The sequence below is a fragment of the Streptomyces sp. NPDC096152 genome (assembly GCF_044763235.1).
Taxonomy (GTDB): domain Bacteria; phylum Actinomycetota; class Actinomycetes; order Streptomycetales; family Streptomycetaceae; genus Streptomyces.
On record NZ_JBIWFW010000005.1, the window covers coordinates 1 to 56,501 of the forward strand.

Below are 56,501 nucleotides of genomic sequence, written 5' to 3' on the forward strand. Positions count from 1 at the left end.
CCCTCTCAGGCCGGCTACCCGTCGTCGCCTTGGTGAGCCATTACCTCACCAACAAGCTGATAGGCCGCGGGCTCATCCTTCACCGCCGGAGCTTTCGACCCCCGCAGATGCCTGCGGGAGTGATATCCGGTATTAGACCCCGTTTCCAGGGCTTGTCCCAGAGTGAAGGGCAGATTGCCCACGTGTTACTCACCCGTTCGCCACTAATCCCCACCGAAGTGGTTCATCGTTCGACTTGCATGTGTTAAGCACGCCGCCAGCGTTCGTCCTGAGCCAGGATCAAACTCTCCGTGAATGTTTACTCGGCCAGTAAATTAATACAGCCGGTCGACACCACGAGAGCGGAACCACCGGAGGAATAGTCCAGTGGTTCACAGCGTCCTCGCTGTGTTTATTTCAAAGGAACCTCGTCCCAGTCATGATGACCGGAGACGGGGTATCAACATATCTGGCGTTGATTTTTGGCACGCTGTTGAGTTCTCAAGGAACGGACGCTTCCTTTGTACTCACCCTCTCGGGCTTTCCTCCGGGCGCTTCCCTTCGGTCTTGCGTTTCCGACTCTATCAGATCTTTCCGACCCGATTTCCTCGGTGCTTTCCAGGTTCCCGCTTCCGCGTTTCCCTTTCCGGCGGTTCCGACTCTATCAGATCTTTTCTCGACCTGATCCCCAGTCAGCGGGGCTTGTCTTCCCGGCCGTTGGGCCGTTCCGACGAGTGAGACTTTAGCGGATTCCCTGCTCCCGAGCGAATCGGGGGCTGCGTTCTTTCGAACGCGGATTCCCTATTCCGCAAATACACACGCCAGCGAAACGACGACTGACAGGCACAAGTGCACGACTGTCGTCGAGTAGAGGATGGTTCCTGCGGAGTGGCTGTCCGGGGACCGACCGGAGTCGGCTCTCACGTCGGACAACTCGAAGAACCTTACGGATGGGGTCGGGGCGTGTCAACTTCCGGGCGGACGGCATCCCGGAGGCGTACGCTGGTCGATGTGACTACGCGTACGTGCAACCAGCAGTGGTGGGCCGCCTGACGGCGGCCGGACTCACGTATGCACTCAACGGCCGCCGCCTCGGCGGCCGTTCTCGTATCTCCCTCCTGAGGGTCGGCCGGCCGGGCGCGGCGGCCTCGACCAGGAGGTAAAGAGATGGCGCGGGTCTTCAGCGGGGTCAAGCCGACCGGGCATCTGACGCTGGGGAACTACCTGGGGGCCATGCGGCGGTGGGCCGAGGTGGACCAGCATCAGGCGGACGCCCTGTTCTGTGTCGTCGACCTGCACGCGCTGACCGTGGACCACGATCCGGCGCGGGTGCGCCGGCTGTCCCGGCAGGCGGCGACCCTGCTGCTGGCGGCGGGGCTCGATCCGGAGCTGTGCACCGTGTTCGTACAGAGCCACGTCGACGAGCACGCGCGGCTGTCCTATCTGCTGGAGTGCGTGGCCACCGACGGCGAGATGCGGCGGATGATCCAGTACAAGGAGAAGTCCGCGCGCGAGCGGGAGCGTGGCGGCGGCGTGCGTCTGTCGCTGCTGACGTATCCCGTGCTGATGGCGGCGGACATCCTGGCGTACGGGACGGACGAGGTGCCGGTCGGGGACGACCAGACGCAGCACGTGGAGCTGTCCCGGGATCTGGCGGTCCGGTTCAACCAGCGCTACCGGCACACGTTCACGGTGCCGCGGGCGACGCCTCCGAAGGTTGCTGCGCGGGTGATGAACCTGCAGGACCCGACGTCGAAGATGGGCAAGTCCGACGACTCCGGGCCCGGGATCGTCTATCTGCTGGACGAGCCGGAGGTGGTCCGTAAGAAGGTCATGCGGGCGGTCACCGACAGCGGGCAGGACGTCGTCTACGACCGGGAGGATCGGCCCGGGGTGGCGAACCTGCTGGAGATCCTGGCCGCGTGTGGGGGCGGCGACCCGGAGGCACTGAGCGGGGAGTACGCGTCGTACGGCGCTTTGAAGAAGGACACCGCCGACGCCGTGGTCGAGTTGTTCGCGCCGGTGCGGGCCAGGCACCGGGAGTTGTGCGCCGATCCCTCGTACGTGGACGGGGTGCTGCGGGCCGGAGCGGCGAAGGCGCGGGACATGGCCAGACCGACGGTGGACGCCGCGTACCGGGCGATGGGGCTGCTGCCGGCCTGACCGTTCGACGGCCGGAAGGCCTGTCACGGCCGGGAGGGCCGGAAGGGCTGGGCGACGCTCTTGCTGACGGTCCTTGTCCGGCCGGTGGTGGCGGGCACCCCGCTCGGGGGTGCCCGGCGCCGTCCGGGGGCGGTGTCAGTTGTTGCCGGAGGCGAGTTCACGGCTGCGGTCGCGGGCCGCCTCCAGGGCGGCGATGAGCGCGGCGCGCACTCCGTGGTTCTCCAGTTCGCGGATGGCGTTGATCGTGGTGCCCGCGGGGGAGGTGACGTTCTCGCGGAGTTTCACGGGGTGCTCCCCGCTGTCGCGGAGCATCACGGCGGCGCCGATCGCGGACTGCACGATGAGGTCGTGGGCCTTGTCGCGGGGCAGGCCGAGGAGGATGCCGGCGTCGGTCATGGCCTCGACGAGGTAGAAGAAGTACGCCGGGCCCGAGCCGGAGAGGGCGGTGCAGGCGTCCTGCTGGGACTCGGGGACGCGGAGGGTCTTGCCGACCGCGCCGAAGATCTCCTCGGCGTGGGCGAGGTGCTCGGCGGTGGCGTGGCTGCCGGCGGAGATGACGGACATGGCCTCGTCGACGAGGGCGGGCGTGTTCGTCATGACCCGGACGACCGGGGTGCCCGCGGCCAGGCGCTCCTCGAAGAAGCCGGTGGGAATGCCCGCGGCGCCGCTGATGACCAGGCGGTCGGCGGGAATGTGCGGGGCGAGCTCGTCGAGGAGGGTGCCCATGTCCTGCGGCTTGACCGTGAGGATCAGGGTGTCGGCGGTCTTCGCCGCCTCCACGTTGGTGACCGGGGTGACTCCGTGGCGGGCCCGGAGTTCTTCGGCCCGTTCGGGGCGGCGCGCGGTCACCAGGAGGTCGGCGGGGGCCCAGCCGGCCCGGATCATTCCGCTGAGCAGGGCTTCGCCGATCTTGCCGGTGCCGAGGACTGCGACTTTCTGGCTCATGGATTCATCCTCGCACCGGGGGTGGCGGCCTCGGTCGGGTTGTCCGGCTGGCGGGACGCCGGACGTCCGGTGGGGCGTCCGTCCCGCGGTCGTGGAACGTCTTGCCCGTGATCATGGAACGCACGGACCGTGGTCGTGGAGCGGTTCGGTCCCCGTCCCCCCGTGGTCCGCCGTCTCGTCCGTCCTAGGGTGTGCGCCGCTTCAGGGTCGCCGCGCCCAGTCCCAGGACCAGCAGCGCGGCGCCCGCGACGATCAGCACGTCCCGGACGAACGTCGCCGTCATGTCCGCATGGCGCAGGACCTCGTTCATGCCGTCGACCGCGTAGGACATGGGCAGGACGTCGGAGATGCCCTCCAGGACCGGGTGCATGGAGGAGCGGGGTGCGAAGAGGCCGCAGAGGAGGAGCTGCGGGAAGATCACCGCGGGCATGAACTGGACCGCCTGGAACTCGGAGGAGGCGAAGGCCGAGACGAACAGGCCGAGGGCCGTGCCGAGCAGGGCGTCGAGCAGAGCCACCAGCAGGACCAGCCAGGCCGAGCCGATGACGTCCAGGCCGAGGAACCAGAGCGCGAGCCCCGTGGCCAGGGCCGACTGGATGATCGCCAGGATGCCGAAGGCGAGGGCGTAGCCGGCGATGAAGTCGCCCTTGCCGACGGGCATGGCGAGCAGGCGTTCCAGGGTGCCCGAGGTGCGTTCGCGCAGGGTGGCGATCGAGGTCACCAGGAACATCGTGATCAGCGGGAAGATCCCGAGGAGCGAGGCGCCGACGTTGTCGAAGGTGCGCGGGCTGCCGTCGAAGACGTAGCGCAGCAGGACCAGCATCAGGCAGGGGACCAGGATCATCAGCGCGATGGTGCGCGGATCGTGGCGGAGCTGGCGCAGGACCCGGCTCGCGGTGGCGGTGGTTCGGGAGAGGTTCAGGGCGCTGGTGGGCGCGGGGGCGGTCGGCGTGCTCATCGTGCTGTCTCCTTGGCGCGGCCTGCCGCGGCCGCTTCGTCGACCAGGTGCAGGAAGGCCGCCTCGACGGTTTCCGTGCCGGTACGGGATCGCAGGGCGTCCGGGGTGTCGTCGGCGAGGATCTCGCCCTCGCGCATGAGGAGGAGCCGGTGGCAGCGCTCGGCCTCGTCCATGACGTGGGAGGAGATGAGGAGGGTGGCGCCGCGGGTCGCGGCGATGTCGTGGAAGAGGTTCCACAGGTCGCGGCGCAGGACCGGGTCCAGGCCGACCGTCGGTTCGTCGAGGACGAGGAGTTCGGGGGTGCCGAGCAGCGCGACCGCGAGGGAGACACGGCTGCGCTGGCCGCCGGAGAGGTTGCCGGCGAGGGCGCCGGCGTGGTCGGTGAGGTCGACGTCGGCGATCGCCCGGGCGACGGCCTCGCGGCGGCGGTCGGCGGCGGACCGGCCCGGGTGCAGGATCGCGGCGAAGTAGTCCAGGTTCTGGCGGACGGTCAGGTCGTCGTAGACGGACGGGTCCTGGGTGACGTAGCCGATGCGGGTGCGGAGGGCCGGGTGGCCGGCGGGGCTGCCGAGGACCTCCAGGGTGCCGGTGACCTTCGCCTGGGTGCCGACGATGGCCCGCATGAGGGTCGACTTGCCGCATCCGGAGGGGCCGAGGAGTCCGGTGATCTGACCGCGGGGCACGGTGAAGTCGAGGCCGCGCAGGACGGTGCGGGAGCCGCGGACCGCGGTGAGGCCTTCGGCGCGGACGGTGTCCGTCTCCGCCGGGGGCGGTGGGTCCGAGGGATTATTCATCATGTGATGAATAATGCTCACGCGGCGGGGTGCCGTCAAGGGCCGGACGGGCAGACAGTGGTGGCCGGGCGGGCAGACGGTGGTGGCCGGGGCCCGGCGGGGTGAGCGGCTCGGGCTCAGTCAGGGCCGGCCCGGCTTGGTGGCGACGAGAAGCGGTACGTCGCAGGTCTCCCCGACGACGCCGTCCGGGAGGACCTACAACAGGGGGTCGCGTTCCTCGGCGAGGAAGGCGGCCCGGCGTTCCTCGGAGGAGATGGGCGACGCGAAGCGTCGGCGTCCGGCGACAGCGCCGCTGGGGGTGCCCCCTGCTCGAAGAGCTTGAGGGAGTACGTGCCGGACCCCGCGGACCCGGCGGGATCCGAAAGAGAGAGGCCTCGCTCGGGCGGCGCTGAGGCGCCGCCGGTGCCGGTGCCGGTGCCGGTGGCAAGCGGCCGGGATGTGGTCGTATGGCCGTGATCGTGCGGCCGGCCAGGGGCGGACAGCGTGTCTCAGGCCAGGAGGGCCGGGTCCGCGACGCGCGGCCGACCGGACGGGCTGAACGGGCCGGACGGACCAGGCGCACCAGCCGGACCAGGCGGACCAGCCGGACCAGGCGGGCCGGGTTGGCCAGACGCCCGGCGGGCTTCGCCGGTCAGGGGCGGTGGCGTTTCCTGGAGGGGTTGCCGGAGCGGCGGGTGGTTCGGCGTGCGAACTGCTCGCGGGCCCGCTCGTACTCCTGGCGGTGCAGTTTCTCGCCCGGGGCCTCGGTGAGGGAGCGGAAGAAGTAGGCGAGGAGGGAGCCGACGAAGCCGATGGCGAGCAGGCCGCGCAGGGAGGCCTGGCGCTCGGGGTCGGGGCGCTTGGCGAAGCCGTCCCAGGTGTGCCGGAAGGCCAGCGCGCTGCACACCGCGAACATCACGACGACCAGCAGCGAGACGAAGGTGCCCGACTCGGCGATCTGGAGACCCTGGTAGGCGAAGCGCAGCACCAGGCAGGAGACGGCGACCGCGACGAGCGAACCGGCGGCGGCCGCCACTCGGCGGGCCGGGTAGCCGTCGTCGTGGTGCACCCAGGTCGTGCCGAAGAAGCGGAGGGGCTCGGGTCGCGGGCCCGCGGGGGCCGTGGAGCCCGCGGGCGTGTCCGGGGTGCCGTTCTCGTCGCTCACGCGTCGATTATGGCTCCGGCGTCGCCGCGGGCTCCGTCCGGGATCAGCCGCAGCGCTGGGCGACGTAGCCGTCGCTGCCCGTGTGGACGTAGGCGTCCGAGACGTACTCGCCGCTGCCGATGTTGTCCCAGATGTTGCTGGTGCCGTACGGGCCCGTGACCGTGGTGCCCGGCGTCTGGCAGTAGATCGGCACGGAAGACCCCTCGGGCAGGACGCGCACGATGCTGTAACCGGTGCCCGGACCGCTGCGGACGTTCAGCTGGACGCCCGGCGCGATCGAGTAGTACCGCACGAGCGCCGTGACCGCGACGGACTCCTCCGTCGCCTTCTCCGCCCCCGTGACGACGGACCTCTGGACACGCTCGACCGACATGACGTACCTCCCCCGTTGCACCCCATGACTGCCATGGGGCCCCGTTGATTCCCCCGGAGCGCGCCACGAAACACCTGTGCGCACGTGGGCGCGACTCGCACGCGGAGGCTGGCAAGCCGCCTCTGTCCTGTTCGAGTCATCGACTAGGCTCCGTGCGTCGCGCGCGCGGACGAACAGCACCGGGGGTGGTCCATGACGCCACAGCGCAACAACGGAGCGAGCGCGGAAGCGGAACTTCCCGAGTACGCCGGTCACTACCGCCTGGAGGAGCGGCTGGGCTCCGGCGGCATGGGTGTGGTGCACCTGGCCCGCAGCACCTCGGGTCTGAAGCTCGCGGTGAAGGTCGTCCATGCCGCGTACGCGGTGGACCCCGAGTTCCGGGGGCGTTTCCGGCAGGAGGTGGCGGCGGCCCGGCGGGTCAGCGGCGCCTTCACCGCGCCGGTCGTCGACGCCGATCCGGAGGCCGAACGGCCCTGGATGGCCACCCTGTTCATCCCCGGGCCCACACTGTCGGAGCACGTGAAGCGGAACGGGCCGATGGCTCCGGCCCAGTTGCGCCGGCTGATGGCCGGACTCGCGGAGGCGCTGCGCGACATCCACCGGGTCGGCGTGGTCCACCGGGATCTCAAGCCGAGCAACGTGCTGCTCGCCGAGGACGGCCCGAAGGTCATCGACTTCGGCATCTCTCGCCCGACGGACAGCGAACTGCGCACCGAGACGGGCAAGTTGATCGGCACTCCACCGTTCATGGCACCCGAGCAGTTCCGGCGGCCGCGGGAGGTGGGACCGGCGGCCGACATCTTCGCGCTCGGGTCGGTGCTGGTGCACGCGGCGACCGGGCGCGGCCCGTTCGATTCCGACAGCCCGTACGTCGTCGCCTACCAGGTCGTGCACGACGAACCGGACCTGACCGGCGTGCCGGAGAACCTGGCGCCGCTCGTGCTGCGCTGTCTCGCCAAGGAGCCCGAGGACCGGCCCACTCCGGACGAGCTGATGCGGGAACTGCGGTCGGTGGCGGCCTCGTACGACACACAGGCGTTCATACCGGAGCAGCGCACGGCGGACCCGTCGTTCCCGGATGCGGCCGAGGAGAACCGGTCGCCCGCGTGGCCCGAGGGCGGCGCGGAGCGGCCGGAGTCGCGCGTCGGCTGGTCCGGGGCCCACGCCGAGCCACCGGAATCGCGCACGGGCCGGTCCGGGCCCGACGCCGGGCGGCCGGAGTCCCCCGTCGGCCGGTCCGGGGCCCGCGCCGAGCGCTCCCCGGCCCGAACCGGGCGGCGGCGCGGGGCGCTGGCGCTGGCCGCCGGCGGGCTCGCCCTGGCCGTGGCCGGAGTGCTCGCCTCGGTGCACCTGCTCGGCGGGAAGCCCCCGGAGCGCGACGCCCGGCCCCGGACCGCCGCGGCCGCGTTCTCCGGGTGGGCGGTGCGGCCGGTGCCCGGGGCGGATGGGGCGGCCCAGTGTGCGTACGGGGCGGAAACGTTGCTCTGTGCGCGGCCCGGTCTCGTCTACGCCGTCGATCCGGCGGACGGAACCCTGCGCTGGCGGCACTCCGTCGCAGCGATGGCCGTCGGCCGGCCGCCCGTCGTGTCGGGCGGTCTGGTGCAGCCGATGACGGACCACGGCCGGCTGCTGGAGGCGCTGGACCCCGCCTCGGGCAGGGCGCGCTGGCAGCGGAACGTTCCCGCGTACAGCGGGGTGCGGAACGTCGGCGGCATGGTGCTGCTCACCGGTACCGACGGGGTGGTGCGGGGCGTGGACGGCGCGACCGGCCGCATCAGGTGGAGCGAGCGGCTGCCGGCGCCGGCCCTGCCGTCCTTCTCCGCCTTCTCGTCCTTCTCCTCGTTCGCCGGGGACCCGCTCGCGTACGCGACGAGCACCTCGAGCGACGGGTCGGCCACGCGCGTCGTGGCGGTGAACGCGCGGACGGGGGCGGTGCGCTGGGACGCCCGGCTGCGGGGGACGCTGACGCCCGTCGGCAGCGATGACGGCTCACTCGTGCTGCTCGCCCAGCGGGGCGCCTACGTCGGTCAGGCCGAGGCCGTCGTCCGCTACACCCCGGCGTCGAAGGCGTCGGTCCGAGTCCCGCTGTCCGTGCCGGTGGACGGCGCGCAGGCGAGCGTGCGGGGCGGGATCGTGCATCTGCTGGGCGCCGGTGGCTCGCTGGAGGCGGTCGATCTGGCGGCGCGGAAGGTGCGGTGGCGGCTGGAGACGTCCGTCAGCCGTGGTTCGGCGCCGGTCGCCGACGCCCGCCATGTCTACTTCACCGGCGGCGACGGCCGGCTGCTGGCGGTCGACGCCCGCACCGGGCGGATGGCCGGGCAGACCGCGCCCCGGCTCGGCGCGCACGCGGACCGTATCGCCGCCGCGCTGCCCGAACCGGTGGTGGCCGGGAAGCACGTCTACGCGGCCGCCCCCGACGGGACCGTCTTCGCCGTGGACGGGCGCGCGCCTTCGGACTGGTGACGTAGCGGAGGTGCTGGTCGGGCGGGTGACGTTCGAGCACGCATGAAGGTGCGGGAAGGGGCCGTCTCCGAGGAGGCGGCCCCTTCGTGCAGTCGTTCCGGCAGTCGTTCCGGCAGTCGTCCCGGCCGCCGGGGGTCAGCCCAACTTGGAGACGTCCCGCACCGCACCCTTGTCCGCGCTGGTCGCCATCGCCGCGTACGCCCGCAGCGCCGCGGAGACCTTGCGGTCGCGGTCCCTCGGTGCGTACACCCCGTTCAGCGCCTGCGCGCGGCGGGCCAGCTCGGCGTCGTCGACCAGAAGCTCGATGGTGCGGCCCGGGATGTCGATACGGATGCGGTCGCCGTCCTCGACGAGCGCGATCGTGCCGCCGGACGCCGCCTCGGGGGAGGCATGGCCGATGGACAGGCCGGACGTGCCGCCGGAGAAGCGGCCGTCGGTGATCAGGGCGCAGCTCTTGCCCAGGCCGCGGCCCTTCAGGTACGAGGTCGGGTAGAGCATCTCCTGCATTCCGGGGCCGCCCTTGGGGCCCTCGTAGCGGATGACGACGACGTCGCCCTCCTTGATCTGCTGGGTGAGGATCTTCTGGACGGCCTCCTCCTGCGACTCGCAGACGACCGCCGGGCCCTCGAAGGTCCAGATCGACTCGTCGACGCCCGCGGTCTTCACCACGCAGCCGTCGACCGCCAGGTTGCCCCGCAGGACCGCCAGGCCGCCGTCCCTGGAGTAGGCGTGCTCGGCGGAGCGGATGCAGCCGTTCTCGGCGTCGTCGTCCAGGGAGTCCCAGCGCTCGGACTGGGAGAAGGCCTCCGCCGAGCGCACGCAGCCCGGGGCGGCGTGCCACAGCTCGACCGCCTCGGCGGACGGGGAGCCGCCGCGCACGTCCCAGGTCTTGAGCCAGTCCGCGAGGGAGGGGCTGTGAACCGCGTGCACGTCCTCGTTGAGCAGGCCCGCGCGATGCAGCTCGCCGAGCAGGGCGGGGATGCCGCCGGCGCGGTGCACGTCCTCCATGTAGTACGTGCGGTTCTTGGCGACGTTCGGGGCCACCTTCGCCAGGCACGGCACACGGCGCGAGACCGCGTCGATCTCGGTGAGGCCGAACGGGACGCCCGCCTCCTGGGCGGCGGCCAGCAGGTGCAGGATCGTGTTGGTCGAGCCGCCCATGGCGATGTCGAGCGCCATCGCGTTCTCGAAGGCCGCGAAGCTCGCGATGGAGCGGGGCAGGACCGTCTCGTCGTCCTGCTCGTAGTAGCGGCGGGTGAGGTCGAGGACCGTGCGGGCCGCGTCCTCGTAGAGCGCCTTGCGGGCGGTGTGGGTGGCGAGGACCGAGCCGTTGCCGGGCAGGGCCAGGCCGATGGCCTCCGTCAGGCAGTTCATCGAGTTGGCGGTGAACATGCCGGAACAGGAGCCGCAGGTCGGACAGGCGTTCTCCTCGATACGGAGGATGTCCTCGTCGGAGATCTTGTCGTTCACCGCGTCGGAGATCGCGTCGACCAGGTCGAGGGTGCGGACCGTGCCGTCGACCAGGGTGGCGCGGCCGGACTCCATCGGGCCGCCGGAGACGAAGACCGTCGGGATGTTCAGGCGCAGGGCCGCCATCAGCATGCCCGGGGTGATCTTGTCGCAGTTCGAGATGCAGATCAGGGCGTCGGCGCAGTGGGCCTCGACCATGTACTCGACGCTGTCCGCGATCAGGTCGCGGGAGGGCAGGCTGTAGAGCATGCCGCCGTGGCCCATGGCGATGCCGTCGTCGACCGCGATGGTGTTGAACTCGCGCGGGATGCCGCCCGCCGCGCGGACCGCGTCGCTGACGATCCGGCCGACCGGCTGGAGGTGGGTGTGGCCGGGCACGAACTCGGTGAAGGAGTTGGCGACCGCGACGATGGGCTTCCGTCCGATGTCCGCGCCGGGTACACCGGAGGCGCGCATGAGGGCGCGGGCGCCCGCCATGTTGCGGCCGTGGGTGACTGTGCGGGACCTCAGCTCGGGCATCGTCGCTCGCTCCTTCGGAGAGTTCCGCCGGCGAAACCGGCGGAGATCTGACGCAGTCGAGCCTACGCCGGTCATCCAGGGGTCGGGACGCGGTGTCCGAGATGCGGGACGCATGTCTCAGGGGTTCCGCGCGCTTGCGTTCGAGGGTCGTACACACCCGCGGGGGGTGACGGCCGCCGCCTCACCCGCGGGCTCACGCGCCCGTGAGGTGTCCCTGCACCACCGGTGCCACCCGGGCGATGATCTGCTCCAGGTCCGCCGAGGCCAGGGGCTCCACCTTGATCACGTACCGCAGCATCGCGCATCCCACCAGCTGGGCGGCGGCCAGCTCGGCGCGCAGTTCGGCGTCCGGCAGGTCGAGCTGCGCGGCGATGCGGCGCAGCAGCTGGGAGGCGATCAGGCGGCGGAAGACGGCGGCCGCGGTCTCGTTGTTCACCGCCGAGCGGACGATCGCCAGCAAGGGTGTGCGGGTGGTCGGGTTCTCCCAGACGCCGAAGATGAAGCGGGCCAGCCGCTCGCCGACTCCGTCCAGGGGGCCGTCGGCCAGCGCGTCGGGGGCGTTCAGGGCGGGCGCGAAGGCGACCTCGATGGCGGCGGCGAAGACCTGTTCCTTGGTGCCGAAGTAGTGGTGGACCAGGGCCGAGTCGACGCCGGCCGCCTTGGCGATCCCGCGTACGGAGGTCTTCTCGTAGCCGCGCTCGGAGAACTCCTCGCGGGCGGCGGCCAGGATGCGGTCGCGGGTGTCGGCGGACTCCGTGCGCGGCGGACGCCCCCGGCGGCGTGCGGGCGCGCCGCTCATGGCCGGTGCACCTTCACCGCCGACGCCAGGTGCAGTCGAGTGAAGGCGAGGGCCTCGGCCAGGTCGGCCTCGCGCTCGGCACTGGACATGGCGCGGCGGGTGTTGACCTCGATGACGACGTGGCCGTCGAAACCGGAGCGGGCGAGACGTTCCAGCACCTCGGCGCAGGGCTGGGTGCCACGGCCGGGCACGAGGTGCTCGTCCTTGTTCGAGCCCGCCCCGTCGGCGAGGTGGACGTGGCCGAGGCGGTCGCCCATGCGCTCGACCATCCGGAGGCCGTCCACGCGGGCCGTCGCGGCGTGGCTGAGATCGACCGTGAAGTGGCGGTAGTCCTCCTTCGTGACGTCCCAGTCGGGGGCGTAGGCGAGCATCTCGCGGTCGCGGTAGCGCCAGGGGTACATGTTCTCGACGGCGAAGCGCACATCGGTCTCGTTAGCCATCCGCCAGATTCCGTCGACGAAGTCGCGGGCGTACTGGCGCTGCCAGCGGAACGGCGGATGCACCACGACGGTGCTCGCGCCGAGCTTCTCCGCCGCCGCCCTGGCGCGCTGGAGCTTGACCCAGGGGTCGGTGGACCACACCCGCTGGGTGATCAGCAGGCAGGGGGCGTGAACGGCGAGGATCGGTATCCGGTGGTAGTCGCTGAGCCGGCGCAGGGCCTCGATGTCCTGGCTCACGGGGTCGGTCCACACCATGACCTCGACGCCGTCGTACCCGAGGCGCGCGGCGATCTCGAAGGCCGTCGCCGTCGACTCCGGATAGACCGAGGCCGTCGACAGGGCGACCTTCGCATCCGGGATGCGCACCACTGGTTCTGCCACGAGGGACAGGGTACGGGGCCGAACTCCGCGCCGGGGCGTCGGTTGCGTTCCTCTCCCGGCGGGGGTACGGCATCCGGCCACGCCCGTCATGAGGGCATACGCCGGTGGACGGCGCCCGGGCCGGAGGGGGGCCGGAAGGGGGGTGTGGCGGGTTTCACGTCGAGGGGTGGGGGCTGGGCCGGGGCAGGCCCAGAGCGCGGTCGGGACGGCCGGGTGCGCGGGCGAGCGGGAGGCGGCGGCCGGAGCCGGAGCCCGGGCCGGGCCGCCGTCGTAACCCGGGCGGTGAGCCGAAGCAGCCGTCGTGGCCCGGGCCAGGCCGGTCGCGGTCGTGGCCCGGGCCGGGCCGGGCCGCGGTCGCAACCCGGGCGGTGAGCCGAAGCAGCCGTCGCGGTCGTAGCGCGGGCCAGTGCCGCCCCCGGGGCGAGGCACGGCGCAGGGCCGTCCGGTGCCAGACGCCCCCCTGGGCCGCCCAGTGACCAGATGCCACCCGAGTCGGCCCCCACCTCACCCCGTCGGCATGTGGTCCAGTCTTCTGAGGATCACGCCCTCCCGCAGCGCCCACGGGCATATCTCCAGCGTCTCGACGCCGAAGAGGTCCATCGCGGCCTCGGCGACCAGGGCCCCCGCCAGCAGCTGGCCCGCGCGGCCGTCGGAGACGCCGGGCAGCTCGGCCCGTTCCGCGACCGTCATTCCAGCGAGGCGCGGCACCCAGTCCTCCAGGGACTCCCGCTTGAGTTCCCGCTGGACGAGCGGGCCGTCGGCCGAGCGGGCGGCGCCGGCCAGGCGCGCGAGCTGCTTGAACGTCTTGGACGTGGCCACCACGTGGTCGGGGGCGCCCAGGCGGCTGAACTCACCGACCGTGCGCGCGATCTCCGCCCGCACATGGCGGCGCAGCGACCGGACCGCCTCCGGCTCGGGCGGGTCGCCGGGCAGCCGGGCGGCGGTGAGCCGGCCGGCGCCGAGGGGCAGCGACACGGCCGCGTCGGGCTCCTCGTCCATGCCGTAGGCGATCTCCAGCGAGCCGCCGCCGATGTCGAGGACCAGCAGCTTCCCGGCCGACCAGCCGAACCAGCGGCGGGCGGCGAGGAAGGTGAGACGGGCCTCCTCCTCCCCGGTGAGCACCTGGAGCTCGACGCCGGTCTCGGCCCGCACGCGCGCGAGGACGTCGTCGGCGTTGCGGGCCTCCCGCACGGCGGAGGTGGCGAACGGCAGCAGGTCCTCGACACCCTTGTCCTCGGCGGCCTGGAGCGCCTCCTGGACGACTGCGACCAGCTTGTCGACGCCCTCGGGGCCGATCGAGCCGTCTCCGTCGAGGAGTTGCGCGAGCCGCAGTTCCGCCTTGTGCGAGTGCGCCGGCAGCGGGCACGCGCCGGGGTGCGCGTCGACCACCAGCAGGTGCACCGTGTTCGATCCCACGTCGAGGACACCGAGTCTCATGTACGGAACGCTACTGCCACCGGGCTCGTCCTCCGCCCCCGGAACCCCGCGCGGGACGTTGCCGTCCACGGCCTCGGGCGACTTACCCTGGACGCGTGCCAAAGACGAAAAAGGCGAAGACCGGAAACGCGGCAGACACGACAAAGCCGAAAAAGAAGGCAAGGACTGACGAGCCGGTCGTAGCAGCCGGTTCGGCGGAGGGTTCGTCGCCGGTGACGCCGTCGAAGCGGGCGAAGAAGCGTCCGGAGCCCGACGAGAAGGGACTCGACTTCGCGCGCGCGTGGGTGGAGTTTCCGGATCCCGCGGACGACGAGCAGGTCTTCCGCTGCGATCTGACATGGCTGACCTCTCGCTGGACCTGCATCTTCGGAAGCGGCTGCCAGGGCATCCAGGCGGGCCGCGCGGACGACGGGTGCTGCACGCTGGGCGCGCACTTCTCCGACGAGGACGACGAGAAGCGGGTCGCCGAGCACGTGGCGCGGCTGACCCCGGAGATCTGGCAGAACCACGCCGAGGGCACGAAGAACGGCTGGGTGGCGGAGGACGACGAGGGGTCCCGGCAGACCCGGCCCTACCAGGGCTCCTGCATCTTCCAGAACCGGCCGGGCTTCGCCGCCGGCATGGGCTGCTCGCTGCACATCCTGGCGCTCCGGGAGGGCCGCGAGCCGCTGGAGACCAAGCCGGACGTGTGCTGGCAGCTGCCGGTCCGGCGGACCTTCGACTGGATCGACCGTCCCGACGACACCCGCGTGCTCCAGGTGTCGATCGGCGAGTACGACCGCCGGGGCTGGGGGCCGGGCGGCCACGACCTGCACTGGTGGTGCACCTCGGCGACGTCGGCGCACGGCGCGGGCGATCCGGTGTACGTCTCCTACCGGGCCGAGCTGACGGAGCTGATGGGCAAGGCGGGTTACGACCGTCTGGTCGAGCTGTGCGAGCGGCGCCTGGCCGCGCAGCTCCCCCTGCTCGCACCGCATCCGGCGGACCCCGCGCCCCCGGCCGGTTCGGCGGACACGGCGGTCTGAGGGCCTGCCTCCGCCCGGGGGCCGGAGGCAGGTCTCCGCGCGGGGCCGGACCGGCCCCCGGCGTCGCGGTCCCCCGTCGCGCACCGAACGGTCCCTAGGACGGGCCGGAGGTGCCGCTGCCGCCGGGGGACGGGGCGGAGGACCCGGAGTCGTTGGTTGACGGGTCGGTCGGGGCCGGCGTGGGGTCGGCGGACGGCGGGGCGCTCGGAGTGGAGGGCGACGGCGACGGCGAGCCGGACGCCGTCGGGTGCGGGTCGGCCGTCGGCGTGGGGTCGCCGGGACGGGCCGGGCCGGGGACGGAGGGGCTCGGCGCGGTGCCGTAGCCCTCGATGGAGACGACGGATCCGGCGGGCGCGATCGCCACCCGCGCCCTCCAGTGGCCGGACGGCTCGCGCAGCGGGTCGACGTACACCCTGATCGTCGCCGTCTCCCCCGGCCGGAGCGTGCCGGACGACCGGCTCAGGTAGAGCCAGGACGCGCCCGTGGACGCGGACCAGTGGACCGGGTCCGGCCCGGACGCGGTCAGAGTGACGCGCGTGGTGTCGCCGCTGCTCGCGGCGGTCACGGTCAGGCTCTCGCCCCGGTGCCCGCCGTCGCGGCCGCTGAGCACCTCCACGGAGACGTCGGGCCGCTGGCCCGCGGAGGTGTCGGAGTCGGGCCGGGTGCGCGCGTTGCCGGTGTTCTCGTAGCCGCCCGCGCTCCCGCCGTCGACGGCGCCCGGTTCCTGGGCGTCGTGCGCGGTGGCGGAGGGGCTGCCCTGGCCCTCCCCGGTCGGGGTGCCGCGGTAGGCGGCCCACAGGGCCAGCACGGGGGCGGCGACGACGGTGGCGACCACGGTCGTGGTGACGGCACGCGCGCGGAGGCGGTCCCTGCGGGCCGCGCGGTCCTTGGGGTCCATGGGAAACCCGCGCCGGTCGAAGCGGGGCACGGTGCCCCGCGCGCGCGGGTGGTGCGCCATGGCGACGTGCAGGGCCGCCCGGGGCGCCTCCAGCACCGGCAGCTCGGCCGGGGTGACGGTGGCGCCGGGCCACCGGCCGGGGACCGCGCGCTCGGCGGTGCGGCGGCAGCGCGGGCAGTCGTCGACGTGCCGGACGAGCTCGCGCCGCAGGGCGGTGCCGAGGACGAGCTGGTTGTCCTCGGTGAGACGGGCCACGCTCGGGCAGGCGCCGGTCTCGACGACGGCGAGCGCCGCGCGGGTGCGCTCCACCTCGCAGGCGGCGGAGGCGAGCAGTTCGCGGGCGGCGGGCGGGGACATGCCGAGGACCGCGGCGACCTCGTGGGGCGGGAGGTGGTGGCGCACGGCCAGTTCGAGCGCCTCGCGCTGCTCGGGGGTGGTGCCGGCGGCCTCCGGCCAGGCCAGCAGGGCGAGTTCGCGCCGCCGATTCTCCCGCACCTCCTCGGTGGCGGGCGGCGGCGCCGCGGGCCCGGCGCCGCGCTGCCGGCCGTCGCCGGGGCCGCTCCGGCCCGCGGCATGGGTGCCCTGACGTTTCTGCTTGGCCTCGGCCAGCGCGCGGAGGCACGCCCAGCGGGCCAGCGCGTACAGCCACGCGCGGCGCTCGCCCCGCGTCCGGGGCACGCGCTGCCCGCGCCGCTCGGCGAGCGCGAGGGCGTCACCGAGGGCGGTGGTCGCCGCGTCGTGGTCGCACAGGACGGACAGGCAGTAGGTGAACAGGCCGTCCAGGTACGGCTCGTAGCGCGCGGGAGGGCGCTGTGCCAGCGTGCGCGCCGCAGCGCGGTCGCGCGCCTCCCGGTGCGCCCGGTGTGCGCCGGTCGTTCGGATCGTGGTCTCCGGGCTGCTGCTCATCACCCGTGCGACCGTAGGCGGCGGAAGAATGCCCCTTCTTCTCCCTTCGGTACTTTTAATCCGTACGGGTGAAACGATCCCTCATAAGGGGACAGGAACCTTTCCCTCCGCGGACCGCGGGGGCCTGGCCGCCCCGGCGGCGGCCCGCGCCCGCCCTCCCGGACACCTCGGCCACGGCTTGCGCCCGTACCCACGCCCTGCCGTCCTCCCTCCGGCCGGAGCCCGCGCTGTCAGTGCCGGCGGCTACGGTTTCCCCATGGCTGCCCGTACGAAGACCACCAAGGACCGGCCGTCCTACCGCTGCACGGAGTGCGGCTGGCAGACGGCCAAGTGGCTCGGCCGCTGCCCCGAGTGCCAGGCCTGGGGGACGGTCGAGGAGTACGGCGCGCCCGCGGTGCGCACGACGGCACCGGGCCGGGTCACCAGCTCCGCCCTGCCCATCGGCCAGGTCGACGGCCGCCAGGCCACCGCCCGCTCCACCGGCGTACCCGAACTCGACCGCGTGCTCGGCGGCGGACTCGTCCCCGGCGCCGTCGTCCTGCTCGCGGGCGAGCCCGGCGTCGGCAAGTCCACGCTGCTGCTGGACGTGGCGGCCAGGGCGGCGAGCGCCGAGCACCCCACGCTGTACGTCACGGGTGAGGAGTCCGCGAGCCAGGTCCGCCTGCGCGCCGACCGCATCCACGCCCTCGACGACCACCTCTATCTCGCCGCCGAGACCGATCTGGCCGCCGTGCTCGGCCACTTGGACGAGGTGAAGCCGTCGCTGCTGATCCTCGACTCGGTGCAGACGGTGGCCTCCCCGGAGATCGACGGCGCGCCCGGCGGGATGGCCCAGGTCCGCGAGGTGGCAGGCGCCCTCATCCGCGCCTCCAAGGAGCGGGGCATGTCCACCCTCCTCGTGGGCCATGTCACCAAGGACGGCGCGATCGCCGGCCCCCGCCTGCTGGAACACCTGGTCGACGTCGTCCTGCACTTCGAGGGCGACCGCCATGCGCGCCTGCGCCTGGTCCGCGGCGTCAAGAACCGCTACGGCGCGACCGACGAGGTCGGCTGCTTCGAGCTGCACGACGAGGGCATCACGGGCCTGGCCGATCCGAGCGGCCTGTTCCTGACCCGCCGCGCCGAGCCGGTGCCCGGCACGTGCCTGACCGTCACCCTGGAGGGCCGCCGTCCCCTGGTCGCGGAGGTGCAGGCGCTCACCGTCGACTCGCAGATCCCCTCCCCGCGCCGTACGACGTCGGGGCTGGAGACGTCCCGGGTGTCGATGATGCTGGCCGTCCTGGAGCAGCGGGGCCGGATCAGCGCGCTCGGCAAGCGGGACATCTACTCCGCGACGGTCGGCGGCGTGAAGCTGTCCGAGCCGGCCGCCGACCTGGCCGTCGCCCTCGCGCTGGCGTCGGCCGCGAGCGACACCCCGCTGCCGAAGAATCTCGTGGCGATCGGCGAGGTGGGGCTCGCGGGCGAGGTGAGACGGGTCACGGGCGTCCAGCGCCGGCTGGCGGAGGCCCATCGTCTGGGCTTCACGCACGCCCTGGTACCGACCGACCCGGGCAAGGTCCCGCCCGGTATGAAGGTCCTGGAAGTCGCCGACATGGGGGACGCGCTGCGGGTCCTCCCCCGGTCCCGTCGCCGAGAGGCCCCACGGGAGCAGGAGGACCGCCGGTAGACTTTGCCCTGGTCTTGCCCGTCCGTACGAACCGAGGTGCGAAACGGGAGCGCCCCAGAACCTGCGACCGGAGGAGAGCAGTGGCAGCCAACGACCGGGCGGCAGCTCCCGGAAAGTCCGGTGGGAGTTCCGGCGCCGATGGCCTGATGCGCGCCTCCCTGAGCGCCGTGGCACCTGGTACGGCCCTGCGGGACGGCCTGGAGCGGGTGCTCCGCGGCAACACCGGCGGGCTCATCGTCCTCGGCTCCGACAAGGCCGTCGAGACGATGTGCACCGGCGGCTTCGTCCTGGACGTCGAGTTCACGGCGACGCGCCTGCGGGAGCTGTGCAAGCTGGACGGCGGCATCGTGATCTCGTCGGACCTGTCGAAGATCCTGCGCGCGGGCGTGCAGCTGGTCCCGGACCCGACGATCCCGACCGAGGAGACCGGCACCCGGCACCGCACGGCGGACCGCGTCAGCAAGCAGGTCGGCTTCCCGGTGGTCTCGGTCTCCCAGTCCATGCGCCTGATCGCGCTCTACGTCGACGGGCAGCGCCGGGTCCTGGAGGACTCCGCGGCGATCCTCTCCCGCGCCAACCAGGCCCTGGCGACGCTGGAGCGCTACAAGCTCCGCCTGGACGAGGTCGCGGGCACGCTGTCGGCGCTGGAGATCGAGGACCTGGTGACCGTCCGGGACGTCTCCGCGGTCGCGCAGCGCCTGGAGATGGTGCGCCGCATCGCGACCGAAATCGCCGAGTACGTCGTCGAGCTGGGCACCGACGGGCGTCTTCTGGCCCTCCAGCTGGACGAGTTGATCGCGGGCGTGGAGCCGGAGCGCGAACTGGTGGTCCGGGACTACGTGCCCGAGCCGACCGCCAAGCGCTCCCGCACCGTCGACGAGGCCCTGGCCGAACTCGACGCCCTCAGCCACGCCGAGCTCCTCGAAATGCCCACCGTGGCCCGCGCCCTGGGCTACACCGGCTCTCCCGAGACCCTCGACTCGGCGGTCTCCCCGCGCGGCTTCCGTCTCCTGGCCAAGGTCCCCCGCCTCCCCGGCGCCATCATCGACCGCCTGGTCGAGCACTTCGGCGGCCTCCAGAAGCTGCTGGCCGCCAGCGTCGACGACCTCCAGACCGTGGACGGCGTCGGCGAGGCACGCGCCCGCAGCGTGCGCGAGGGACTGTCGCGGCTGGCGGAGTCGTCGATCCTCGAGCGGTACGTGTAGGCGCGGTACGTGTAGGCGCGGTACGTGTAGGCGCGGTACGTGTAGGCGCGGTACGTGTAGGCGCGGTACGTGCCCGCAGGCACCCGCCGGCGCGCACGGGCCGGTCCGGCCCCCGCCTAGTCCGCCGACAGGACGAACGACGTCTGCAGCTTCGGGAAGCCGGGCACCTTCGCCTCCACGAGGTACGTCCCCGCCCCGGCCGAACCGGGCGGCGGCGTCGCGCACCGCGGAGCGCTCGGCTTGCGGTCCCACTGCACGGTGTACGTGATGCCGCTCCCGGCCGGGACCCGGTACAGCGCGCTTCCGGCGGTGCGCGGGCAGTGGTCCGAGGACCAGTAGTCGTCGCTGCTGTCGGACCGCGAGACGGTGACCACCGTGGACTTCGGCCCCAGGTCCACCTTGCAGTCGCTGCCGGAGGAGTTCTTCGCGGTCAGTTCGAACGTGGGCTTCGCGCCGGGTCCGTAGGAGTTGTGGACGCTGCGCAGGGTCAACTTGACTGCTCCGGTGGTGCAGTCGGCGAGCGTGGACCCGGCCGGCAGCACGCCGCCCGCCCCGCCGCCGCCCTTGGCGCCGTCGTCCGAGCCCCCGGCCGACCCGCCGGAGACGGAGCCGCCCCCGCCCGCGCCGCCGGAGTCACCGGTACCGCCCGCCCCGGAGCCGGAACCGGAGCCGGAACCATCCGAGCCGGAGCCCGACCCGCCCGACTCGTCGCGTCCGCCCGGGTGTTGACTGATCGCGGGACCGGAACCGGAGGGTCCCGGCGTGATGGTCGAGGGCGCGGGATGCTTTCCGTTGGATCCGCCGCCGTTGTCGTTGCTTCCCCCGCCGCCGGACGCGACGATCCAGACGGCCACCAGCGCCAACAGGGCGAGCACGGACAGCAGTACGACCCTCCGTCGCCAGTAGATGGAGGAGGGGAGCGGCCCGACCGGATTGCGCAGAGATCCCACGGCGCAAACTGTACGAGAGATCGTCGCGTTCCCCCGCGTCACCCGCCGCGCCGACCGCATCTTTTCCGGATCATCATTTCGGCAACGTCCGCACCGGTGAACCCCCTTGCGGGAAACGCGATCACACGGACACGCTCCGTCACGACACGCGGCCTCCCCCACCACGTGGCAGGATCGGAACCGTCATGACTGCGCCCACACTGCCCCCGCACAGCAACTCCTCCGCCCCGGCCGCCGACACCGACGCCCCGCCCCGGATCGGCACCCCGACCGACACCGACGCCTCCGGCTCCCCCCTGGGCGAGATCCTGCACACCGAGGTCATCGCCTGGTTCGACGACCACGCCCGTGACCTGCCCTGGCGACGCTCCGACGCCGGCGCCTGGGGGGTGATGGTCAGCGAGTTCATGCTCCAGCAGACCCCGGTGAGCCGGGTGCTGCCCGTGTACGAGCAGTGGCTGGCCCGCTGGCCCCGCCCCGCCGACCTCGCCAAGGAGGCGCCGGGCGAGGCCGTCCGCGCCTGGGGCCGGCTCGGCTACCCGCGCCGCGCCCTGCGCCTGCACGGTGCCGCCCTCGCCATAACGGAACGGCACGGCGGCGACGTGCCCGACGACCACGCCCAGCTGCTCGCCCTGCCCGGCATCGGCGAGTACACGGCCGCCGCGGTCGCCTCCTTCGCCTACGGCCAGCGGCACCCGGTGCTGGACACCAATGTGCGCCGGGTCTTCGCCCGCGCGGTCACCGGCGTGCAGTACCCGCCGAACGCGACCACCGCGGCCGAGCGCCGCCTCGCCCGGACCCTGCTGCCCGAGGACGAGAGGACCGCCGCCCGCTGGGCCGCCGCATCCATGGAACTCGGCGCGCTGGTGTGCACGGCGAAGAACGAGTCCTGCCACCACTGCCCGATCGCCGCGCAGTGCGCCTGGCGGCTCTCGGGCAAGCCCGCGCACGACGGACCGCCGCGCCGGGGGCAGACGTACGCGGGCACGGACCGGCAGGTCCGCGGCAAGCTGCTCGCGGTGCTGCGGGACGCCCACGCGCCCGTGCCGCAGACGTCCCTGGACCGGGTATGGCACGAGCCCGTGCAGCGCGCCCGGGCCCTCGACGGTCTCGTCGCGGACGGTCTGGTGGAACCGCTGCCGGGCGGCCTCTACCGGCTGCCTCTCACCTGACCGCCGGTCAACACACAGGCGGATCACCGCTTCAGGAGGCGCCACCGGCGGGCGTGTGACACGCCCGCGGCGCCCCGGAAGTGGACATAACACACCAAACCATCCCCAATCCCCTTTCCTTCTTACCCAGTTACGGCGTCCGTTACACAACCGACGTACAGCCGAGGGCTGGCCGCAGGCTGCCTCGGACAACGCCGTGACAACCCCTCCGTACCTTCTGATGCGTGCCCGAGCGGCACCGGACGGCTGCCGACCACAGCCCGTCCGCATCACAGGCGAGAACCGGCCGCACGCGGGCCGGAAACGGGGATCGGAGGCGGTTGGACATGGCGCAGGGCGAGGTGCTGGAGTTCGAGGAGTACGTGCGCACCCGGCAGGACGCGCTGCTGCGCAGCGCACGCCGGCTGGTGCCGGACCCGGTCGACGCCCAGGACCTGCTCCAGACGGCGCTCGTCAGGACGTACGGCCGCTGGGAGGGCATCGCCGACAAGCGGCTCGCGGACGCCTACCTGCGCCGTGTCATGATCAACACGCGGACCGAGTGGTGGCGCGCCCGGAAGCTGGAGGAGGTCCCGACCGAGCAGCTCCCGGACGCCTGCGTGGACGACTCCACCGAGCAGCACGCCGACCGCGCCCTCCTCATGGACATCATGAAGGTGCTCGCTCCCAAGCAGCGCAGTGTCGTCGTGCTGCGACACTGGGAGCAGATGTCCACTGAGGAGACGGCCGCCGCCCTCGGCATGTCGGCGGGAACGGTCAAGAGCACGCTGCACCGGGCGCTCGCCCGGCTCCGCGAGGAGCTGGAGGCCCGCGATCTGGACGCACGCGCGCTGGAGCGTGAGGAGCGGGAGCGTTGCGCGGCCTGACCGGCGCGGGGCCCAACCGGGCCCGGGAGACCTTCCAGGCGGCGATCACGGCGGTGTCCGTGCTCGCCGCCCTCGCCCTTTTGGTCTCCGCCTGCGGCACCGGCGGAACCGGCGCCCGTGACGAGGGCCCGGCCCACGCCGACTCGGTGACGGGCGGCGGCACCACCCGCACCCTCAGCCCCAGCAAGACCCCCGAGCACGTGGACGCGGTCCGGCTCATCAAGGACGACCCGCGGGTTTCGGCCGCGGTGAAGCGCGACCTGAAGCCCTGCGTGGCCGACGAGTACCCGGTCGACGTGTCCTACGGCGACCTGACCGGCGGGTCCGTGGACGACATCGTCATCAACGTGCTGACCTGCGGGGACGCGGTGGGCGTGGGAGCGTACGTGTACCGCGAGGAGGGAGACGGCTACGAGAGCGTCTTCCGGGCCGAGGAGCCTCCCGTGTACGCGGAGATAGACCGCGGCGACCTGGTGGTGACCAAGCAGGTGTACGAGAAGGGCGACCCGGTGTCGAATCCGTCCGGCGAGGACGTGATCACGTACCACTGGTCGGCCGGCCGGTTCGCCAAGAAGTACAGCACGCGCAACGAGTACAGCAATGCCGTCGGGGACGGAACGACACCGCCACCGGGCAACTGACCGCCCGGCCCCCGCCGGCCCGCCGCTCGCTTCGGCTGCGCAAGAATTCCGACGGCGTGAACCGATCGCCCGGCCGGGCCGTTCTCCCGGTGAAGGCCCCGCGAGTGAACGTAACGGCCGGCATCCGCGTCCACCCAGTGGGCGCCCGGCACGGCCGGGCCGTCCACGAGCGGGCGTACCGTCCGAGAACGCACCACGACAAGCACACGAGGACTGAGAGCACCGGGATGGCAGAGCAGACCCACGTCCTGTTCGTCGAGGACGACGACGTCATCCGCGAGGCCACCCAGCTCGCCCTGGAGCGGGTCGGCTTCGCGGTCACCGCCATGCCGGACGGGCTGTCGGGCCTGGAGGCGTTCCGGGCGGACAGACCCGACATCGCGCTGCTGGACGTGATGGTCCCCGGCCTCGACGGGGTCAGCCTGTGCCGCCGCATCCGCGACGAGTCCACGGTGCCCGTGATCATGCTGTCGGCGCGCGCGGACTCCATCGACGTCGTCCTCGGCCTGGAGGCGGGCGCCGACGACTACGTGACCAAGCCGTTCGACGGGGCCGTCCTGGTCGCCCGGATCCGCGCGGTGCTGCGCCGCTTCGGGCACGCCGGCGGCGACCGGGCGGAGGCCGACCCGTCGGCGGTGGACGGCGGGGTGCTGACCTTCGGCGAGCTGGAGGTCGACACCGAGGGCATGGAGGTGCGCCGGGCCGGGCAGCCGGTGGCGCTCACGCCGACCGAGATGCGGCTGCTCCTGGAGTTCTCCTCCGCGCCGGGCACGGTCCTGTCCCGGGACAAGCTCCTGGAGCGGGTGTGGGACTACGGCTGGGGCGGCGACACACGCGTCGTCGACGTCCATGTGCAGCGGCTGCGCACGAAGATCGGTCAGGACCGCATCGAGACGGTCCGCGGCTTCGGTTACAAGCTGAAGGCCTGAGCGGGGCCGACATGCGCGGGACGAAGCGTCACCTGACCCCGGAGCGCGCCGGCCTCCGTACGGGCCTGCACACCGGGCTGAGATGGAAGCTCAGCGCGGCCATCGCGCTGGTGGGGGCGCTGGTGGCGCTCGCGCTCAGCCTGGTCGTGCACAACGCCGCCCGGGTGTCCATGCTCGACAACGCGCGCGACCTCGCCGACGAGCGGGTCCAGATCGGCCAGCGCGCCTACGAGCGCGACGGCCGGCCGAACTTCCCCGGCGTGAAGGTCGACGATCCGGCGCTGCCGCCGGCGCTGCGGGAGAAGGTCGGGGAGGGCCGGCGGGCTACCTTCGTGACCGACCACGCGGACGGGCTGCCGGACATCTGGGCGGCCGTCCCGGTCAAGGACGGGCACGTGCTGTCCCTGCACACCCACTTCACCGACCGCAGCACGGACATCCTCAAGGACCTCGACCAGGCCCTCGTCATCGGCTCCATCGCGGTCGTCCTCGGGGGCAGCGCGCTGGGTGTGCTCATCGGCGGTCAGCTCTCGCGCCGGCTGCGCAAGGCCGCGGCCGCGGCGAACCAGGTCGCCATGGGCGAGCCCGACGTGCGGGTGCGGGACGCCATCGGGGGTGTCGTACGGGACGAGACCGACGACCTCGCCCGTGCGGTGGACGCCATGGCGGACGCGCTGCAACAGCGCCTGGAGGCGGAGCGCCGGGTCACGGCGGACATCGCGCACGAGCTGCGCACCCCGGTGACCGGGCTGCTCACAGCGGCCGAGCTGCTGCCGCCCGGCCGCCCCACCGAGCTCGTCCTGGACCGCGCCAAGGCCATGCGCACGCTCGTCGAGGACGTGCTGGAGGTGGCCCGCCTGGACGGCGCCTCGGAACGGGCCGAGCTGCAGGACATCATGCTGGGCGACTTCGTCACCCGGCGGGTGGCGGCGAAGGACCCGCACGTCGCGGTGCGGGTGGTGCACGAGTCGGAGGTCACGACCGACCCGCGGCGCCTGGAGCGGGTGCTGTTCAACCTGCTCGCCAACGCCGCCCGGCACGGCAGGCCGCCGATCGAGGTGACCGTCGAGGGCCGGGTCATCCGGGTGCGGGACCACGGCCCCGGCTTCCCCGAGGACCTGCTCGCGGAGGGCCCGAGCCGTTTCCGCACCGGCAGCAGGGACCGCGCCGGGCACGGCCACGGCCTCGGCCTGACCATCGCGGCCGGGCAGGCCCGGGTCCTGGGCGCCCGCCTCACCTTCCGCAACGTCCGTCCCGTGGGCGCCCCGGGCCACGTCCCGTCCGAGGGCGCGGTCGCGGTCCTGTGGCTGCCGGAGCACGCGCCGACGAACACGGGCAGCCATCCGATGCTTCCCCTGCCGGGGCAGTGAACGACGCCTCCCTGGCCGGAGAAGCCCCCGCTCCACCTGTCGGGGAGGTGACCCCCGTTTCCCATCCCGGGGAGTCCTGCGTTCTCCGTGCCGGAAGTCCCCCCGCTCCCCCTTGCTGGGGAAGCCCCCGCTTTTCCCTGCCGGGGAAGCCCCGCTGAACCTCCTGTCGGGAACATGGCCCCCGTTTCCCATGCCGGGGAGCGCACCGTTCTCCACGCCCAGACGTCCCACGCTCCCCCGTGCTGGAGGAAGCCCCCTGCTCCCCCTCGCCGCGGCCCCCCGGCTCCCCTGCCGTGGATGGCCCCGCCCGCCCGTTGGCGGGGCGGCGAAGGCCCCCGGGGCGGACACCGCCGGGGGCCTTCGTACGGGGTGGTGCGGGGTCAGACGGCCTCCGCCACGCCCTCGCGCGCCGGTGCCGCGTCGACGGCGCCGTCCTGGCCCTCGGGCCGGGGCGCGGCCGGGCCCGCGCCCTTCAGCGGGACCTCCTTGACGAACACGGCCGTCGCCAGCGCGAGCACCGCCACGACGGCGCCCAGCAGGAACGCCGAGTGGGTGCCGGCCGACACCGCGTGCTGGTACGCCTCGCGCGCCGCGGTCGGCAGCTTGGCCAGGCTCGCCGCGTCCAACTGCGCGGACTGCTCGGTGATCTTCGAGCCGAGCGCGCCGGCCCGCTCGGCCATGACGTCCTGGACCCTGTTGTTGAACAGCGCGCCCATGATGGCGACACCGAAGGAGGAGCCGAGCGTACGGAAGAGGGTGGTGGACGACGAGGCGACGCCCATGTCCTTCATCTGCACGCTGTTCTGCGCGACCAGCATGGTGATCTGCATCAGGCAGCCCATGCCGGCGCCGAGAACGGCCATGTAGAGGCCGGAGGTGAGCCGTGTGGTCTCGGTGTCCATCAGGGACAGCAGGTACAGCCCGGTGATCATCAGCGCGCTGCCGACGACCGGGAAGACCTTGTAGCGGCCGCTGTTGGTGGTCACCCGGCCCGCGATCATCGACACGACCAGCATGGCGCCGAGCATGGGCAGGAGCAGCAGACCGGAGTTGGTCGCGGAGGCGCCCTGCACCGACTGCTGGTACAGCGGCAGGAAGAGCACCGCGCCGAACATCACGAAGCCGGTGATGAAGCCGATCAGCGACATGAGGGTGAAGTTGCGGCTGCGGAAGATGTGCAGCGGCACGATCGGCTCGGCCGCCTTGGTCTGCCGGAACACGAACCCGACGAGCGTGGCGACGCCGATCGCGGTCAGTTCCATGATCCGCGCGGAGGTCCAGGCGTACTCCGAGCCGCCCCAGGTGGTGACGAGCACGATGGAGCTGATGCCGACGGTCAGCAGGCCGGCGCCCAGGTAGTCGATCCGGGCCTGCGCACGCTTCCTCGGCAGGTGGAGCACCGCGCTGACCGCGAGGAGGGCCACCGCGCCGAGCGGCAGGTTGATGTAGAAGGCCCAGCGCCAGCCCCAGTTGTCGGTGATCGTGCCGCCGACCAGCGGACCGCCGATCATCGCGAGCGCCATGACGCCGGCCATCATGCCCTGGTACTTGCCGCGTTCCCGCGGCGGGATCAGGTCACCGATGATCGCCATGACGCCGACCATCAGACCGCCCGCGCCGAGGCCCTGCACGGCGCGGAAGCCGATCAGCTCCCCCATGTTCTGCGCCATGCCGCTCAGCGCGGAGCCGACCAGGAAGATCACGATCGAGGTCATGAAGGCGCCCTTGCGCCCGTACATGTCGCCGAGCTTGCCCCACAGCGGGGTGGACGCGGCGGTGGCGAGGGTGTACCCGGTGACCACCCACGACAGGTGCTGGAGTCCACCGAGCTCGCCGACGATCGTCGGCATCGCGGTGCCCACGATCATGTTGTCCAGCATCGCGAGCATCATCGCGATCATGAGCGCGAGCAGCACGACCCGCACGCTCCTGGGCTGTTTGCCGCCCTCCGTGGTGTCCGCCTCGGTGTTCACTGTGTCCGCCATCGGTCCATCCCCCAGCTACGCCTACTTACTTGCCGCCCGGCAAGTTACTACACTCGGGAAGGTAGCCCGCTAACTAGCCGGGCGTCAAGTAAGTTTCGCCTGCCGGTCGGCCGGTAAGTTTGGGCGGGAGCGCAAGGAGTACGAGGATGGGCGGCACCATGGACGGCACCAAGCAGCAGCGCCGCGGAAACACCCGCCAGCGCATCCAGGACGTGGCGCTCGAACTCTTCGCCGAGCAGGGGTACGAGAAGACCTCGCTCCGCGAGATCGCCGAGCACCTTCAGGTCACCAAGGCGGCGCTCTACTACCACTTCAAGACGAAGGAAGAGATCCTCGTCAGCCTCTTCGAGGACCTGACGCAGCCGATCGAGGACCTGATCGAGTGGGGCCGGCGGCAGCCGCACACCCTGGAGACCAAGCAGGAGATCGTCCGCCGCTACAGCGACGCGCTCGCGGGCGCGGCGCCGCTGTTCCGCTTCATGCAGGAGAACCAGGCGACGGTGCGGGAACTGCGCATCGGGGACACGTTCAAGGACCGGATGCGCTGCCTGCGCGACATCATCATCGATCCGGACGCGAGCCTCACCGACCAAGTCCGCTGCGTCAGCGCCCTGTTCACGCTGCACGCCGGCATGTTCGTCATGCAGGACGTACAGGGCGACCCCGAGGAGAAGCGCAAGGCCGTCCTCGAGGTCGCGATCGACCTGGTGACCCAGGCGGACCGGGCCACCCAGGGCTCCTGACGACGACGCCGCCCACCGGTCGGTGGGCGGCGAGGCGCGTCGCGGTCGTCGGTCAGACGCTCACGCCGTGGGCGCGCAGGAAGACGACCGGGTTGACGGCGGAGCCGTAGTTCGGGGTCTTGCGGATCTCGAAGTGCAGGTGCGGGCCGGTGGAGTTACCGGTGTTGCCGGACTTGGCTATGTGCTGTCCGGTGGCGACGACCTGACCGACCCTCACGTCGATCCGCGACAGGTGCGCGTACTGGGAGTACGTGCCGTTGCCGTGCTTGATGACGATGGCGTTGCCGTACGCGGGGCCGTCACCGGCGCCGTTGGGGCCGGCCTTGACGACGGTGCCGCCGTGCGCGGCGACGACGTTGGTGCCGATCGGCACGGCGAAGTCCTGACCGCTGTGCTTGTGCGCCCAGTGGCTGCCGTTCTGCATGAAGCTGGCGCTGAGCGTGTACTTCTTCACCGGGTGGACCCAGGTGGCGGCGGCCTTCTTGGCGGCCGCGGGGACGACCGTCGCCGCGGTGGCCTTCTTGGCGGCCACGGTGGTGACCGTGGTGGCGGCGGTGGCGGATGCCGCGCCCGCCCCCAGGGCGACCGAGACCCCCAGGCCGGCGGCGACGACGGCGGCGCGGGTACGGAGCTTGGACGCACGGGCGGAACGGGACGTGACGCGCTGGAACATCGATACCTCATGGGGGTGGGGGACATGAGAACCACCCGGAGCGCGGGGCGCTCGCCGGGCGGGCCCCACCTTGGTAACCCCGGCCGACACAAGCCCTCAAACACCCCCTCTACGACGGAAAGTAGTACGCGATCCCCAAAATGCTCGAAGTATTGACAGAACGCTCAACTGGGACACATCACCCAAAAGCGCTGGACAGCGGCAGGCCCCACAGCGCCCCACTGGGGCAAAAGTCCGTATTTGTCAGGCAGGGAACCCACTACTCCGCCTAGTACCGCCCGAAGCGCCTGTGCCGCATGTCACCGACTTCAGCCCCTGGGGCCCCCGTTGGTGTGACGCGCCTCATGTGGCCCGCGTCTCATGAGAGTTACCGACAAGTAATCATTCGGTTCCCCTCTCGCCACCCTCGCGCATGAGCATGCCCACAACAATCCGCAGCGTTTCGGTCGCGAGAGGACCCCCCACCCATGACCAGAAACACCTGGACGCGCCGCATCGGCACGACCGCCGTCGCCACGGTCGCCGCCACGACCCTCGCCGCCCCCGTGGGCGCGCAGGCCGCGACGAACACCCCGGCCTCGGCCACGACGGGCGCCACCGCCACCGCGTCCGGGAACGTCGACTACGCCACCTGGCAGAAGGACTGCCAGGCCGTGATGGACCAGGCGATGCCCTACCTGCGCGGGCGCATCGCCGACGCCCGGCCGGGAGAGAAGCAGGCGATCGTGTTCGACATCGACAACACGACCCTGGAGACCGACTTCGGCTTCAGCTACCCCCAGCCGGCCAACAAGCCCGTGCTGAAGGCCGCCCAGTACGCCCAGGAGCACGGAGTCTCCCTGTTCTTCGTCACGGCCCGCCCCGGCATCATCAAGGCACCGACGAAGTACAACCTGGAGTACGACGGCTACGACGTCGACGGCCTCTACGTCCGCGGCCTGCTCGACCTGTTCAAGAACGTCGCCGACTACAAGACCGCCCAGCGCGCCGACATCGAGTCCAAGGGCTACACGATCATCGCGAACATCGGCAACAGCGCCACCGACCTCTCCGGCGGCCACGCCGAGCAGACCTTCAAGCTGCCGGACTACGACGGGCAGCTGTCCTGACGGAGCGCAGCGGAAAGGGGGCTGCCCCGGGACTCCAGGTCCCGGGGCAGCCCCCTCGGTTCGCGCCGAGCGCGGCGGCTACGCGTCCTTGCTCAGGTTCGGACCGGCTCCGCCGGCCGCCTGCTCGATCGGCGGGACGTCCGGCAGCGCCGACTTCTCCTCACCCCGGAAGGTGAAGGTCTTGGCGTCGCCCTCGCCCTCGGTGTCCACGACCACGATGTGACCGGGGCGCAGCTCGCCGAAGAGGATCTTCTCCGAGAGCGAGTCCTCGATCTCGCGCTGGATGGTCCGGCGCAGCGGCCGGGCGCCCAGCACGGGGTCGTAGCCCTTCTTGGCGAGCAGCTCCTTGGAGGACTGGGAGAGCTCGATGCCCATGTCCCGGTCCTTCAGGCGCTCGTCCACCTTGCCGATCATCAGGTCGACGATCCGGAGGATGTCGGCCTGCGTGAGCTGCGGGAAGACGACCACGTCGTCGACGCGGTTGAGGAACTCGGGGCGGAAGTGCTGCTTGAGCTCGTCCGACACCTTGTTCTTCATGCGCTCGTAGTTGCTCTTCGTGTCACCCGTGGCCGCGAAGCCCAGGTTGAAGCCCTTGGAGATGTCCCGGGTGCCGAGGTTGGTCGTCATGATGATGACCGTGTTCTTGAAGTCCACGACCCGGCCCTGGGAGTCGGTCAGGCGACCGTCCTCCAGGATCTGCAGCAGCGAGTTGAAGATGTCCGGGTGGGCCTTCTCGACCTCGTCGAAGAGGACGACCGAGAACGGCTTGCGGCGCACCTTCTCCGTCAGCTGACCGCCCTCCTCGTAGCCCACGTAGCCGGGGGGCGAACCGAAGAGACGCGAGACGGTGTGCTTCTCGCTGAACTCCGACATGTCGAGGGAGATCAGCGCGTCCTCGTCACCGAAGAGGAACTCGGCGAGCGCCTTGGACAGCTCCGTCTTACCGACACCGGACGGGCCGGCGAAGATGAACGAGCCACCGGGACGCTTCGGGTCCTTCAGACCGGCGCGGGTACGGCGGATCGCCTTGGACAGCGCCTTGACGGCGTCGTCCTGGCCGATGACCCGCTTGTGCAGCTCCTCCTCCATGCGGAGCAGGCGGCTGGACTCCTCCTCGGTCAGCTTGAAGACCGGGATGCCGGTGGCCGTGGCGAGGACCTCGGCGATCAGCTCGCCGTCGACCTCGGCGACGACGTCCATGTCGCCGGCCTTCCACTCCTTCTCCCGCTTGGCCTTGGCGGCCAGGAGCTGCTTCTCCTTGTCGCGCAGGGAGGCGGCCTTCTCGAAGTCCTGCGAGTCGATCGCGGACTCCTTGTCCCGGCGGACGCCGGCGATCTTCTCGTCGAACTCGCGCAGGTCCGGCGGCGCGGTCATCCGGCGGATGCGCATCCGCGAACCGGCCTCGTCGATCAGGTCGATCGCCTTGTCCGGCAGGAAGCGGTCGGAGATGTACCGGTCGGCCAGGGTGGCGGCCTGGACCAGCGCCTCGTCCGTGATGGAGACGCGGTGGTGGGCCTCGTACCGGTCGCGCAGACCCTTGAGGATCTCGATGGTGTGCGGCAGGGACGGCTCGGCGACCTGGATGGGCTGGAAGCGGCGCTCCAGGGCCGCGTCCTTCTCCAGGTGCTTGCGGTACTCGTCCAGGGTGGTGGCACCGATGGTCTGGAGCTCACCGCGAGCCAGCATCGGCTTCAGGATGGAGGCCGCGTCGATGGCGCCCTCGGCGGCACCCGCACCGACCAGCGTGTGCAGCTCGTCGATGAACAGGATGATGTCGCCGCGGGTGCGGATCTCCTTGAGCACCTTCTTCAGGCGCTCCTCGAAGTCACCGCGGTAGCGGGAGCCCGCGACCAGCGCGCCGAGGTCCAGGGTGTAGAGGTGCTTGTCCTTGAGGGTCTCGGGCACCTCGCCCTTGACGATCGCCTGGGCGAGGCCCTCGACGACGGCGGTCTTGCCGACGCCGGGCTCACCGATCAGCACCGGGTTGTTCTTGGTACGGCGGGACAGCACCTGCATGACCCGCTCGATCTCCTTCTCGCGCCCGATGACCGGGTCGAGCTTGGACTCACGAGCGGCCTGGGTGAGGTTCCGGCCGAACTGGTCGAGGACCAGGGACGTCGAGGGGGTGCCCTCGGCAGGGCCGCCGGCGGCGGCGGTCTCCTTGCCCTGGTAACCGGAGAGCAGCTGGATCACCTGCTGCCGCACCCGGTTGAGGTCTGCGCCCAGCTTGACCAGGACCTGGGCGGCGACGCCCTCGCCCTCACGGATCAGGCCGAGCAGGATGTGCTCCGTGCCGATGTAGTTGTGGCCCAGCTGAAGGGCCTCGCGGAGCGACAGCTCCAGGACCTTCTTGGCACGGGGGGTGAAGGGAATGTGGCCCGAGGGGGCCTGCTGGCCCTGGCCGATGATCTCCTCCACCTGCTGGCGGACCGCCTCGAGCGAAATCCCGAGGCTCTCAAGGGCCTTGGCGGCGACACCCTCACCCTCGTGGATCAGGCCCAGGAGGATGTGCTCGGTGCCGATGTAGTTGTGGTTGAGCATCCGGGCTTCTTCCTGAGCCAGGACGACAACCCGCCGCGCGCGGTCGGTGAACCTCTCGAACATCGTTAATCGCTCCTCAGAGCGGTCAGGCAGTGGGGGGAACTTCCCCTCCCTGTCCTTCCGCAGCTTAGTCCCGCAAGCGGGGACCGCTCATTCCAACTGCCGACACCGTCGATGGCCTCCTGACCCCGAACGCCGACATCTGCTCCAACCCGATGGTGCGAGACGATGTTCCCGCAGGCCAGGCAGTTACCCCAGTCGCCAGTACGCCGATGGCGAACGTGAGACGTTCCGGGCCTGCGTGTCGCCCCCTCCCACTAGGGATGTCTTACCCGTGGGGGCTGATACTCCATGCCGCGCGCATCGGTTCCCTCCGCTATGGGCGAACAACCTTTCCGCCCCTCGCGCCGCCACGGCCCGCGCTTTCCGGAACCCTGCGCACACGGTGTGCGACTCAGCGTAACCTGGGGGGAATTTCGGAGGTTGCACCTGGCATGACCGGCAGCGTCCCCACGGTTCCCGCTCCCCGCCGGCCGCCCGATCCGGGCGACGGGGCGCGGCACTGGTACGAGCAGGCACTGGGCTGGGCCACGGCGCCCGGCGCGCCGGTGCGCCTCGTGGTGGGCCGCCGCTTCGACGTGCTGGACGTGCCGGTGGAGGCGGGGCGGGCGGCGCTGCGTCACCTGGGGCCGCACTCTCCGGTGGCCGTTCAGGGGGACCGGATGCGCCTGCTGGTGGCCGCGGGCAGCGCGGAGGAGCTGCCGGGGCTGCTGGAGTGGCTGGAGTGGGGCGCGGTGGGGCTGGACCTGGTGGCCCTCGGCGCGGGCACGCTGACGGACGCGCCGCTGCCGCCGGAGGCCGGGCCTGCCGGAGGGCGGCCGTGTGCCCCCGGCCGCTCCGGATCGCAGGGGGCCGCCGTGTGGCTGCGGCCCCCCGAGCCTGGGCGCGAGGTCGAGACCTCGCTGCCGACACTGTCGGCGGTGGGGGGCCAGGGCGGCACCCCCGATCTCGTGCGCGTGGTGGACACGGCGGCGACGCAGTGCCACCGCATCCGGCTGCGACGCGCGTGCGCTCAGCCGTTGGCCTTCTCGTAGGCCTCGCGGATGGACGCGGGAACACGGCCGCGGTCGTTGACCTCGAATCCGTTCTCCTTCGCCCAGGCGCGGATCTGCGCGGTGTCCTGGCTGCCACCGGAAGCGGCGCGCGCCTTTCCACGCCCACCCGCGGCACGGCCTCCGGTACGACGACCACCGTCGACGTACGGCCGGAGAAGACCGCGGAGCTTGTCCGCGTTGGAGGTGGTGAGATCGATCTCGTACGTCTTGCCGTCCAGCGCGAACGTCACGGTCTCGTCCGCCTCGCCGCCGTCGAGGTCATCGACAAGAAGGACCTGAACCTTCTGTGCCACCGGATTTCCTTTCATCGATAACGTGAGGGCCGGGGTTCGCAGGCGTCCGCCGTTTCGCCGTCCCCTGTTATATGCAGTACTGCACTACGTCGGAAAGCAAACCGCTTTTGCCGGAAAAACACAAACCCCTGGGAGAGACCGAAGGGCCACCCCGCCGGGAAACGTGCGCGTTTCGGACATAGGGAGCGCGGGCAGGGCGGTCGAGCGGAATACGGCTTCCGTCGCGGACTGTTCCTCGTCGATCACAGATGCAGAAGCATCCGGCTGTTGCCCAAGGTGTTCGGTTTCACTCGTTCGAGTCCGAGGAACTCCGCGACGCCCTCGTCATAGGAACGCAGCAGCTCGGCGTAGACATCGGTGTCGACGGGCGTCTCACCGATCTCCACGAAGCCGTGCTTCGCGAAGAAGTCGACTTCGAAGGTCAGGCAGAAAACGCGGCGAACGCCGAGCCCGCGCGCGGTCTCGACGAGCTTCTCCAGCAGTCGGTGACCGACGCCGGCGCCCTTCAGGCCCGGCCGCACGGCGAGAGTGCGCACTTCCGCCAGGTCCTCCCACATCACGTGCAGTGCGCCGCAGCCGACGACCTCGGCGTTGTCGCCCCGTTCGGCGACCCAGAACTCCTGGATGTCCTCGTAAAGCGTCACCGTCGCTTTGTCGAGCAGGATGCGCTCACGGACGTAGGTGTCGAGCAGTCGGCGCACGGCCGGGACATCGCTGGTGCGGGCCCGGCGGACGGTGAGGGCTTTTGCGGAGACTTCGGGGCGCTCTGCGGACATGAGCGGACGCTATCGCCCGCGTCCGCCGCGCGCCGAGCCGGGGTTCTCGTCGCCGGTTTCGGCGGCGGTATCCGGGACTTCCCCGCCGACTTCGCCCGGGGCTTCCCCGAGGACTTCGCCCTTGACTTCGCCCTTGACTTCGGCGGACTCTTCCGGGGTGACTTCGGCCGGGCTCCGAGTCGAGAGTTCGGCGGACTCCGCGGCTCCGGATCCCGAAGTGCCTTCGACCATCCGTACGGCGTCGCGCAGGGCCCGCCGCTGTTCCTCGCTCATCATCCCGAAGAAGGCGACGAGAGCGGCGGCGGCGTTGTCGCTCTGGGACCAGGCGTCGTTCATCAGTGCGGCGGCGTAGGCGGCCCGGGTGGAGACCGCCTCATATCGATAGGCGCGGCCCTCCGCTTCGCGGCGCACCCAGCCCTTCTGATGGAGATTGTCCAAAACGGTCATCACGGTGGTGTAGGCGATGGACCGTTCCTGCTGAAGGTCTTCCAGGACTTCTCGAACGGTCACCGGGCGGTTCCACTTCCACACCCGCGTCATGACCGCGTCTTCGAGTTCTCCCAATGGGCGAGGCACACCTCAGAACAATAGTGGGAGATCCGGTCAATGGCGTGCCGGACGTGCGCTTTCGGCGGCAAACAAGAACAAAAAGGGCGTACGGCGTCTCGGCGCGGGATGACCGTGCGGAAGCCGCGTGCCGCCTCAGGCGTCGGTCGGCGCCCCGCCCACGGAGGCCTGCCGGCCGCTCTCCGTGCGCGCGAGGGCGGCGTCGACGGCCGCGTCCTCCTTGGCCTTGGCGGCGCCGCCCTGGGTCTTCACGATCACCCGCACCAGAGCGGCGAAGAAGACGGCCATCACGACCGGGGGCACGAGCGCGGAGACGTAGTCCATGGCTCCAGGGTAGCCAGCGCGGCCGGACAAACGGGGGCGGGGTACCGCGCAGTGTCACACAGCCGCGAGCTGCTGCTGCGGCCGCTCGGACGGCGGGGCCGGTTTGCGGCGCGGGAAGACCTCGCCCGGTGTGGGGATGGGGCGGCGGGCGGGCTGCGGGGTCCCGGGAGCGGGCGCGGGGGTCGGCGGCGCGGGGGCCGGCGCGGGGCGCTCGGCGGGCTTCGGCGCCGGCTTCTTGGCGGGCCCCTTGCCGGGGTCGCCGCCCTGGGCCGCCAGAGCGCCCGTACGGCCGCCCGGGAGGGCCCGGAGGGGGCTGCGGGAGGCCTGGACGGTCGGGGCCGCCGGGAGGGCCGTGACGGCCGGGAGAGCGGCCTCGGCGGGGCGCGCGCCCGGGGGCGCCGGCGCCACCGGGCCGAGGAGCGCCAGGCAGCGGTCCAGGAGGGCCGCCGCGGCCGCGTTGCCGCGCAGGGCGCCGAGCGCCGCGAGATCGTCGCGGCCGGGCCGGTGGCCGGCGCTCAGCGCTTCCGACAGGAGCGCCACATAGCCGACGGCCGTGCCGGGGAGGGCGGCGCGGTAGCGGGCGAGGTCGGCCAGCAGGAAAGCGCGCAGCCGGGCCCCCTCGCGCATCGCCTCGTCCAGCGACTCGGTGAGGCGGAGACAGTCCTGTACGTCCTCGGCGGAGGCGGGACGGGGATGAAGGGCAAGGTCGAGAGCGCGGCGGAGCACACGCAGCTCCTCCACGCCGAACGCCATGCCGCCGCGGGTTCCGTATGGCGTGGGCATAGGCCGACGATACGCGCTAATCGGACAAATTCGACATAAGGGCACGCGGTGTGGCGTGCGGGATGCCCGCACACCACCCGCACGCCACGCGCGTGACCGCGAACGCCCTCGTCAGCGGCCCGGGGGCCTCACATGCGCGACACGTTCCGCTCGTAGACCAGCCGGAGCCCGATGAGCGTCAGCCACGGCTCGTGCTCGTCGATCACCGTGGACTCCCCCAGCACCATCGGCGCCAGGCCGCCCGTGGCGATCACCGTCACGTCGTCCGGGTCGTCGGCCAGCTCCCGGGCGATACGGCTCACGACGCCGTCGACCTGCCCGGCGAACCCGTAGACGATGCCCGACTGCATGGCCTCGACCGTGTTCTTGCCGATCACGCTGCGCGGCCGGGCCACCTCGATCTTCCGCAGCATCGCCGCCTTGACGCCCAGCGCCTCGACGGAGATCTCGATGCCGGGCGCGATGACCCCGCCGACGTACTCCCCGCGCGCGGAGACCGCGTCGAAGGTCGTCGCGGTGCCGAAGTCCACGACGACCGCCGGACCGCCGTACAGCTCGTTCGCCGCCACCGCGTTGATGATGCGGTCGGCGCCGACCTCCTTGGGGTTGTCGAAGAGGATCGGCACACCCGTCTTGACGCCGGGCTCGACCAGGACGGCCGGCACGTCGCCGTAGTAGCGGCGGGTGACCTCGCGCAGTTCGTGCAGCACCGACGGCACGGTCGCGCAGATGGCGATGCCGTCGATGCCGTCGCCCAGGCCGTCGCCGAGCAGCGGGTGCATGCCCATCAGGCCCTGCAGGAGCACCGCCAGCTCGTCCGCGGTGCGGCGCGCGTCCGTGGAGATGCGCCAGTGCTCGACGATGTCCTCCCCGTCGAACAGGCCCAGGACGGTGTGCGTGTTGCCGACGTCGATCGTCAGGAGCATGGCCGTTACTCCGCCTCGCGCAGGTCCAGGCCGATGTCCAGGATCGGCGAGGAGTGAGTCAGTGCCCCCACGGCGAGGTAGTCCACGCCGGTCTCCGCGTACGCCCGGGCGGTGTCCAGGGTGAGGCGGCCGGACGCCTCCAGCAGGACCCGCCCGCCGACGACGCCCACGGCCTCCGCGCACTCGCCGGGCGTGAAGTTGTCCAGCAGGACCAGGTCGGCGCCGGCCTCGACGACCTCGCGGAGCTGGTGCAGGGTGTCGACCTCGACCTCGATCGGCACGTCCGGGAAGGCCTCCCGTACGGCCTTGAAGGCCTGCGCGACGCCCCCGGCGGCGACCACGTGGTTGTCCTTGACCAGGGCGGCGTCGGACAGGGACATACGGTGGTTCACGCCGCCGCCGCACCGCACGGCGAACTTCTCCAGGGACCTGAGGCCCGGCGTCGTCTTGCGGGTGTCGCGCACCTTGGCCTTGGTGCCCTCCAGGACGTCCGCCCACGCGCGCGTGGCGGTCGCGATGCCGGACAGGCGGCACAGCAGGTTGAGCGCGCTGCGCTCGGCGGTCAGCAGGTCACGCGTGCGCGTGGTGACCGACAGCAGCCTCTGCCCGGCCTCCACCCGGTCGCCGTCGTCGACGTGGCGCTCGACCTCGAACTCGTCCGTGCAGACGACCGAGAGCACCGCCTCGGCCACCCTGAGGCCCGCCACCACGCCGGCCTCGCGCGCGGTGAAGTCGCCGGTGGCGACGGCCTCCTCGGGGATGGTCGCGACCGTCGTCACGTCCACGCCGTGGTCGAGGTCCTCCTGGATGGCGACGTTGGCGATGTCCTCGACCTCCAGGGGGTCGAGTCCGGCGTCGGCCAGGAGCTGGGCGAGCGCGGGGTCCAGCCCGCACTCCAGGTACTCCTCGTCGCCGTCCGCGCCGCCGCAGGCACAGCCGTCGCCACAGCCGTCGGTCGGGGCGAGGGGAAGGTCGTCGGTGCTCACTTGTGTCACTGCTCCTGGGAACGCTGGGGCGCGGGGGCCTCGGGGCGGGTCGGGGGGAAGTCTGCGGTGTCGGTGGTGTGCAGGACCAGCGAGCGGTCCGGATTCAGCCGTACGACGATGTGGCGGCGCCAGTGGGTGTCGTCGCGCTCGGGGCGGTCCTCGCGCCAGTGGCAGCCGCGGGTCTCCTCGCGCAGCCGCGCGGCGGCGACCAGGACGCGGGCCACGCACAGGAGGTTGGTGGCCTCCCAGGTGTCGACGCCCGGCTCGGCCGTCTTGCCGTTCTCCGCGAGGGCGTCGCGGGCGTCGGTGTGCAGTTGCTGGAGCCGGTCGGCGGCCTTGGCGAGGGAACCGGCGGAGCGCAGCACGCCCGCGCCCTCGGTCATGATCCGCTGGATCGCGAACCGGGCCTCCGGGGCGAGCAGGGGGTGCGCGGGCTTCTCCGGCTGCGCGACGGGCGCCGGCACACGCGCGTGGAAGGCGTCGTCCGCCCGGGCGGCGGCGATGTCGGCGGCGATGCGCTCGGCGTAGACCAGGCCCTCCAGCAGGGAGTTGGAGGCGAGCCGGTTGGCGCCGTGCACACCGGTGCAGGCGACCTCGCCGCACGCGTACAGCCCGGGGACGGTGGTCCGCCCGTGGGAGTCGGTGCGCACGCCCCCGGAGGCGTAGTGGGCGGCCGGGGCGACCGGGACGGGCTCGGTGACCGGGTCGATGCCGTGGGCGCGGCAGGCGGCCAGGATGGTCGGGAAGCGGTGCTCCCACATCTGGGCGCCGAAGTGCCGGGCGTCGAGGAACATGTGCTCGGCGTCCTGCTCCTGCATCCGGCGCGTGATGCCCTTGGCGACGATGTCCCGCGGCGCCAGCTCGGCCAGTTCGTGCTGCCCCACCATGAAGCGCACGCCGTCGGCGTCGACCAGGTGGGCGCCCTCGCCGCGTACGGCCTCGGAGACCAGCGGCTGCTGGCCCTCGGCGTCCGGGCCGAGGAAGAGCACGGTCGGGTGGAACTGCACGAACTCCAGGTCCGAGACCTCGGCGCCGGCGCGCAGCGCGAGCGCCACCCCGTCGCCGGTCGACACGGACGGGTTCGTGGTCGCGGAGAACACCTGGCCCATGCCGCCGGTGGCGAGGACCACGGCGGGGGCGTGCACGGCGCCCACGCCGTCGTGCTGGCCCTCGCCCATCACGTGCAGGCTCACACCCGCGGCGCGGCCCCCGGCGTCCGTGAGCAGGTCCAGCACGAGCGCGTTCTCGATCGTCCGCATCCCCCGTGCGCGCACCGCCTCGACGAGCGCCCGGGAGATCTCCGCGCCGGTCGCGTCGCCTCCCGCGTGCGCGATGCGGCGGCGGTGGTGGCCGCCCTCACGGGTGAGCTGGATGCCGCCCGCGTCGTCGGTGTCGAAGTGCGCGCCGGTGGAGATCAGCCGCCGTACGGCGTCGGGTCCCTCGGTGACGAGGAGCCGCACGGCCTCCTCGTCGCACAGGCCCGCGCCCGCCACCAGCGTGTCGTCCCGGTGCTGCTCGGGGGTGTCGCCCTCTCCGAGGGCCGCGGCGATGCCGCCCTGGGCCCAGCGGGTGGAGCCGTCGTCCAGCCGGGCCTTGGTGACGACGACCGTCCGCAGGCCGGCGGCCTCGCAGCGCAGCGCCGCGGTCAGCCCGGCGACGCCGGAGCCGACGACCACGACGTCCGCGGAGATGGACCACCCGGGCGCGGGCGCGTGCAGTCGTATGCCTGTGCTGGTCACGAGGCGGCTCCGAAGGTGAGGGGGAGGTTGTCGATCAGCCGGGTCGCGCCGACCCGGGCGGCGACGGCGAGGACGGCCTCGCCGGTGAAGTCGTCCCCGATCTCGGTGAAGTCGGACGGGTCGACGAGGGCCAGGTAGTCCAGTTCGAGCGGCGGGTCGAGGCGGGCGGCCTCGTCGAGGACCAGGCGGGCGGCCGCGCGTACGGCCGCCGCGGCGCCCGGGACGGCCTTGGCGACGGCGGCGGCGTCGGCCGCCGCGCGGGACTCGCCGAGGGCGCTGAGGGCCTCGGCACGCGCGCGCGTGGAGGGCACCTCGCGGGCCCGCGCGCGCAGCGCCTCCTGCGCGGCGTGCCGGTCGCGGCCCGCGAACAGGGCCTGGGACAGGGCGAGGGCGGTGCGCCGCTCCTGGACGGAGAGGTAGCGGTTGCGGCTGGAGAGGGCGAGGCCGTCGTCCTCGCGCACGGTCGGCACGCCCACGATCTCGACGCCGAAGTTCAGGTCGCGCACCATGCGGCGGATCAGGGCGAGCTGCTGGGCGTCCTTCTGGCCGTACAGCGCCACGTCGGGGCGGGTGAGGTGGAGCAGCTTGGCGACGACGGTGAGCATGCCGTCGAAGTGGCCGGGGCGCGAGGCGCCCTCCAGGCGCTCGCCCATGGGACCCGCGGTGACGCGGACCTGGGGCTCGCCGCCCGGGTAGACCTCCTCCACCGCGGGGGCGAACACGGCGTCGGCACCGGCCTGCTCGGCGACCTTGAGGTCGGCCTCCAGGGTGCGCGGGTAGCGGTCCAGGTCCTCGCCCGCGCCGAACTGGAGCGGGTTCACGAAGACGGTGACCACGACCTCGCCCGCGGGCCCGGCGATCTCCCGGGCGCCGCGGACGAGGGTGGCGTGGCCCTCGTGCAGGGCGCCCATGGTCATCACGACGGCGCGGCGGCCGTGACGCACGCGCGCGTGCAGCTCGTCGGCGGTGCGCAGCAGTGCTGTGGTCATCGGGCGCTCCCTTCGGTCCCGTCGGTCCCCTCGGCGAGGACGCCCAGCAGGTCCTCGGCCAGCTCCGGCTTCAGCAGCCCCTGGGCGAGGGCCCGGTCGGCGGTGGCGCGGGCCATCGCCAGATAGCCGGCGACGGTCTGCGGGGCGTGCCGGCGCAGCTCGGCGACATGGGCGGCGACGGTGCCGGCGTCCCCACGCGCGACGGGCCCGGTGAGCGCCGCGTCACCGGAGCGCAGGGCGTTGTCCAGGGCGGCGCCGAGCAGCGGGCCGAGCATCCGGTCGGGCGCCTCGACACCGGCCTCGCGCAGCAGCTCCATGGACTGGGCGACCAGCGTCACCAGGTGGTTGGCGCCCAGCGCGAGCGACGCGTGGTACAGCGGGCGCATCTCCTCGGCGACCCACTCCGGCTCGCCGCCCATCTCGATGACGAGGGCCTCGGCGGCCAGCCGCAGCTCCTCGGGGGCGGTGACCCCGAAGGAGCAGCCGGCCAGCCGCTGCACGTCCACGGGCGTGCCGGTGAAGGTCATCGCCGGGTGCAGGGCCAGCGGCAGCGCGCCCGCGCGCAGGGCGGGGTCCAGCACCTGGGCGCCGTACCGCCCGGAGGTGTGCACGAGGAGCTGCCCCGGCCGCACGGCGCCGGTCTCGGCGAGGCCCGCGACGAGCCCGGGCAGAGCGTCGTCGGGGACGGTCAGAAGCACCAGCTCGGCCCGCTCCAGCACCTCGGCGGGCGGGACGAGGGGCACGTCGGGGAGCATGAGGGCGGCCCGTCGCCGGGAGGCGTCGGAGACGCCGGAGACGGCGACCGGGCGGTGCCCGGCGAGCTGGAGGGACGCGGCCAGCGCGGGGCCCACCCGGCCGGCGCCGACGACGCCGACGGTGAGCCGCGCGGGGCGGTCCCTGGGGTCTGGCTGTTGGCTTGTACTCACGCGACGGCGGCCTTCCCGTTCCAGTCCGCTCCGGGTACCGGACGATTTCTCGTCATGTTAACGCGATTGGTTCGAGAGGCGTTCGGTTGTCCACAGGCTGTGGGTTTCCCCACGGCCCCGGCGCGGAATCCCGCACTCCCGGACGGAAAACGCGGTGCCCGCCCAACCGGACCCACGGGATGATCCCGTGCATGAGCGACAGGGTGCGGCAGGACATACGGCAGGAAGATCCGCAGTCGGACGAAGAACGACACAAACAGCTTCGCGCACGGCGCGCGAACGCGTACCGCAGCGCGAAGCACGTGCTCGCGCGCCCCGGCTTCCTCGGCACGCTCCGGGAGCGGCTGGCGGTGCTGGACGGGGCACGGGACCTGTACGACCTCGACACGGCGTCGGACATGTACGGCAACGGCATCGTCGAGGCCCTGGAGGAGAAGGTCGCCGGGCTGCTCGGCAAGGAGGCGGCCGCCTTCTTCCCGACGGGGACGATGGCCCAGCAGGTCGCCCTGCGCTGCTGGGCGGGCCGCACCGGGAGCACGACCGTCGCGCTGCACGCGCTGGCCCACCCCGAGATGCACGAGCGGCATGCGTTCAGTCAGGTCAGCGGCCTGCGCCCGGTGCAGGTGACCAGCGAGCCACGGCTACCCACGGCTGCCGAAGTACGCGACCTGGACGAGCCGTTCGGGGCGCTGATGCTGGAACTGCCGCTCAGGGAGGCGGGTTTCGTCCTGCCCACCTGGGAGGAGCTCACCGGGGTCGTCGAGGCGGCGCACGAGCGTGACGCGGTGGTGCACTTCGACGGCGCGCGCCTGTGGGAGTCCACCGTCCACTTCGGCCGCCCGTTGCACGAGATCGCCGACCTCGCCGACAGCGTGTACGTGTCCTTCTACAAGTCCCTCGACGGCTACGGCGGCGCGGCGCTCGCCGGCCCGAGGGCGCTGGTGGAGGAGGCCAGGACCTGGCGGCACCGGTACGGCGGCCTGATGTTCCAGCAGTTCCCGACCGCCCTGTCCGCGCTCGCCGGCCTGGAACGGGAGCTGCCCCGGCTGCCCGGGTACGTGCGGCAGGCGCGCGTGGTGGCCGCGGCGCTGGGCGAGGGCTTCGCGGCGGCCGGGCTGCCCTGGACACGCGTCCACCCGGCCGAGCCGCACACGCACGACTTCCAGGTCTGGCTGCCGTACGACGCCGACACGGCCGCGCTCGCCGCGATCCGGACGGCGGAGGAGACCGGCGTGATGCTCTTCGCCCACGGCTGGGACGCCAAGGGCCCGGGCCTGGCCTGCACCGAGGTCTACGTGCGGGCCGCCGGCCTGGAGTGGAGCGCGGACGACGTCAGGTCGGCGGCCGCCGAGTTCACGGCCCGGCTGACGGAGGAGGCGGCGCAGCAGGGGTGAGGTAGCAGGCGGGGCGGGCAGGGGTGAGGGAGCAGGCGGGGCGGCAGGGGCGGCGGACGGCCCCGGTGGGGCCGCCCGAGCGGGGGCTTGACGGCGACGGCTGCTGACGGCGCGTCGGTTGACGGCCCTCGTCAATCGGCGGCCGCGTTGTCGGTGGCGGGGTGCACCATGAGGGCATGAGCGTGCGCATCGACATCGCGGGGCTGCGGCCGGAGAACATCGTCGTTGCGCCCTCGCCCCTGGCCGAGCTGGGCATGGCGCTGCACGCGCTGTCCGAGCCGGGGCACCATCCGGGCCTCCAGGGCTGGGTGACGGCGGTGACCGCCCGGCTCGACTGCCATCTGGCCGACCGGACGTGCGAGGCCGACTTCCTGTGGCGGACCACGTTCTCCGACCTCTTCCAGCCGTACGCGGGCATACCGGGTGGCACCACCCTGCCCGGCGAGACCCTCGCCGAGGACCTGGACCTGCTGGACAAGCTGTCCGACGAGCAATTCGTGGACGCGGCCCTGGAGTTCACCTGCGCGCTCTCCTACGGCACCCCCGGCGCCGGGCCGCTCGCCGACGCCGGCCTGCGCCGCCGCGCCCTGGATCTGGCCGCCGCGCGCGGACCCCGCCAGCTGCGCTTCAGCGAGCGGCTGCTCGCCGACCCGCCCCGCATCAGAGCCTGGCTGCGGCAGTTCCTCCAGGACTGCGACGAGGCGTTCTTCGCGGAGACCTGGGCCCGGCTGCGCCACCAACTGGCCTCGGACGCCCGGCACAAGACGGAGCTGCTGCGACGCAAGGGCCTCGCCGAGGCGCTGGCCGCGGTGTCCCCGGCGGTCACGCTGGAGGAGGACGCCGGGCGGATCACCGTCGACAAGCTGGGCGAGGGCCGCACCGCCACGGCGGGCGGCGGCCTGCTGCTGGTGCCGACGAGTCTGGGCCGGCCGCATCTGATGGTGCTGCACCGGTACGGCTGGCAGCCGGTGCTGCACTACCCCGTCGGCTCCCCCGAGCTCGCCGCCCCGCCCTCGGTGGAGCAGCTGACCCTGCGGATGACCGCCCTGTCCCACCCGGTGCGGATGCGGCTGTGCCGGAGTCTGGCCCGCAGCGCCTTCACCACCGGCGAGCTGACCCAGGTGCACGGCATGACGGCGCCCGAGATATCCCGGCACCTGAGCGTGCTGAAGAAGGCGGGCCTGGTCACCACCCGCCGCCGCGGCCGCTACGTTCTCCACCAGCTGGACGTCGCCACGGTGGCGCGGCTCGGCAGCGACTTCCTCGAAGGGATCCTCAGGTAGCGGTTCGGAGCTCACCCGCGGAATCCTCGGACAGCGGCAGGAGCTCACCCGCGGCCGCTGACATCCTCCGGCAGAAGAGCGGGGCGGCCCAGTCAGTCGAACCGGATGTGCTTGACACCGACCTTCGCCTGCCTGATCCGGGTCCGCAGCGCTCCCCCGCGGTGCGGCGTCAGCGTCAGCCCGGCCAGCACGGCGATCCGGTCCGCGGTCTTCGGCACGGTCGAGTGGTCCGTCCACAGATGCTCGGCGAACTCCGGCTCGCGCAGCCGCTCCAGGCAGTGGTCGAGCTGCCGTACGGCCCATGTCTCCCGGCCCAGCCCGGCGCCCTTCCCGCCGACGTACCGCAGGGCCTGCCCGAAGCCGCGCTCCCGCAGCCGCCGCAGGACGGTCTCCCGTTCCGCGAGGAGCGTGAAGTGGTGGACGGGGTGGCCGAGTTCGCGCAGCCGGCCGACCGTCTCCGCGAAGCAGTCGGGGTCGGTGACCGTCATGGGGACGATCACCACGCCGTCGTGCCGGGCCAGGGTCAGGTCGAGGACCTCGACCACGCCCTGCCGCCAGGAGGCCAAGTCCTGGAAGTCTCCGCGCAGTTCGGGCGGCAGCATCCGGCGCAGGCCGAAACCGGCGTGCTCGGGGTCGCAGATGACGCTGCCGGGCAGGCGGCGCTGGATCTCGTGTGCGGTCTGCGTTTTTCCGCCGCCGAAGGGGCCGTTGATCCACAGGAGCATGCGCCGAACCCTACCGACGGCGGCCGGCGCGGTCAGCCGTGTCCGCCGGCCCGGACGAGCCCCGTCTCGTAGGCCAGCACCACCACCTGCACCCGGTCCCGCAGACCGAGCTTGGTCAGGATGCGGCCCACGTGCGTCTTCACGGTCGCCTCCGACAGCACCAGCCGGGCCGCGATCTCGCCGTTCGACAGACCCTGCGCGACCAGCACCATGACCTCACGCTCACGCTCGGTGAGCCGCTCCAGCTCCTTGTGCCGGGGCTCCTTGGCGCCGCTGGGCAGCATGGGCGCGAAGCGGTCGAGCAGCCGGCGGGTGGTGGAGGGCGCGACGACGGCGTCGCCGCTGTGCACGGCGCGGATCGCGGCGAGCAGGTCGCCGGGCGGCACGTCCTTGAGCATGAAGCCGGAGGCGCCCGCCTTCAGTCCGGAGAAGGCGTACTCGTCGAGGTCGAAGGTGGTCAGGATGAGCACCTTGGGCGGGTCGGGCTCCGCACAGACCCGGCGGGTGGTCTCCACGCCGTCCAGCTTCGGCATCCGCACGTCCATGAGGATCACGTCGACCTCGGCCGCGCGCAGCACCTGGAGGGCCTCGACGCCGTCGCCCGCCTCCGCGACGACCTCCATGTCCGGCTGGGCGGCGAGCACCATCCGGAACCCGGTGCGCAGCAGCACCTGGTCGTCGACGAGCATCACGCGGATCGTCATCGGGGCCTCTTCCATGTCCATCGGTCGTCGGCGGGTGGGGCGTGCCAGGTGTCAACAGGGGGCGTGCGGGGGGCGTCAGTGCGCCGGTTTGAGGGGCAGCAGGACGCTGATGCGGAATCCTCCGCCGGGGCGCGGGCCGGCGTCCAGGGTGCCGCCCACCATGCCGACGCGTTCCCGCATCCCGATCAGGCCGTGCCCCTGGCCGTCGGCGCCGCCCTCCTCGTACAGCTCGTGCGGGGCGCCCTTGCCGTCGTCCTCGACGAGCAGGCCGAGGCCGTCGTCGAAGTAGACGAGGCGCACGCTCGCCCCCGCGTCGGGGCCGCCGTGCTTGCGCGTGTTGGTCAGCGCTTCCTGGACGATCCGGTACGCGGTGAGCTCGACGCCGCTGGGCAGCGGGCGCGGGGTGCCCTCGACCCGGAAGTCGACGGGCAGCCCGGAGCCGCGGCACTGCTGGACGAGGTCCTCGATCTGCCCGACGTCGGGCTGGGGGACGTACTCGCCCACCTCCTGGTGCTCGCCGGTGCGCAGTACGCCCAGTAGGCGGCGCATCTCGGCGAGGGCCTGGCGGCCGGTGGAGGAGATGGTCTCCAGGGCCTTCTTCGCCTGGTCGGGGGCGGCGTCGAGGACGTAGGCGGCGCCGTCGGCCTGCACCACCATCACCGAGACGTTGTGCGCGACCACGTCGTGCAGCTCGCGCGCGATCCGGGCGCGCTCGGCGGCGACCGCGACCTTGGACTGCGCCTCGCGCTCCTTCTCCAGACGGGCGGCGCGCTCCTCCAGCTGCGCGAAGTAGGCGCGGCGGGTGCGCATCGAGTCGCCGAGCACCCAGGCGAGGGCGAACGGCACCGTCTGGAAGACGGCTATCGCGACGTCGCCCAGGACGCTCGTGTGCTGCGCCGGCCAGCGCATCTGCGCCAGGGTCGCCGCGCTCAGGCCGCCCACCAGGGCGAACCGGGAGGCCCAGCGGGCGCCGATCGCGGCGACCGTGTAGACGATCACCAGCAGGGCGAAGTCGGCGACGGTGGTCTGGACGCCCAGGACCAGCTGGGCCACGCCCGTCGCCGCCGCCAGGACCAGCATCCGCTCCGGCATACGGCGGCGCAGCGCGACGACCGCGCTCAGGACGGCGGACACGCCCAGTGCCGCACCGAGGGATCCGTGGTGGTCCGGCGCCCCGTTGACGCTCGATACGCTCACGCCGGAGATCCCGAGCAGGGCGAGGGCCCAGAAGCCGTCGACCCACATCGGGTGCCTGCGGAGGAAGTCATAGAGGCGCTGCACGTAACCCAGAGTAGGGAAGCGTGGTGTGTGCAGGGGTCAACCGGAGGATCGATCCGCACGCGGCCCTCGTACTCCCCAAGGTGGATGCCGTGATCACCTGGGCGCCTAGTCTGGCGGGGTGGCGGACGACACGACGGACAGCGCGGGGGACGGCACGGACGGCGCTGGGCACGACTCGGATCGCGCCGGGCACGACTCAGCGGGCGGCGGGCGTGTGACGGGCGGACCGGCCCCCGACTGGCGGGGCTGGCGGGCCGCGGCCGAGGCGGCGCTCTACGGGCCGGGCGGCTTCTACCGGCGCCCGGAGGGCCCGGCCGGGCACTTCCGCACCTCCGTGCACGCCTCGCCGCTGTTCGCGCGGGCCGTGGCGCGGCTGCTGTGCCGGGTGGACGAGGCGCTGGGGCGGCCGGCGACGCTCGACTTCGTCGACATGGCGGCCGGGCGCGGGGAGCTGACCCGCGCGGTGCTCGCCGCGCTGCCCGCCGACGTGGCGGCCCGCACGCGGCCGTCTGCCGTCGAGATCGCCGCCCGGCCCGCGGGACTCGACCCGCGGGTGGCGTGGCGGACCGAGATCCCCCGGGGGATCACCGGACTGCTGTTCGCCAACGAGTGGCTGGACAACGTACCGGTGGAGGTCGCCGAGGTGGACTCCGCCGGCGTGCCCCGGCTCGTCCTCGTACGCCGGGACGGCACCGAGCGGCTCGGGGAGCCGCTCCCGGAGCCAGAGGCGGAGTGGCTGGCGCGGTGGTGGCCGCTGCCGGCCGAGCAGGGCCTGCGCGCGGAGATCGGCCTGCCCCGGGACGAGGCCTGGGCCGCCGCGGCGTCCCGTGTCGAGCGGGGCCTGGCCGTCGCGGTCGACTACGCGCACACCGCGGGCGCCCGGCCGCCCTTCGGGACCCTCACCGGGTTCCGGGAGGGCCGCGAGACCGCCCCCGTGCCCGACGGGTCGTGCGACCTCACCGCGCACGTCGCGCTCGACGCGTGTGCCGCGGCCGGTCCCCCGGGGGCGCGTCTGCGCACTCAGCGCGACGCGCTGCACGCCCTCGGCATCACGGGCGCACGCCCCTCACTCGCCCTCGCCTCCACACACCCCGCGGAGTACGTGCGCGCCCTCGCGCAGGCCGGCGAGGCCGCCGAGCTCACCGCGGCCGACGGCCTGGGCGGCTTCGGCTGGCTCTGCCGGGCGGTGGGCATCGCCGACCCGCTCCCCGGCTGACCGCCCGGTCCCATGTGCCCCGGTCGGCCTACCCCGGCCGGCGGCCCCGGCCACGCGCGCGGCCGGCCGCCGCGGCCTACTTGTCGATGTCCCCGACCACGAAGAACATCGAGCCCAGGATCGCCACCATGTCCGCGACCAGCGTGTTCGGCAGCAGTTCGGTGAGGGCCTGGATGTTGTTGTAGGACGCCGAGCGCAGCTTGAGCCGGTACGGGGTCTTCTCGCCCTTGCTGACGAGGTAGTAGCCGTTGATGCCGAGCGGGTTCTCGGTCCACGCGTACGTGTGCCCCTCGGGCGCCTTCAGCACCTTCGGCAGCCGCTGGTTGATCGGGCCGGGCGGCAGCCCGGCGAGCCGGTCCAGGCAGGCGTCGGCGAGGTCGAGCGCGTTGTGCGTCTGCTCCAGCAGGCACTCGAAGCGGGCGAGGCAGTCGCCCTCGGTCCGGGTCACCACCTTCAGGGTGTCCCGCAGCTCCCCGTACGCCAGGTACGGCTCGTCGCGCCGCAGGTCGAAGTCGACACCGGAGGCGCGCGCGATCGGCCCGCTCACGCCGTAGGCGTGCACGGTCTCCGGCGTCATCACCCCCACGCCCCGGGTGCGGCCCCGGAAGATCTCGTTGCCGAGCACCAGGTCGTCGAAGACGTCCATGCGGGAGCGCACCGCGGCGACCGCGGCACGCGCGCGGGTGGCCCATCCGGCCGGCAGGTCCTCCTTCAGGCCCCCGACGCGGTTGAACATGTAGTGCATCCGGCCGCCGGAGACCTCCTCCATGACGTTCTGGAGCACCTCGCGCTCCCGGAACGCGTAGAAGACCGGGGTGATGCCGCCGAGTTCCAGCGGGTACGAGCCGAGGAACATCAGGTGGTTGAGCACCCGGTTCAGCTCCGCGAGCAGCGTGCGCGTCCACACCGCGCGCTCGGGCACCTCCATGCCGAGCATGCGCTCCACGCCGAGGACCACGCCCAGCTCGTTGGAGAAGGCCGACAGCCAGTCGTGGCGGTTGGCGAGCATGATGATCTGACGGTAGTCGCGCGCCTCGAACAGCTTCTCCGCGCCGCGGTGCATGTAGCCGATCACCGGCTCCGCGTGCCTGATGCGCTCGCCGTCCAGCACCAGCCTGAGCCGCAGCACGCCGTGCGTGGAGGGGTGCTGGGGGCCGATGTTGAGGACCATGTCGGTGCTCTCCGCGGCACCGCCGATCCCGACCGTGGTCTCCGTCGTAGGAGTCATGGACACAGTCTCCCCTACGTACGCTTGCGCCATGGAGACGGGGAGCCAGGAGAACGCGCGGGAGGCGGAGGGCCGAACCGCGGGCCGGCCGGAGGACCGGCCGGTGGGAGGTTCGCGGGGCGGTGCGGGGAACGACTCCGGGAGCGGGCCGGCGCCCGGACCGGGGGGTGAGCCGGTGTGGACCGGGCTGCCGCCGGGGCTGTTGCGGATGCGGCGGCTGCTGCTGGTGGTGTGGCTGGGGCTGATCGCCGTGGTCCTCGGGCCGCTGCTGGGGGTGCTCGCCGGTCCCGCCTGGGCCGCGTTCGCGCTGCTGCCCCTGGCCCTGACGGCGTGGGGCTGGGTGCTGCTCGGCCGGAACTGGCGCTCCTGGCGGTACGCCGAGCGGGACGACGACCTGCTGATCAGCCGGGGTGTGCTGTGGCGCGAGGAGACCGTCGTGCCGTACGGGCGGATGCAGCTGGTGGAGGTCACCTCCGGACCCGTCGAGCGGCACTTCGGGCTGGCCACCGTGCAGCTGCACACGGCCGCCGCCGCGACCGACGCGACCATCCCCGGCCTCGACCCGGACGAGGCCGAACGGCTGCGCGACCGGCTCACCGAGCTGGGCGAGGCACGATCGGCGGGGCTGTGACGGCCGCCGGGGACGAGCGGGCCGCGCCGGAGGGCGCCGGCCAGGTCCGCGACGGAGCCGACGAGGAACGTGCCGGGGGCGGGGTGATCGGGCGGACGGGGACCGAGGCCACCGAGCGGACAGCGGCCGACCGGGCAGCGGCCGGGGCGACCGGGCGGACGGGGGCCGGCGCGATCGAGCGGCGGCTGCATCCCGTGACACCGCTCAGGCGGGCCTGGGCGCCGGTCGCCGTGCTCGCCGGCTGGGCCGTGCACGACCCCGACCAGGCACAGCGGCAGCTCACGAGGCTGACGACGACCACCCTGCTGATCGGGCTCGCCGTCCTCGTCCCGGCCGCCGCCCTGTACGGCTTCCTCTCCTGGTGGTACACGCACTTCGCGGTCACCGACTCCGAACTGCGCACACGGACGGGCCTGGTGTTCCGCCGCACCGCGCACATCCGGCTCGAACGGATCCAGGCCGTCGACGTCACCCAGCCCCTGCTCGCCCGGGTCGCGGGCGTGGCGAAGCTCAAACTGGACGTCGTCGGCACGGACCGGAAGGACGAACTCGCCTTCCTCGGCCAGGACGAGGCCCGCGCCCTGCGCGCCGAACTGCTCGCCCGCGCGGCCGGTTTCGCCCCCGCGACCGCACGCGAGGTCGGCGAGGCACCCGCGCGGCGGCTGGTGCGCGTGCCGCCCCGCGTGCTCGCCGTGTCGCTGCTGCTGACCGGCGCGACCTGGGGCTCGCTGGTCGCCGCCGTCGTCGTACCGCCGGTGCTGTGGCTGGTGACCCACAGCCTGTGGACGGTGCTCGCCGTCGCGGTGCCGCTGGCCGGCGCGGCCGGGGCGAGCGGCGCGGGGCGCTTCGTCGGCGAGTACGACTGGACGGTGAGCGAGTCGCCGGACGGCCTGCGGATCGACCGGGGGCTGCTGGACCGTACGCACGAGACCGTGCCGCCGGGACGGGTGCAGACCGTGCGGATCGTGGAGCCGCTGCTGTGGCGGCGGCTCGGCTGGGTGCGGGTGGAGCTGGACGTCGCCGGGTCGTCGAACTCCGTTCTGCTGCCGGTGGCTCCGCGCCCGGTCGCCGAGTCGGTGGTCGCGCGGGTGCTGCCCGGGGTGACGGTGCCGGAGGCGGCCTCGGTGGCGCGGCCGCCCCGGCGGGCGGGGTGGTGCGCGCCGGTGTCGTGGCGGGGGTGCGGACTCGCCGTCACCGGCGCGGTGTTCGCCGCCCGGCACGGACTGCTGCGGCGGCGGCTGGCGCTCGTCCCGCACGCCAAGGTGCAGAGCGTACGGCTGACCCAGGGGCCGTGGGAGCGGCGGTGCGGGGTCGCGGACGTGCACGTGGACACCGGGGCCGGGCGGACGGTGACGGCGCGGCTGCGGGACTCCGGCGAGGCGGCGGAGCTGCTGCGGACCCAGGCGGAACGGTCACGGACCGGGCGGCGGGCGGCCCGCCCGGACCGGTGGATGGCCTGAACGCGACAGGCGCGGCGCCTTCCGGCACCGCGCCTGTCCTCCGCTCGGCCCGTCGGGCCGGCTCTTCCCCGCTCGGCCCGTCAGGCGGCCGGCTCCTCCCGCCCTGCCGCTTGTCCTTCGTCCGCTGCCCGCCGGCTCAGGACGCGGCGCTGCGCAGCCCCTGGACGTCGATCTGCTCCGTCTCGTCGTGGGCCGTCAGGTCGATGACCTGGCCCACGACGCCGGCATGCGGGTCCGCCGGTTTGAACTCGGCGTCGGACTCCGTCTTGTGCAGGGCGAGGGCCTCTTCGCCGACCACGTCGGCGAGGTCCTCGTTCTGGACGGCCGCCAGGTCGGCGGACGAAGCGCCCTTCTGCGTACCGAAGAAGTCGAAGCCGCCCTCGACGAGCGGACGCCGCGCGGGCGCCGCCGGCACGACGGCCACGGCGGTCGGCACGGTGAAGTGCCCCGCGGGCTGCTGCGCGGGCTTGGTCGGCGCGGCCTGCCGGGAGGTGGTGGCGGCCGCGTGCTCGTGCGCGTCGGCCGCCCCGGACTGCCCCTGCGGTTCGTCCTCCGCCGCGGGGGCCGGCACCCCGGCGGTACGGTCCGCCGCGGTCCCGGGCCTCGTCGCCGGATCGGCGGCGGCCGCGGGCGCCCCGGTCCCGGTCTTGACGGCGGCCGCCTTCACCACGTCCACTTTGGGCTTCGCCGCGTCCGCGTCAGCCGCGTCGGCGGTCGTCTTCGGCTCGTCCGCCTTCTTCGTGTCCGCGTCCGTCTTCGCCGCGTGCGCGGCCGTCTCGGCCGTGTCCGCGTCCGAATCCGCCGTGTGTGGCGCCGTCTCGGCCGTCTCCCCGTCCGTATCCGCCTGCGCCGTCTCGTGGCCGTCGACGTCCGCGTCGAAGCGGGACAGGGCGGCCCGGGCCCGCAGGAACAGGTGGGACCCAGCGGGCGAGAACACGGCGCCGGCCGCCGCCGGCTCGTCCCCCGCCGCCTCGGCCTCGGTGTCCTCCGCGCCGGCCCCCCGGGCCGGGTTCTCCCCGGCGCCGTCCGCCCCGGCGCCGGTCGCCCCGGCTTCGTCCGTCCCGGCTTCGGAATCGGTGGCCGCGCCGTCGGCGCCCGTGTCAACGATGTCAGCGTTCGCGGGCGCGGCCTCCGCACCGGCGTACGCCGGGCTGTCCGCCCGCTCCGTCCGGTCCGCCGGAGCGGGAGGCAGCGCGCGCGGGTCGGTCCCGGACTCGATCTCGAGCAGGCGGCGGCCCTCCAGGGCGCTGGCGCGCTCGGTCTCCGCCGTGGCGTACCGCCGCAGCAGCGCGGCGTGCTCGTTGCGCAGCCCGGCCAGCTCCGCCCGCTTCGCGCGCAGCTTCTGTTCGAGGCGGACGCGCAGCTCGCGCGACTCCTCCAGATCGGTCTCCAGTTCGGCGACCCGCTCCTCGAAGCGCCACTCGTCGCTCGCCCGCGCGCGCGTGAGGTCGGCGACCTGCTTGCCCGCCTGCGCGTCCCAGCGGCGCATGACGACCGCGCCGAGGACCGCCGTCGCCGCGGCGGCCGCGGCGAGGGAGCGCAGCACCATCGGTGTGGTGAACACCCAGGGTCCGAGGGCGCAGACGAGGGAGACGCCGGCGATCGCCGAAGGAGGCAGCAGCCTGTGCAGAGGTGGGGAATGGCGGTGACGTCCACGTGGCATGGCCAGAAACTTACCGCGCGTAGGCGAATCGCGGAGCCCCGGGCCGTAAAAAGCAGCCATACCGAAGCCTTCACAAGGCTTCAGGAGTTCCGGGCCCTTTTTCTCCCCTGCCTTCTCCCTGCCTACTCCCCCGTCTTCCGCCCTTCGACTTCTCCCGCTTCCGCCGATCCCGCCCTTCGCAAGATCGTTTTCAGCGGTCGCTCAGCTGCCCGCTCATCCACTGCAGCGTCCCCGGGATCTCGCGCCGCCAGGTGTTGAAGTTGTGCCCGCCGCTGTCGAGGATGATCGACGCGATCCGGGTCTTGTTCGTCGCCTTCACCGCGTCGACGAAGGCGAGCGTGGCCTTGTAGTCCGTCTCGCCGATCCTGCTGCTGGTAACCAGCAGCGAAGTGTCGGGAGCAGGTCGATGCTTGATGCTCCACCACAGGTCGGCACGATTCTTCAGTTCCTTGTTGCCATGGAAGAGATCACCCGTGGTGGGGTCGATCGGCGCCTTGTAGTAAGGGGAAAGGCCGGCGCCCGCGGCATACACCTCGGGATGGTGCATGGCGAGTTTCAGCGCGCAGTAACCGCCCGTGGAATCGCCGACGATGCCCCAGCTCCCCGGCTTCTTGCCTATGCGGTAGTGCGCGAGGAGGGCGTCGGGCAGGTCCCTGGCGAAGAACGACTCGGTCTGCGGCCCTCCCGGAATGTCCACGCACTCCGTGTCCCGCGGCGGCGCCACCGTCGGCCGCAGCATCACCAGGATCATCGGCTGCATCCGCCCGTCCTTCGCGAGCTCCTGCGCCGTGCGCGGATAGTTCAGCTTCGTCACGAGCGCCTGGGCGGTGCCCGGGTAGCCGGTGAGGACCACGGCCGCCGGGAACGTACGCGTGCGGTACTGCGGCTGGAAGTACTCCGGCGGCAGGTACACGAACGCGGGCGAGGCGATGCGGGTCGTACGGCCCATGATGTCGACCTTCTGGATCTGCCCGGCCACCTGCGGCCGCGACCCGCCCGACATGTTCATCTGCTGGGTGCCGATCACCTGGAGCGGTCCGGTGGTGCCGCCGGCCGTCGAGTGGTCGACGACGACCCCCTGGTCGGTCTCCTGCCCGAACAGGTCGGCCCAGGTCGCGTAGAACCCGAACGCCTGGTTCGCGGCGAGGGCGACGCAGGCGAAGAGCGCCAGCTGAGTGGCCAGCAGAAGACCGACACGCCCGCTGACGGACCGCCAGCTGCGGCGCGCCAGCTGCGGCCAGAGCCACACCGTGCCCACGAACAGCAGCACGGCCATCAGGACCGTCAGTACCAGCACTTTGTTGCTCGTGAGACCCATGGGCTCTTTCCTGCCTGCACTTCCCGCCCGGGCCCGCCGCCGCTTCCTTCGCGAGGGCTTGCCCCGGCCTTTCCCTTGCCTTTGACCCGACTTTCCGAAGGGGAGTGAACCTCTCTCCCCGAGACACCGTCCTAGAGGGCGCAATGTCGCCGGATGCCCGGATCGGCACCGGATTCAAGGTCTCTCGCAGAACTACGGGATGCGATGTCTGTCAGGATAGATGGGGAAATGTCAGCTGGGGTTCCGGGCCGATCACGTCGTGTGCGCCGCGCCCTGCGCGGCCCGCGCCCCGAGGCCGTCCCCGCTCTGGTGGGCAGGGCCTGCTCCGTCGTGGGCCTCCTGGACATCGCCGCGGGTGTGTTCCCCCGCTTCCGGCACAGCCGTATGCACGCCATCGCCGAGGTACTGCCGGGCTCCTTCGGCCCCTTCGCCGCGGCGCTCTCACTCAGCGCGGGTGTGCTCCTGCTGCTCCTCGCACACGGCCTGAAACGGCGCAAGCGCCGGGCGTGGCGCGCGGCCGTGGCCCTGCTGCCGGCCGGCGCGGCCGCGGAGTTCGTCTACCGTCACTCCGTCATCGGAGTGGTCATCTCCGCCGCCCTGCTCGCTCCACTGCTCATCCACCGGGCCGAGTTCGGCGCCCTGCCCGACCCGCGCAGCCGGTGGCGGGCCCTGGCCAACTTCGTCCTCATGAGCGCCGGTTCGCTGGCCCTCGGGATGGTCATCGTCAGCGTCCACCCGCACCGCATGGTCGGCAACCCGAGCGTGGCCGACCGGCTGACCCACGTGGTCTACGGCCTGGTCGGCTTCGAGGGGCCGGTCAGCTACCAGGGCAACACCTCCTGGACCGTCGCCATCTCCCTCGGCGCCCTCGGCTGGCTCACCGCGGTCACCACGGTCTATCTCGCCTTCCGCCCCGAACACCCCGCCGCCCGCCTGACGGAGGAGGACGAGACGCGGCTGCGCGCCCTGCTCGCCAAGCACGGCGCCCGCGACTCCCTCGGCCACTTCGCACTGCGCCGCGACAAGGCGGTCGTCTTCTCCCCCAGTGGCAAGGCGGCCGTCACCTACCGCGTGGTCTCCGGCGTGATGCTCGCCAGCGGCGACCCGATCGGCGACGTCGAGGCCTGGCCGGGCGCCATAGAGCGCTTCATGGACGAGGCCAAGGCGCACTCCTGGACGCCCGCCGTCATGGGCTGCTCCGAGACCGGCGGCGAGGTATGGACCCGGGAGACCGGCCTGGACGCCCTGGAACTGGGCGACGAGGCGGTGGTGGACGTCGCGGATTTCTCGCTCGCCGGACGCGCGATGCGCAACGTCCGCCAGATGGTCAAGCGCATCGAGCGGGCCGGCTACGAAACCCGGGTACGGCGCATCCGTGACCTCGGCGACGCCGAACTGGACCGCATCCGGCGGGCCGCGGAGGACTGGCGCGGCACCGACACCGAACGCGGCTTCTCCATGGCGCTGGGCCGCATCGGCGACCCCGCCGACGGCGACTGCCTCATCGCCACCGCCCACAAGACCGACGACGAGCCCGGCCCCTACGGCGATCTGAAGGCGATCCTGCACTTCGTGCCCTGGGGCACCGACGGCGTCTCCCTGGAGCTGATGCGGCGCGACCGCGCCGCCG

General features: G+C 72.6%; 49 protein-coding genes and 1 rRNA gene (1 of these 50 running past the window's edge). 19 read left to right on the plus strand and 31 right to left on the minus strand.

Annotation, left to right across the window (positions count from 1 at the left end):
• Positions 1-295, minus strand: a 16S ribosomal RNA gene (locus ACIQ9G_RS17760); the annotation flags it as partial.
• A gap of 851 nt (positions 296-1,146) precedes the next feature.
• Here ACIQ9G_RS17760 and trpS point away from each other — a divergent pair.
• Positions 1,147-2,142, plus strand: coding sequence for a tryptophan--tRNA ligase (gene trpS, locus ACIQ9G_RS17765; protein WP_403610092.1), 996 nt, complete (start codon positions 1,147-1,149; stop codon positions 2,140-2,142).
• Between the two features lie 135 nt (positions 2,143-2,277).
• Here the strand turns inward: trpS and proC are convergent, their stop codons facing one another.
• The 5 genes from proC to ACIQ9G_RS17790 form a co-directional block, all read right to left on the minus strand.
• Complete coding sequence (proC, locus tag ACIQ9G_RS17770) at positions 2,278-3,087, minus strand: pyrroline-5-carboxylate reductase (RefSeq protein ID WP_403610095.1); 810 nt, start codon at positions 3,085-3,087, stop codon at positions 2,278-2,280.
• Between the two features lie 184 nt (positions 3,088-3,271).
• Positions 3,272-4,045, minus strand: coding sequence for an ABC transporter permease (locus ACIQ9G_RS17775; RefSeq protein ID WP_403610098.1), 774 nt, complete (start codon positions 4,043-4,045; stop codon positions 3,272-3,274).
• Positions 4,042-4,842, minus strand: coding sequence for an ABC transporter ATP-binding protein (locus tag ACIQ9G_RS17780; RefSeq protein ID WP_403610101.1), 801 nt, complete (start codon positions 4,840-4,842; stop codon positions 4,042-4,044). Before ACIQ9G_RS17780 ends, ACIQ9G_RS17775 begins: the two co-directional genes overlap by 4 nt.
• A gap of 628 nt (positions 4,843-5,470) precedes the next feature.
• Positions 5,471-5,983 (minus strand): EamA/RhaT family transporter, encoded by a 513-nt coding sequence (locus ACIQ9G_RS17785; protein ID WP_403610104.1) that lies wholly within the window; start codon positions 5,981-5,983, stop codon positions 5,471-5,473.
• Positions 5,984-6,026: 43 nt separating this feature from the next.
• Entirely contained in the window at positions 6,027-6,356 is a 330-nt protein-coding gene (locus ACIQ9G_RS17790) for an SH3 domain-containing protein (protein ID WP_403610107.1), read from the minus strand.
• 192 nt (positions 6,357-6,548) lie between these two features.
• On the opposite strand from ACIQ9G_RS17790, the gene ACIQ9G_RS17795 reads away from it, so the two are divergent.
• Positions 6,549-8,819, plus strand: a complete 2,271-nt coding sequence (locus ACIQ9G_RS17795) for a serine/threonine-protein kinase (protein ID WP_403610110.1) — start codon at positions 6,549-6,551, stop codon at positions 8,817-8,819.
• A gap of 135 nt (positions 8,820-8,954) precedes the next feature.
• Here ACIQ9G_RS17795 and ilvD read toward each other — a convergent pair whose 3' ends face one another.
• The 4 genes from ilvD to ACIQ9G_RS17815 all read right to left on the minus strand — a co-directional run bounded on the left by ilvD (position 8,955) and on the right by ACIQ9G_RS17815 (position 13,865).
• Positions 8,955-10,808 (minus strand): dihydroxy-acid dehydratase, encoded by a 1,854-nt coding sequence (gene ilvD / locus ACIQ9G_RS17800; RefSeq protein WP_403610112.1) that lies wholly within the window; start codon positions 10,806-10,808, stop codon positions 8,955-8,957.
• 193 nt (positions 10,809-11,001) lie between these two features.
• The gene (locus ACIQ9G_RS17805) at positions 11,002-11,607 is read right to left on the minus strand and encodes a TetR family transcriptional regulator (RefSeq protein WP_403610114.1); all 606 of its coding nucleotides are present in this window, start codon (positions 11,605-11,607) and stop codon (positions 11,002-11,004) included.
• Entirely contained in the window at positions 11,604-12,428 is an 825-nt protein-coding gene (locus ACIQ9G_RS17810) for a sugar phosphate isomerase/epimerase family protein (RefSeq protein ID WP_403610116.1), read from the minus strand. Before ACIQ9G_RS17810 ends, ACIQ9G_RS17805 begins: the two co-directional genes overlap by 4 nt.
• A gap of 504 nt (positions 12,429-12,932) precedes the next feature.
• Complete coding sequence (locus ACIQ9G_RS17815; protein ID WP_403610118.1) at positions 12,933-13,865, minus strand: Ppx/GppA family phosphatase; 933 nt, start codon at positions 13,863-13,865, stop codon at positions 12,933-12,935.
• 212 nt (positions 13,866-14,077) lie between these two features.
• Between ACIQ9G_RS17815 and ACIQ9G_RS17820 the strand changes: the two genes are divergently transcribed.
• Entirely contained in the window at positions 14,078-14,890 is an 813-nt protein-coding gene (locus ACIQ9G_RS17820) for a hypothetical protein (protein WP_403610120.1), read from the plus strand.
• 94 nt (positions 14,891-14,984) lie between these two features.
• On the opposite strand, the gene ACIQ9G_RS17825 is transcribed toward ACIQ9G_RS17820, so the two are convergent.
• The gene (locus ACIQ9G_RS17825; protein ID WP_403610122.1) at positions 14,985-16,694 is read right to left on the minus strand and encodes a hypothetical protein; all 1,710 of its coding nucleotides are present in this window, start codon (positions 16,692-16,694) and stop codon (positions 14,985-14,987) included.
• Between the two features lie 256 nt (positions 16,695-16,950).
• On the opposite strand from ACIQ9G_RS17825, the gene radA reads away from it, so the two are divergent.
• Positions 16,951-18,360 carry a DNA repair protein RadA gene (gene radA, locus ACIQ9G_RS17830; protein WP_403610124.1) on the plus strand — a complete coding sequence of 470 codons (1,410 nt, stop codon included), beginning with the start codon at positions 16,951-16,953 and terminating at the stop codon, positions 18,358-18,360.
• Between the two features lie 80 nt (positions 18,361-18,440).
• On the plus strand, positions 18,441-19,565 hold the full coding sequence (disA, locus tag ACIQ9G_RS17835) for a DNA integrity scanning diadenylate cyclase DisA (RefSeq protein WP_403610126.1): 1,125 nt from the start codon (positions 18,441-18,443) through the stop codon (positions 19,563-19,565).
• 116 nt (positions 19,566-19,681) lie between these two features.
• On the opposite strand, the gene ACIQ9G_RS17840 is transcribed toward disA, so the two are convergent.
• Positions 19,682-20,515, minus strand: coding sequence for a hypothetical protein (locus ACIQ9G_RS17840; protein WP_403610128.1), 834 nt, complete (start codon positions 20,513-20,515; stop codon positions 19,682-19,684).
• A gap of 185 nt (positions 20,516-20,700) precedes the next feature.
• Between ACIQ9G_RS17840 and ACIQ9G_RS17845 the strand changes: the two genes are divergently transcribed.
• From ACIQ9G_RS17845 to cseC, 5 genes are all read left to right on the plus strand, one after another.
• A complete protein-coding gene (locus ACIQ9G_RS17845; protein ID WP_403610131.1) occupies positions 20,701-21,687 on the plus strand; it encodes an A/G-specific adenine glycosylase in 987 nt (328 codons plus the stop codon).
• 326 nt (positions 21,688-22,013) lie between these two features.
• Entirely contained in the window at positions 22,014-22,553 is a 540-nt protein-coding gene (locus ACIQ9G_RS17850) for a SigE family RNA polymerase sigma factor (protein WP_132856486.1), read from the plus strand.
• Entirely contained in the window at positions 22,541-23,194 is a 654-nt protein-coding gene (locus ACIQ9G_RS17855) for a hypothetical protein (RefSeq protein ID WP_403610134.1), read from the plus strand. The genes ACIQ9G_RS17850 and ACIQ9G_RS17855 overlap by 13 nt, the downstream gene beginning before the upstream one ends.
• 227 nt (positions 23,195-23,421) lie before the next feature.
• Entirely contained in the window at positions 23,422-24,123 is a 702-nt protein-coding gene (gene cseB / locus ACIQ9G_RS17860; RefSeq protein WP_403610136.1) for a two-component system response regulator CseB, read from the plus strand.
• A gap of 11 nt (positions 24,124-24,134) precedes the next feature.
• Positions 24,135-25,493, plus strand: a complete 1,359-nt coding sequence (gene cseC / locus ACIQ9G_RS17865) for a two-component system sensor histidine kinase CseC (protein ID WP_403610138.1) — start codon at positions 24,135-24,137, stop codon at positions 25,491-25,493.
• Positions 25,494-25,873: 380 nt separating this feature from the next.
• Here cseC and ACIQ9G_RS17870 read toward each other — a convergent pair whose 3' ends face one another.
• Entirely contained in the window at positions 25,874-27,478 is a 1,605-nt protein-coding gene (locus tag ACIQ9G_RS17870) for an MDR family MFS transporter (protein ID WP_403610140.1), read from the minus strand.
• 146 nt (positions 27,479-27,624) lie between these two features.
• On the opposite strand from ACIQ9G_RS17870, the gene ACIQ9G_RS17875 reads away from it, so the two are divergent.
• The gene (locus ACIQ9G_RS17875) at positions 27,625-28,221 is read left to right on the plus strand and encodes a TetR/AcrR family transcriptional regulator (protein ID WP_356190676.1); all 597 of its coding nucleotides are present in this window, start codon (positions 27,625-27,627) and stop codon (positions 28,219-28,221) included.
• A 52-nt stretch (positions 28,222-28,273) separates the two neighbouring features.
• Here the strand turns inward: ACIQ9G_RS17875 and ACIQ9G_RS17880 are convergent, their stop codons facing one another.
• Positions 28,274-28,894, minus strand: a complete 621-nt coding sequence (locus ACIQ9G_RS17880) for a M23 family metallopeptidase (protein WP_403610142.1) — start codon at positions 28,892-28,894, stop codon at positions 28,274-28,276.
• A 467-nt stretch (positions 28,895-29,361) separates the two neighbouring features.
• On the opposite strand from ACIQ9G_RS17880, the gene ACIQ9G_RS17885 reads away from it, so the two are divergent.
• Positions 29,362-30,003 (plus strand): HAD family acid phosphatase, encoded by a 642-nt coding sequence (locus ACIQ9G_RS17885; RefSeq protein WP_403610144.1) that lies wholly within the window; start codon positions 29,362-29,364, stop codon positions 30,001-30,003.
• A 78-nt stretch (positions 30,004-30,081) separates the two neighbouring features.
• Here the strand turns inward: ACIQ9G_RS17885 and ACIQ9G_RS17890 are convergent, their stop codons facing one another.
• Positions 30,082-32,607 carry an ATP-dependent Clp protease ATP-binding subunit gene (locus ACIQ9G_RS17890; RefSeq protein WP_403610146.1) on the minus strand — a complete coding sequence of 842 codons (2,526 nt, stop codon included), beginning with the start codon at positions 32,605-32,607 and terminating at the stop codon, positions 30,082-30,084.
• A 431-nt stretch (positions 32,608-33,038) separates the two neighbouring features.
• Here ACIQ9G_RS17890 and ACIQ9G_RS17895 point away from each other — a divergent pair, with 431 nt between their 5' ends.
• A complete protein-coding gene (locus tag ACIQ9G_RS17895) occupies positions 33,039-33,638 on the plus strand; it encodes an SCO3374 family protein (RefSeq protein WP_403610150.1) in 600 nt (199 codons plus the stop codon).
• On the opposite strand, the gene ACIQ9G_RS17900 is transcribed toward ACIQ9G_RS17895, so the two are convergent.
• The 10 genes from ACIQ9G_RS17900 to ACIQ9G_RS17945 form a co-directional block, all read right to left on the minus strand.
• Positions 33,617-33,952 carry an Lsr2 family protein gene (locus tag ACIQ9G_RS17900; protein ID WP_356190687.1) on the minus strand — a complete coding sequence of 112 codons (336 nt, stop codon included), beginning with the start codon at positions 33,950-33,952 and terminating at the stop codon, positions 33,617-33,619. The two genes, ACIQ9G_RS17895 and ACIQ9G_RS17900, sit on opposite strands and share 22 nt — an antisense overlap.
• 242 nt (positions 33,953-34,194) lie before the next feature.
• On the minus strand, positions 34,195-34,728 hold the full coding sequence (locus tag ACIQ9G_RS17905) for an amino-acid N-acetyltransferase (protein WP_403610152.1): 534 nt from the start codon (positions 34,726-34,728) through the stop codon (positions 34,195-34,197).
• A gap of 9 nt (positions 34,729-34,737) precedes the next feature.
• Entirely contained in the window at positions 34,738-35,268 is a 531-nt protein-coding gene (locus ACIQ9G_RS17910; protein WP_403610154.1) for a BlaI/MecI/CopY family transcriptional regulator, read from the minus strand.
• 162 nt (positions 35,269-35,430) lie between these two features.
• Positions 35,431-35,619 carry a hypothetical protein gene (locus ACIQ9G_RS17915; RefSeq protein ID WP_392192404.1) on the minus strand — a complete coding sequence of 63 codons (189 nt, stop codon included), beginning with the start codon at positions 35,617-35,619 and terminating at the stop codon, positions 35,431-35,433.
• A 54-nt stretch (positions 35,620-35,673) separates the two neighbouring features.
• A complete protein-coding gene (locus ACIQ9G_RS17920; RefSeq protein ID WP_403611260.1) occupies positions 35,674-36,372 on the minus strand; it encodes a hypothetical protein in 699 nt (232 codons plus the stop codon).
• A gap of 158 nt (positions 36,373-36,530) precedes the next feature.
• On the minus strand, positions 36,531-37,328 hold the full coding sequence (locus ACIQ9G_RS17925) for a type III pantothenate kinase (RefSeq protein ID WP_392192403.1): 798 nt from the start codon (positions 37,326-37,328) through the stop codon (positions 36,531-36,533).
• A 5-nt stretch (positions 37,329-37,333) separates the two neighbouring features.
• Positions 37,334-38,314, minus strand: a complete 981-nt coding sequence (gene nadC, locus ACIQ9G_RS17930; protein WP_403610157.1) for a carboxylating nicotinate-nucleotide diphosphorylase — start codon at positions 38,312-38,314, stop codon at positions 37,334-37,336.
• 5 nt (positions 38,315-38,319) lie between these two features.
• Positions 38,320-40,053 (minus strand): L-aspartate oxidase, encoded by a 1,734-nt coding sequence (locus ACIQ9G_RS17935; protein WP_403610160.1) that lies wholly within the window; start codon positions 40,051-40,053, stop codon positions 38,320-38,322.
• Positions 40,050-41,042: a pantoate--beta-alanine ligase gene (gene panC / locus ACIQ9G_RS17940; protein WP_403610162.1), complete on the minus strand. Its 993-nt coding sequence runs from the start codon at positions 41,040-41,042 to the stop codon at positions 40,050-40,052. Before panC ends, ACIQ9G_RS17935 begins: the two co-directional genes overlap by 4 nt.
• Entirely contained in the window at positions 41,039-41,968 is a 930-nt protein-coding gene (locus ACIQ9G_RS17945; protein WP_403610165.1) for a Rossmann-like and DUF2520 domain-containing protein, read from the minus strand. Before ACIQ9G_RS17945 ends, panC begins: the two co-directional genes overlap by 4 nt.
• A 191-nt stretch (positions 41,969-42,159) precedes the next feature.
• On the opposite strand from ACIQ9G_RS17945, the gene ACIQ9G_RS17950 reads away from it, so the two are divergent.
• On the plus strand, positions 42,160-43,362 hold the full coding sequence (locus ACIQ9G_RS17950) for a threonine aldolase family protein (RefSeq protein ID WP_403610167.1): 1,203 nt from the start codon (positions 42,160-42,162) through the stop codon (positions 43,360-43,362).
• 176 nt (positions 43,363-43,538) lie between these two features.
• A complete protein-coding gene (locus ACIQ9G_RS17955; RefSeq protein ID WP_403610170.1) occupies positions 43,539-44,645 on the plus strand; it encodes a DUF5937 family protein in 1,107 nt (368 codons plus the stop codon).
• Between the two features lie 92 nt (positions 44,646-44,737).
• Here the strand turns inward: ACIQ9G_RS17955 and ACIQ9G_RS17960 are convergent, their stop codons facing one another.
• From ACIQ9G_RS17960 to ACIQ9G_RS17970, 3 genes are all read right to left on the minus strand, one after another.
• Positions 44,738-45,370, minus strand: coding sequence for an AAA family ATPase (locus tag ACIQ9G_RS17960; RefSeq protein ID WP_403610175.1), 633 nt, complete (start codon positions 45,368-45,370; stop codon positions 44,738-44,740).
• Positions 45,371-45,402: 32 nt separating this feature from the next.
• Positions 45,403-46,074 carry a response regulator gene (locus ACIQ9G_RS17965; protein ID WP_403610177.1) on the minus strand — a complete coding sequence of 224 codons (672 nt, stop codon included), beginning with the start codon at positions 46,072-46,074 and terminating at the stop codon, positions 45,403-45,405.
• Between the two features lie 75 nt (positions 46,075-46,149).
• Positions 46,150-47,355 (minus strand): sensor histidine kinase, encoded by a 1,206-nt coding sequence (locus ACIQ9G_RS17970; RefSeq protein ID WP_403610180.1) that lies wholly within the window; start codon positions 47,353-47,355, stop codon positions 46,150-46,152.
• Between the two features lie 118 nt (positions 47,356-47,473).
• On the opposite strand from ACIQ9G_RS17970, the gene ACIQ9G_RS17975 reads away from it, so the two are divergent.
• Positions 47,474-48,571, plus strand: a complete 1,098-nt coding sequence (locus ACIQ9G_RS17975) for an SAM-dependent methyltransferase (RefSeq protein ID WP_403610183.1) — start codon at positions 47,474-47,476, stop codon at positions 48,569-48,571.
• 76 nt (positions 48,572-48,647) lie between these two features.
• On the opposite strand, the gene ACIQ9G_RS17980 is transcribed toward ACIQ9G_RS17975, so the two are convergent.
• Entirely contained in the window at positions 48,648-49,799 is a 1,152-nt protein-coding gene (locus tag ACIQ9G_RS17980; RefSeq protein ID WP_403610186.1) for an NADH-quinone oxidoreductase subunit D, read from the minus strand.
• Between the two features lie 31 nt (positions 49,800-49,830).
• Between ACIQ9G_RS17980 and ACIQ9G_RS17985 the strand changes: the two genes are divergently transcribed.
• Entirely contained in the window at positions 49,831-50,430 is a 600-nt protein-coding gene (locus ACIQ9G_RS17985) for a PH domain-containing protein (RefSeq protein WP_403610189.1), read from the plus strand.
• Positions 50,427-51,890: a PH domain-containing protein gene (locus tag ACIQ9G_RS17990; RefSeq protein WP_403610192.1), complete on the plus strand. Its 1,464-nt coding sequence runs from the start codon at positions 50,427-50,429 to the stop codon at positions 51,888-51,890. The genes ACIQ9G_RS17985 and ACIQ9G_RS17990 overlap by 4 nt, the downstream gene beginning before the upstream one ends.
• Positions 51,891-52,026: 136 nt before the next feature.
• On the opposite strand, the gene ACIQ9G_RS17995 is transcribed toward ACIQ9G_RS17990, so the two are convergent.
• Positions 52,027-53,553 carry a hypothetical protein gene (locus ACIQ9G_RS17995; protein ID WP_403610195.1) on the minus strand — a complete coding sequence of 509 codons (1,527 nt, stop codon included), beginning with the start codon at positions 53,551-53,553 and terminating at the stop codon, positions 52,027-52,029.
• Between the two features lie 190 nt (positions 53,554-53,743).
• Positions 53,744-54,871, minus strand: a complete 1,128-nt coding sequence (locus ACIQ9G_RS18000) for an alpha/beta hydrolase (RefSeq protein WP_403610197.1) — start codon at positions 54,869-54,871, stop codon at positions 53,744-53,746.
• Between the two features lie 228 nt (positions 54,872-55,099).
• Between ACIQ9G_RS18000 and ACIQ9G_RS18005 the strand changes: the two genes are divergently transcribed.
• Positions 55,100-56,501, plus strand: partial view of a phosphatidylglycerol lysyltransferase domain-containing protein gene (locus ACIQ9G_RS18005; protein ID WP_403610199.1) — the 5' portion only. Its footprint extends 410 nt past the window's final position; only the first 1,402 of its 1,812 coding nucleotides appear in the window; it begins with the start codon at positions 55,100-55,102; the stop codon falls past the right edge of the window.

Excerpts from the sequence above, each read along its gene's own strand:
- ACIQ9G_RS17815 (WP_403610118.1), bottom strand. The coding sequence starts at position 13,865 with ATGAGACTCGGTGTCCTCGACGTGGGATCGAACACGGTGCACCTGCTG.
- ACIQ9G_RS17890 (WP_403610146.1), bottom strand. The coding sequence starts at position 32,607 with ATGTTCGAGAGGTTCACCGACCGCGCGCGGCGGGTTGTCGTCCTGGCT.
- ACIQ9G_RS17995 (WP_403610195.1), bottom strand. The coding sequence starts at position 53,553 with ATGCCACGTGGACGTCACCGCCATTCCCCACCTCTGCACAGGCTGCTG.
- ACIQ9G_RS17985 (WP_403610189.1), top strand. The coding sequence starts at position 49,831 with ATGGAGACGGGGAGCCAGGAGAACGCGCGGGAGGCGGAGGGCCGAACC.
- ACIQ9G_RS17870 (WP_403610140.1), bottom strand. The coding sequence starts at position 27,478 with ATGGCGGACACAGTGAACACCGAGGCGGACACCACGGAGGGCGGCAAA.
- ACIQ9G_RS17910 (WP_403610154.1), bottom strand. The coding sequence starts at position 35,268 with ATGACGCGGGTGTGGAAGTGGAACCGCCCGGTGACCGTTCGAGAAGTC.
- ACIQ9G_RS17950 (WP_403610167.1), top strand. The coding sequence starts at position 42,160 with ATGAGCGACAGGGTGCGGCAGGACATACGGCAGGAAGATCCGCAGTCG.
- ACIQ9G_RS17955 (WP_403610170.1), top strand. The coding sequence starts at position 43,539 with ATGAGCGTGCGCATCGACATCGCGGGGCTGCGGCCGGAGAACATCGTC.
- ACIQ9G_RS17845 (WP_403610131.1), top strand. The coding sequence starts at position 20,701 with ATGACTGCGCCCACACTGCCCCCGCACAGCAACTCCTCCGCCCCGGCC.
- ACIQ9G_RS17965 (WP_403610177.1), bottom strand. The coding sequence starts at position 46,074 with ATGACGATCCGCGTGATGCTCGTCGACGACCAGGTGCTGCTGCGCACC.
- radA (WP_403610124.1), top strand. The coding sequence starts at position 16,951 with ATGGCTGCCCGTACGAAGACCACCAAGGACCGGCCGTCCTACCGCTGC.
- ACIQ9G_RS17780 (WP_403610101.1), bottom strand. The coding sequence starts at position 4,842 with ATGATGAATAATCCCTCGGACCCACCGCCCCCGGCGGAGACGGACACC.
- ACIQ9G_RS17980 (WP_403610186.1), bottom strand. The coding sequence starts at position 49,799 with ATGACTCCTACGACGGAGACCACGGTCGGGATCGGCGGTGCCGCGGAG.
- ACIQ9G_RS17790 (WP_403610107.1), bottom strand. The coding sequence starts at position 6,356 with ATGTCGGTCGAGCGTGTCCAGAGGTCCGTCGTCACGGGGGCGGAGAAG.
- ACIQ9G_RS17905 (WP_403610152.1), bottom strand. The coding sequence starts at position 34,728 with ATGTCCGCAGAGCGCCCCGAAGTCTCCGCAAAAGCCCTCACCGTCCGC.
- cseC (WP_403610138.1), top strand. The coding sequence starts at position 24,135 with ATGCGCGGGACGAAGCGTCACCTGACCCCGGAGCGCGCCGGCCTCCGT.
- ACIQ9G_RS17895 (WP_403610150.1), top strand. The coding sequence starts at position 33,039 with ATGACCGGCAGCGTCCCCACGGTTCCCGCTCCCCGCCGGCCGCCCGAT.
- ACIQ9G_RS17875 (WP_356190676.1), top strand. The coding sequence starts at position 27,625 with ATGGGCGGCACCATGGACGGCACCAAGCAGCAGCGCCGCGGAAACACC.
- ACIQ9G_RS17775 (WP_403610098.1), bottom strand. The coding sequence starts at position 4,045 with ATGAGCACGCCGACCGCCCCCGCGCCCACCAGCGCCCTGAACCTCTCC.
- ACIQ9G_RS17850 (WP_132856486.1), top strand. The coding sequence starts at position 22,014 with ATGGCGCAGGGCGAGGTGCTGGAGTTCGAGGAGTACGTGCGCACCCGG.
- ilvD (WP_403610112.1), bottom strand. The coding sequence starts at position 10,808 with ATGCCCGAGCTGAGGTCCCGCACAGTCACCCACGGCCGCAACATGGCG.
- ACIQ9G_RS18000 (WP_403610197.1), bottom strand. The coding sequence starts at position 54,871 with ATGGGTCTCACGAGCAACAAAGTGCTGGTACTGACGGTCCTGATGGCC.
- panC (WP_403610162.1), bottom strand. The coding sequence starts at position 41,042 with ATGACCACAGCACTGCTGCGCACCGCCGACGAGCTGCACGCGCGCGTG.
- ACIQ9G_RS17805 (WP_403610114.1), bottom strand. The coding sequence starts at position 11,607 with ATGAGCGGCGCGCCCGCACGCCGCCGGGGGCGTCCGCCGCGCACGGAG.
- ACIQ9G_RS17880 (WP_403610142.1), bottom strand. The coding sequence starts at position 28,894 with ATGTTCCAGCGCGTCACGTCCCGTTCCGCCCGTGCGTCCAAGCTCCGT.
- proC (WP_403610095.1), bottom strand. The coding sequence starts at position 3,087 with ATGAGCCAGAAAGTCGCAGTCCTCGGCACCGGCAAGATCGGCGAAGCC.
- ACIQ9G_RS17795 (WP_403610110.1), top strand. The coding sequence starts at position 6,549 with ATGACGCCACAGCGCAACAACGGAGCGAGCGCGGAAGCGGAACTTCCC.
- cseB (WP_403610136.1), top strand. The coding sequence starts at position 23,422 with ATGGCAGAGCAGACCCACGTCCTGTTCGTCGAGGACGACGACGTCATC.
- trpS (WP_403610092.1), top strand. The coding sequence starts at position 1,147 with ATGGCGCGGGTCTTCAGCGGGGTCAAGCCGACCGGGCATCTGACGCTG.
- ACIQ9G_RS17885 (WP_403610144.1), top strand. The coding sequence starts at position 29,362 with ATGACCAGAAACACCTGGACGCGCCGCATCGGCACGACCGCCGTCGCC.
- ACIQ9G_RS17925 (WP_392192403.1), bottom strand. The coding sequence starts at position 37,328 with ATGCTCCTGACGATCGACGTCGGCAACACGCACACCGTCCTGGGCCTG.
- ACIQ9G_RS17960 (WP_403610175.1), bottom strand. The coding sequence starts at position 45,370 with ATGCTCCTGTGGATCAACGGCCCCTTCGGCGGCGGAAAAACGCAGACC.
- ACIQ9G_RS17825 (WP_403610122.1), bottom strand. The coding sequence starts at position 16,694 with ATGAGCAGCAGCCCGGAGACCACGATCCGAACGACCGGCGCACACCGG.
- ACIQ9G_RS17920 (WP_403611260.1), bottom strand. The coding sequence starts at position 36,372 with ATGGCGTTCGGCGTGGAGGAGCTGCGTGTGCTCCGCCGCGCTCTCGAC.
- ACIQ9G_RS17915 (WP_392192404.1), bottom strand. The coding sequence starts at position 35,619 with ATGGACTACGTCTCCGCGCTCGTGCCCCCGGTCGTGATGGCCGTCTTC.